Below are 57,671 nucleotides of genomic sequence, written 5' to 3' on the forward strand. Positions count from 1 at the left end.
TTTTGGTCGACTCAATCATAACGGATGTACCATGGCTTTTTCTATACCCAAAATGGGGATAGATCGTTGTTGCATTTCATTTTACAATTAAGCAACATCCTCCTTGAATAATATAATGAAAGTTTGTTCTTGCTTCTGCTGCTGTCCGCTTTTAACGGACGGCGCAGCGGTTTGGACCGATTTCCATTTCGCGTTTTCTTTCACTGTCCGGTGCAACCTGTCCCATATTCGTTTCGCGGATTTCCTGATAGGCATTCGGTTGCGGTGGCAGATTTTCCGTGACAGTCTTTCTGAACTCGGCTTCATCTTCAATGTTCAACCCGTGGTTCTCTTTGTAAAGAACCGAGAGTTTTTCCTGAACAGAACCATCGTCGTTCAATTCATCTGTAGCCGTGTAGTGGGCCGGAAGAACGATGAGGTTGTCAGAGAGTTCCCTGTATCTTTCGTAAAGGGTGGTACGGAGATCCTGTACCCAGTCTTCCGCTTTCCCGGCAAGATCCGGACGTCCGATAGAGGCAATGAACAGGATATCCCCTGTCAGTAAATACTGCCCGTCGATGACGAAAGAAGTGGAGCCTATGGTGTGCCCCGGGGAATATAGCGCCTGGATATCAATGTCTGTTTCTCCTACCCTGATGGTATTCCCGTCTTCCAGAGGTTTATAATCGAACGTTACACCTTCTGCGTCTTTCGGAGGCAGCCAGTACGTACCGCCTGACTCTTCGGCAAGAGCACGACCTCCGGAAATGTGATCAGCGTGCAGGTGGGTGTCCATCGTATGGTTGATGGTAACTCCTTTTTCTTTGGCGAAATCCGTATAAATATCAGTCATGCGGTTGGCATCGATCACCGCAGCTTCTTCTCCTGAAAGAACCATATAGGAAAGGCATCCTTTACCGAGACGAACGAACTGATACAGTTCACCGCCATTCGCCAGGTCGCTTATTTTCACGGGTGCCAGGTGTTCACTCCATGCTTTCATACCGCCTTCAAGATAGGACACTTCCAGACCTTCATCAGCAAGCATTTCTCCTACCATAACCGAAGACCCCTCTTTGGCACACACGACAAGGATGTTCTTATCTTTTGGGAGATCGTCCATGATTTCCTCAACCCCGTCGATCAGGTCGAAGTAGGGAACGTTCATATATTCGAAGTTTACCCCTTCTACTTTCCAGTCTTCGAACGCATCTTCGTTCCGTACGTCCAGAATAAACAATTCTTCTTTATTTACTGCTTTCCTTGCCAGTTCAGATGGTTTCATTGGTTGTAGTGACAATTACATAACCCCCTGTGGTTTATTTCTGTATTATATCTTCAGGATTTTTCCGTCTCTTTTGACCATTCACTCATACCCGGAACTACGTTGTATACTTTGTCATAGCCGTTTTCCGTGAGCTTCTGCGCCGCCATATCACTGCGGTTACCTGTACGGCACACGACATATATTTCTTTAGAGGAATCGATCTCGTTCATACGCTCGTCAAGCTCCCCGAGAGGAATGGAGACAGCTCCCGGGATGTGGCCGAAAGCATATTCTGCTGATTCTCTCACATCCACAACCACTGCATCGTCGTTACGATTTTCAAGTTCTTCGTTTCCTACTGTATTCGGATGGGTTTTTTCCGGTTTCTCCTCATCCGCTTTGCGGACGTAGTGGTAAAGTACACCGTCCGTTTCGTTGGTGCCGAGGTACTGGTGTCCCGACTTATTTGCCCAGGCTTTAAGGTCGGTTGTAGATCCCTGATCTGTAGCCTGTACTTCAAGCACCTGACCTGCCTCGAGATCTTTCATCGTTTTTTTCGTTTTGACGATCGGCATAGGGCACGCAAGCCCTTTAGCGTCTAATTGCATATCAGTTGTAATACTCATAATGATGACCTCCTGTTTTTATTCAGTCTTACCGTCGTAATTCATCATGCCGCCTTCCATATTGGTGACGTCGTACCCCTGGTTTTCAAGGAAACGCGCGGCCTGGGAACTTCTCCCTCCGGAACGGCATACGGTAACGTAAGCTTCTTTTTTATTCAGTTCATTCATCCGGTATTCCAATACCCCGAGAGGGATGTGAATAGCTCCGGGTATTTTTCCTTCGGCTACTTCGTCCGCTTCCCGGACATCTATAACATTTAAATCGCTATACTGCGTTTCTACTTCATGTGCCTGGATTGTTTTCATAACAATACCTCCTAATTGTTTAGATAAACAGGTTGATAGCTCCGTCTTCACCTTCACCGATATAAGCAGCAACGCCGCCGTACTCGATATCATCGAGAAGTTCTTCTTTTCTGAGACCTAAAAGATCCATCGTCATGGTGCAGGCAATCAAATTGATATCCTGTTCCTGAGCCATTTCTATCAAGTCTTCGACGGGCATGGCATTGTGCTTCTTCATAACGTCCTTGATCATTTTCTGACCGAAACCGCCGAAGTTCATTTTGGAGATGCCCATTCGTTTGGCGCCGCGCGGCATCATACGACCGAACATTTTTTCAAGTCTTGATTTGTTCTCAATGAGCATCTTGTCGTCCTTACGGAGGGCGTTCAGTCCCCAGAACGTGTGGAAAATGGTTACATCGTGATCGTAGGCTGCAGCACCGTTTGCGATGATGTAGGCAGCCATTGCCTTATCGTAATCTCCACTGAATAGAATAATGTTGGTTTTTTTGTTTTCGGATGACATGATTATTTCCTCCTTATACCTACAGGGGTATTATTTTATTGAAAAAAATTATCTGCTTTTCACCAGAAGCTGCACTGCTTCGTTGATTGCAACTTCCTGATCTTCCTCGTTTTCTTCCTCTCTGACGCACGCTACAAGATTGGAACTTACGAGTACGCCGATGGAACGGTCGATAGCACTGCGGGAGGCTGAGAGCTGGGTGATAACGTCCTTGCAATCTTTTCCTTCTTCCATCATCTTCAGTACACCCCGAAGCTGACCTTCCAGACGTTTTATTCTGTTTATTTCTTTGTTGCTGTATTCCATCTGTCTTCCCTCCCTTAGCGAGACTGATGCTTATTCTATACCTACTGGGGTATATTGTCAACGAAAAAAATTTGCTGTTTAATGTAAGGTGATTTCTTTTAATCAACTAAGTGCATCTTATACCCCTATAGGTATTTTGTCAACAAGATATGCTTATTTTATTTGAGATCTCCGGAGAAAAAGAAAAACCCCCTTCAGAAGGGAGGTTTTAAGCTGCGTTATCGATGCAGACTTTCAGACGTTCTTCAATATCGGCCGCTACATCTTTAATTTCTTTATCATCGATCATTTCCATAAGGGACGTAGGTTTCGGCATACCGATTTTAATCTGCCCCTGATCGTTGTATACGACCATTTTACATGGGAGAAAGTAGCCTGCGAGGAGATCTTTTTCGAGGATGTGTTTGGCTTCTTTCGGGTTACATACTTCAAGTATCCGGTAATCCGTATCGAAGTCGAGACCTTTTCCCTGAAGCGTCTCTTTCACATCGAAGTTCCATAGTACGCCGAACTGCGCTTCCTGAAGGCTTGCCTGAAGACTTTCTACTGCTTCTTCGAGGTTTTTATCCGTTTCTACTGTATAGTGGAACATGTCATATCACTCCTTTTTGTAGTATTTCTCAAATAAGTGTACCCTCGCAGGTATATAAATAAACACGTGAAGTTCATTCATTATTCACAAAAGGAAAAGAGTATTATGGTATAAAGGAGAGGGAGGGAGATTATGTTTGTGCCTCCATATTTAATTATAAGATTGACTGCTTTACTGGTAAGCGCAGGTGTGTTCCGGTTTGCACGGACAGGTATGGAGGGGAAAAAAGAGGTCTTTTCAAAGGGAACGACCCTGCTGACTACGTTTTTCCTCGTGTTTTTCAGCAGTAAACTGGTTACCACCTTTCCTATGGTACTTGATTACCCGGTGACGGTATTGAGTTATCCGAGCGGTACGCTTGAGTTCTACATAGCGTCGGTCGCCGCGGCTATTCATGCTTTCCGGCTGAAGTTGAGCAAGGACGAACTGTACGGAATGACTGTTCTTCTTTCGGGTTCGTTTTTCTTCTACTATATTGGAAGTATAATAATTATGGAAGATAACGTATTACATGAACTCGTTATATGGTTTATTATCTATGCGGGAAGTCTTTTATGGAAGAATTACTGGTCAGCCCTGTTTGGAAGTGTGATGCTTGCTGCGGGTGCTGTCAGTCTGATCGTCCCGGTACTTGACGTTATGGGAGTGCCGGTGGACGCCGGGTATTATTTTGTAATCGCTGCCGGCGTGTTCATTATGGGCAGGGGGGTATTTAAATGGAAGCGGACGTAACGTTTTGGCTGGCTTTCGGGGCAGGCGTTTTATCTTTTCTTTCGCCGTGCACGCTGCCGATTTTTCCGGCCTATTTATCATATATTACAGGTATGAGTGTGAAAGATATACAGGATCAGAACAATCCTCAAATAAGAAAAAAAGTCCTTCTGCATTCGGTTTTCTTCCTGATCGGGGTGGCAACGGTTTTCCTGAGCCTCGGGTTCGGGGCATCACTTGCCGGACAATGGATGCAGGGAGTGCTGACCGGGGATTCCGGAGTTTTCCTGCAGCGGATCGCCGGCGTTTTCATTATCGTGATGGGGCTGTTTGTAGCAGGATGGATCAATTTCTCCTGGCTGATGCGGGAAAAACGGTTCTCTGTAAAGCCTAAGAGAAGCCTGGGGTATACCGGTTCTGTTTTTACAGGTCTCGGATTTGCAGCCGGATGGACGCCGTGTATCGGCCCGATTTTCGGTTCGATTCTCGTACTTGCAGCCAGTAACCCCACGCAGGGGATGGTTTACAGCGTATTTTACGTACTCGGTTTCGCTTTGCCGTTTCTGATTTTCTCATTCTTCGTTGGTTCTGCAAGAGCGGTAGTGCGCTACAGCCAGATATTCATGAAAGTGGGAGGCAGCCTCATGGTTGTGATGGGGATAATGCTATATACGGGTCAGCTCACGAGAATATCCAATATGCTTCTCCGTATGGTGCAGGACACCTGGCTTTCTAACCTGGGTACAATTATATTCAGGGGGATATTGTAGTGAAGAAATGGATTGTAATTGCAGTCGTTGTAGTATTGTTCGGATGGGCTCTTTACGACCTTCTATATGAACCGGAAGAGACGGCGACACAGGAAAGTGGAGATACAGTGATGACAGCCGAAGGACCGGGTGGCCAGAACGATTCTTCAAGTTTTGAAAAGGGGGAACCGGCTCCTGACTTTACGCTTCCGACATTAAGTGGAAAAGAGGTGAGTCTCTCCGACTATCGGGGAACCCCGGTAATTGTGAACTTCTGGGGCACGTGGTGCCCGCCGTGTCGTGCAGAAATGCCGGATATGGAAGAAGTGTACAGCTCCAGGGATGATTTTGAAATACTTGCGGTGAACCTTACGGAAACAGAAGCGACAAGAAATGATGTAAGCCAGTTTGCGGGAGAGTTCGACCTTTCATTTCCTGTATTACTTGATCGCAATTCGGACGTGATGGCTAAATACGAAGTAGGGCCTGTACCGACTTCCGTGTTTATAGATAAGGAAGGGAAAGTCCAGTCTGTGATTCTCGGAGGTATGAACAAAGATTTGATGGAACAGAGGCTCGAAGAAATGAAATAGGTTTAATGATTTTCCGGAACGGATATACCTCTAATATACCCCGTACGGTAGTTAAAAATAACAATAGGAGGTCAATTTCTATGTTACTGAAACATTTTTATGATGATAATCTGGCGCAGGCGTCTTATCTCGTCGGTTGTCAGGCAACCGGTGAGGCAGTAGTCATCGACCCTGCACGCGAGATTGAACCTTATATCAAAGAAGCGAACGAAAACGGTTTGACCATCAACGGTGCCCTTGAAACTCACATCCACGCGGATTTCGTTTCCGGAGGCCGTGAAATGGCAGAGCGTCTCGGAGCTGTACTGTACGTCTCCGATGAAGGAGATGACGACTGGAAGTACGAAAATATCGACCACCTTCCCCATCAGCTTCTGAAAGACGGAGACGAAGTGAAAGTGGGAAACGTCACGATAGGCGTTCTTCATACTCCGGGTCACACACCGGAGAGTCTGTCGTTCACTCTGAAAGACGGAGGAACGGATAACGCCATGGGCGTCTTCACCGGTGATTTCCTCTTTGTCGGCGACGTCGGCCGTCCGGATCTTCTGGATAAAGCTGCAGGGGCTGAAGGTACTGCAGAAAAAGGCGGACAGCAGATGTTTGAATCTCTTCAGAAGTTCAGTGAACTTCCGGGTTACCTTCAAATCTGGCCCGGTCACGGAGCAGGCAGTGCCTGCGGTAAGTCTCTCGGTGCCGTGCCACAGTCCACCCTCGGTTATGAAAAGAAAGAAAACTGGGTGTTCAGTCATACGGACGCCGATGAATTCGTTAAAGAACTGACGGATGGACAGCCGGCGCCTCCGGTATATTTCGCCGAAATGAAGAAGGTGAACAAATCCGGAGCGGAAATCGTACGCGACCTTAATGATCCAAAACGTATCGATAACCCTAAAGAACTTGAAGAAGCGATCGATAACGGTGTCCAGGTTCTTGATACCCGTGACTCCGCCCGTTTTGCGAAGAATCACTTGAAAGGGACATTTAATATCCCGATTAATAAATCCTTCGCCAACTGGGCCGGATGGCTCGTGGATTACGACCGGGATCTTTATATCCTTACCGATGAGAAGGATCACCACGAAGTTCTGACAGCCCTCCGCTCGATTGGAATCGACAATGCCACCCATTATATGGATGCCACTCAGGCAGCCACTATGAGTGACCGTACGGAGCACTACCACAACGTAACTCCGGAAGAGTCGGTATCGATGATCGAGAACGGAGAAGCGAAAGTGCTCGACGTCCGTTCCGAGGAAGAATATGAAGAAGCGCACATTGAAGGTGCCGCTCACATTTATCTCGGAGAATTACCGGATAAGATCGATGAAGTGCCGGCAGACCGGCCGCTCGTTGTTCAGTGCGGCTCCGGCGTGCGCTCGGCTATCGCTGCAAGTGTTCTCCAGGCGAACGGCATCACCGATATCCGTAATATGGATGGGGGTTTCGGTCTATGGAAGAAACAGGTCAATAAACTGATTGAAGCATAATACTGCAAAAAGTCCCCGGACCGGGGACTTTTTTTTGGGTCGCCGGGGAGAAGCTCCGTTCCGGTGGACGAAGGGGTGTGTATGTATTAGAATATAGTCGTAGAGAGGACGTGAATAATAATGGAAGATAATATAAGATTGATTGCTCTGGATATGGATGGAACGCTTTTGAAAAATGAGTTCGAAATATCCGAGGAAAATAAAAGAGCTATAGAGCGGGCGAAAGACGCAGGAATCCACGTTATCGTGAGTACCGGGCGTCCGATAGGTCACTGTCGCAGCCTGGTCCGGTCGCTCGGGGATTCCGAGTACATCGTTACTGTCAACGGCGGGGAAATATACGCCGGAGATTTTAATCTGGTGACACGTGAAGTACTAGGCATGGAAGAAGTGAAGCGGCTGTGGGAAATACAGAAAGAACACGGCGTACGTCTCTGGACTTCCACGGTGGAAGGAGCTTTTGACTCCGATTATAAATTTGAGAAACCGATCGAAGAGTATGAATGGCTGAAAATCGGTCTGGAAGTGCCGGATGAAGACGTCCGGAACGTCATTCTTAAAGAAGTGACGGCCAACCCTGCGCTTGAAGTGACGAATTCGAGTCCTGTAAATATAGAAATCAACCCGGCCGGAGTGAGTAAGGCGGCTGCTCTTCATAAAATCAGCGGATTACTCGGTTTCTCCCTGAACGAAGTGATGGCAGTGGGAGACAGTCTGAATGACCTTGCCATGATTAAAGAAGCGGGGATCGGTGTAGCGATGGGGAACGCTCAGGAAGAAGTGAAACAGGAAGCGGATCTGGTTACGGAAACGAACGTGGAGAACGGAGTGGCCAGCGTTATAAACCGTGTGGTAGATGCAAAAGCGGGAGTTTAATACTCCTGCTTTTTTTTGAAGGAAAATGTACCTTACCTGTCGAATAGATACTATATGAAAGAAATCTGAATTTTTAGATAAGGGGTGGGGAGATGGGACCGACACTAAAGTCGATGTTCGATCAGACAGCAGCTAAATTTCCCGAAAGAGAAGGACTGGTGGATGAACGTATCAATGTAAGGTGGACGTATGGAGAATGGAAGGAAGAAGTGAACAGATTTGCCCATACACTGCAGGATAACGGTATATCAAAAGGGGATGTAGTATCCACTGTTCTTTTTAACACGTCGGAGTTTATGACTGTGTTATTTGCCTGTGCCAGGCTGGGCGCGGTGTTTAATCCGATTAACTTCAGACTGACAGAAAAGGAGATCGCATTTATTCTGGCGGATGCAGAACCGAAAGTGGTTCTGTATGAACGGGCGACGAGTCCTCAGGTTGATCCCGTTCAGGCAGATATGACAGATGTTCAATTCTGGTCCATTGATGAGAAAGACGGGAAAGGGGAGTATCTCTACAGCAAACTCTCTTCCGACGTGACGAATGTGGAAACGGAGCTCGACGAAGACGACACGTATGCAATCATGTACACATCGGGCACGACAGGGAAACCGAAAGGCGTACTTCATACGCACAGGGATATGGTGGATCAGGCGATGGCTATGGCTTTGACCATGCGTCTCACTGCAGCCGATAAAGGCCTGTCCATCGGTCCTATGTTTCACTGTGCCGAACTTCACTGTGCGATTTTCCCGAGAATTCTTGTAGGTGCCGGGAATGCGATTCTGCATCACTACGACCCGAAAGAAACGATAAGGCTGGTGAGGGAAGAAGGAATCACCACGATGTTCGGGGCTCCGACTATGTGGCACATGATGATTCAGGAGGAATTTACGAAAGAGGATATAACTACGCTGCGTCAGGGCCTCTACGGCGGCGCACCCATGCCCCCGTCCCTTACGAGGGAGTTGTATGACGTGCTCGGTATCGGTCTCGTACAGGCTTACGGGATGACGGAAATGGGTCCTGCCATTACGGTACAGATGGAGGATGAACAGATAAAGAAAGCCGGTTCGGCCGGTAAACCCCTGGTGAATCAGGAAGTCCGTATCATCAGATCGGAAGATGAGGAGAGCGGGACCCCCGAAGATATATGCGCCCCGGGCGAGCTTGGTGAAATCATCGTGCGTGGGCCGAGTATGATGAAAGGATATTATAAACGACCGGAAGCGACAGAGCAGTCGATACGGGACGGATGGTATTACTCCGGAGATGTAGGGATGATGGACGAGGAAGGATACCTCTGGGTCCGGGACCGGGTGAAAGATATGATCATTTCCGGGGGAGAGAATATCTACTCCCGGGAAGTGGAAGATGCTCTGAGCGAACACCCGGCTGTCGAAGATGCTGCCGTAGTAGGGGAGCCGGATGCGAAATGGGGAGAACAGGTCGTAGCTTTTATCGTGAAAAAAGAGAAGGTTTCCGCTCAGGAAATCGATGAATTTCTTTTGTCGGGGAATAGGCTTTCCCGGTACAAGCGGCCGAAACGGTACGAGTTTGTTGAAGAGCTGCCGAGAAATGCCAGTGGAAAACTTCAGAAATTCAAATTACGGGAATATGAAGAAGTTTCGGGTAAAGAAACAGGGCATCAGGAAGCCGTTCAGATAACGTACGATCCGGAACAGATCAGTTATGAAGATCTCCTGCAGATTTTCTGGCGTCAAATAAACCCGACAGATGATGGTGGGCAGTTCGTGGATAGGGGAGAGCCTTATTTATCGGCGATTTTTTATCACGATGAAGCACAGCGCCAGGCTGCTGAGTCTTCCCTGATGGAAATGGAAGACTCCGGAAGGTTCGACGGTGAGATCGTGACTTCCGTCGAAGAATATGACACGTTTTATAAAGCGGAGGAGTACCATCAGGATTACTACAAGAAGAATCCGGGCCGTTATGAGCATTACAGAGATAACTCAGGGCGTGATGACTACCTGAAGCAAACGTGGGGAGAAGACCGTAAATACGAAATAAGTAAAACCTCGCCGTTTGCGGTGGAAGATAAAGCATCAGCTGTTTCCGAACTTAGCAGTGTACAATATGAAGTGACTCAGGAAGACGGGACGGAGCCTGCGTATGACAACAAATATCATGACAATGAGAGAGACGGTATATACGTGGACATCGTTTCGGGAGAGCCGCTGTTCAGTTCCAGGGACCAGTACGATTCCGGAACAGGATGGCCGAGTTTCACGAAGCCTCTGGAACTCGCGAATATCACCTATGAAGAAGACACAGGGGTTTTCGGTACAAATGTGGAAGTCCGCAGTAAACAGGCGGATTCCCATCTGGGCCACGTCTTCCAGGACGGTCCTGAGCCACACGGCCTCAGATACTGCATGAATTCGGCGGCTATGAAATTCATACCGGCCGATGAGCTGCCTGGAACAGAGTATGAAGAATATGCAGACGACTTCAAGTAAGAGAGAGACCGTTTCATTACAGACCAAAGACAGGTCATGAAAATCACTTTATACATTCCACCTGAAGAGCGGGGAGAGCACCTCCTGCTCTTCTTTTTGTTATAATGAGGGGAAATCAATGAAGGAGGTTTTTGTTATGCGACTGGGAATCATCGGAACGAATTTTATAACTGATCAACTGCTGGAGGCAGCGACACATCTGGAGGAAGTGCAGACGGCGGCCGTATATTCACGTACGCAGGAGAAAGCGGATGAATTTGCCGGGAAACACGGAATCTCCCTTACATATACTGATCTGGAAGCTTTTGCTGCCAGTGACGAAATTGATGCTGTATACATAGCGAGCCCCAATGCCCTGCATTACAGCCAGGCGGTCCTTTGTATGAGGAACGGGAAACACGTGTTGTGCGAGAAGCCTCTGGCTTCCAATTACCGGGAAGCTGCAGAAATGTTCCGTATAGCCGAGGAAGAAGGTGTTGTTCTTCTGGAGGCGATAAAATCGCTGTTCATGCCAGGATTTGAAGAAATCAGGGAAAATCTTCATAAAATCGGGAAAGTACGACGTTATGTCGGGAATTACTGCAAATTCTCCTCCCGTTATGAAGCCTACAGAAACGGGGAGGTATTGAATGCTTTCAAGAGAGAATTATCAAACGGAGCGCTGATGGACCTTGGCGTATATGGAATTTATCCAATGGTTACGCTATTCGGAACACCTTCTTCCACCAGGGCGACAGGCGTGCTTCTCGAGACAGGCGTAGACGGTGAAGGCACGGCACTTTTTCAATACGATGATATGGAAGGGGTCGTCTCTTTCTCTAAAATCCACAATTCCTACGCCCCGTCGGAGATTCAGGGGGAGGAAGGTTCTATAGTGATACCCGACATTTCCACACCCGAGGGGATGACGATCAGGTACAGAGACGGATCCGTTGAAGAACTGCCGGGTACTTTGTCGAAACCTTCGATGTATGGAGAACTGAAAGCTTTTACGAATATGGTCCAGGAAGGGAACTTGTCTGAATCTTCCGCAGCTGCGCCGGAGCACTCCCTGGAAACGGCCCGCCTGATGGAAGAGGTGAGAAAACAGATAGGAGTCGTATTCCCGGCTGATGCGTGACAGAAATGAGTGGGATATATGAGATTATTACTGCAGTATGTATCTATCTATAAACGGGCGGCTCTGATTGCGATTGCTCTTATGTTCGTAGAGCTGACAGTCGAGCTGTTTCAGCCGTTGATCATGGGTAAGATTATAGACGAAGGGATTTTGCAGGAAGATTATCGGACCGTATTTGTTTGGGGGACGGTGCTGATCGTTCTTTCTCTCCTGGCTTTCTCAGCAGGGATCATCAACTCCTTTTTTGCCGGAAAAGCGAGTCAGGGGACAGGGTATGATCTTCGCAGAGATATATTCAACAAAGTCCAGAAATTCACCGGAGAGAACTTCGATCGGTATTCGACTCCCGATCTTGTGACGAGAATCACGACGGACGTCGTACAGATACAAAACTTTCTTTTTCTGTTTACGAGAATCGGGTTAAGAGCCCCATTATTCATCATTTTTTCATTAGTGATGGCTTTCACGGTACATAGAGGGATGGCTCTCATTCTTCTGCTTGCTGCTCCGGTGCTCGTTGTATTTATGGTGGTCGTCAGTCTGAAAGGGGTGAAGCTGTTTCGCTTCGTGCAGAACAAGCTGGACGGGGTGAACAGAATTATCAGGGAGAACCTGACGGCGATTCGGCTGATCAAAGGGTTCAATCGCACCTCCTATGAAGAAAGCCGTTTCCACGATATCAACACGTCACTCCGCCACACGAATAAACAGGCGCTGTGGCTGATGGAGTTCGCGATGCCGGCCCTTATGCTTATGATGAATACAGTCATACTTATCGTATTGTGGTTCGGGGGCGAGGCCATCTTAGCCGGTACTGCGGAACCGGGAGAACTGGTCGCTATCGTCAATTATGCTACCAGAATGCTCGTAAACTTCTCTATGTTCACGTTTCTGATCATGGTTTTCTCGAGAAGTCAGGCATCTTCCGGCCGTATAGCCCGGGTGCTGACAGAGGGTACTCCCGCCTATCTGGAGGAAACGGATAATTTCAAAACGGAACTCGAAGGAAATATAGAATTCCGTAACGTTTCCGTCCGGCGCGCCGGAGATCCGGTGCTCCATAATATATCCTTTCATATCGATGCCGGGGAGATGATAGGAATCCTCGGGGAAACGGGGTCGGGGAAATCGACGCTTTTGCAACTGATACCCCGACTGCTTGAAAAAGAGGAAGGAACCATTCTTTTTGAAAATGAAGAAGTGGAAAACATCGATATCCACCATCTCAGACACCGGGTCAGTATGGTACCGCAGGAGGTCCACCTCTTCTCCGGAACAATCGGGGAAAACATCCGCTTCGGGAAACCGGAGGCTGCCGAAGAGGAAATTGAGAAGGCGGCACGGCAAGCCCGAATCGATGAATTCATTAAAACGCTTCCTGATGAGTATGATACGAAAATCGGTCAGAAAGGCGTGAATTTTTCCGGAGGACAGAAACAGCGGCTCTCTATCGCCCGGGCACTCGTCCGTAATCCTGCGATTCTTATTCTGGACGACAGTACAAGTGCGCTGGACGCGAACACGGAAGAAGAACTCCTCGACACGCTGCAGTCGGAAAAGCGTACGGTACTTATGACCGCCCAGAAGATCAGTTCGCTTAAACGGGCGGATCGTATTTTCGTTATGCAGGAAGGGCGACTGATCGGGGAAGGGAGTCACGAACGACTGCTGAAAGATAACGATTATTACAGGAGCGTCTATGAGTCACAGAGAGAGGAGGGGAGCTGATGGCTGAAAGGAAACATCCGCACAGTGCTTCTTTTTCGGCACGACCGAAAGTGGATGATATGAAAACGACGATCGGGCGGGTCTGGTCGTATATGATGAAAGAAAAAAGAAGGTTCTACTTCGTCCTCTTTGCGATTCTCATCAGTTCCGCCCTGTCTCTTGCCGGGCCTTATCTGCTCGGAGTGGTCATCGATACTATAATCGGGGCTTCCGACAAAGGAAGAGTATTTACGCTTCTGCTGCTGCTCGGCACTGTTTATATTTTTCAGTCCGTATTCATGTGGATACAGAGCTACTCGATGATCCAGCTTTCCCAGAATACGGTTTATCGCATGCGGGAACACTTATTCAACCATCTCCAGCATCTTCCCGTTTCCTTTTTTCAAAAATATCAGCAGGGAGAGCTGATGAGCCGTCTTACCAATGATATGGAAAACGTGAGTCGTACACTGAACTCGGCTGTCATCCAGCTTGTGACGAGTGCTCTCACCATTTCGGGGACGCTGATCATCATGTTCGTGCTCAGTCCACTGCTCACGCTGCTGACACTGACAGTCGTCCCTCTTATGTACTACGGGATGAAGTGGATTACGAAGCGGACAGGGCCGTATTTCAAAGCCCAGCAGAAGGACCTCGGCGAAGTCAATGGCTACGCCGAGGAGATGTTTTCCGGCCAGCCGGTCATCGCCCTGTTTTCCAAAGAGGCGGACGTGGAGGAGGACTTTGCCGGAAGGAACCGTGCCCTTTATGAATCGGGTTACTGGGCTCAGGTGTACACCGGATTCATTCCGAAACTGATGAATATGCTTAATAACCTGAGCTTCGCCATCATTGTCGGCGGGGGAGCGGTGCTCGCTCTGAACGGGTTCGTGACGGTCGGTCTGATTGTTACGTTTACGACGTACTCAAGACAGTTCACTCGGCCTCTGAATGATCTCGCCAACCAATTCAATATGATCCTTTCTGCCGTTGCAGGGGCTGAAAGAGTGTTCAGCATCATCGATGAGGATGAGGAAAGGATCGATGAAAAGGGGGCGAAGACGGTGGATTCCATAAACGGAGAAGTGGAATTTGAACGCGTCCATTTTTATTACGATGAAGATGAAAAAGCACTGGATGATGTATCGTTTCACGTGAAACCGGGCGATACCGTAGCATTAGTGGGACCGACAGGAGCCGGCAAAACGACGGTAGTCTCATTATTGTCAAGGTTTTATGATGCGACGGAAGGCCGCGTACTCGTGGACGGCGAGGACATGCGCTCCCTGAAGAGGGAGACGCTCAGAGAACATATGGGTCTCGTGCTGCAGGATGCGATTCTTTTTCACACGACCATCCGTGAAAACATCCGGTACGGGCGACTGGAAGCGACGGACGAGGAAGTGGAAGAAGCTGCAAAAGCAGCCAGAGCCGACGGTTTCATCCGCAATTTCCCGGACGGATACGAGACGATGCTCGATTCCGAAGGGAAAGGGGTGAGCCAGGGGCAGCGCCAGTTGTTATCGATTGCCCGCGCTATACTGAAAAATCCTTCCCTGTTTATTCTTGATGAAGCCACGAGCAGTGTCGATACGGTGACGGAAACGAAAATAAACGAAGCATTGCAGACGCTCATGGAAGGGCGCACCAGTTTCGTAATCGCTCACAGACTCAATACGATCCGTAATGCCGATCTTATTCTCGTTATGGAAGAAGGACGTATTGCTGAACGAGGCAGTCACGATGAACTGGTATCTTTCGGCGGGAAGTATGCGGATCTTGTAACTAAACAGGCCACTTCCTGAATAGTTTTCGGAATTTTCGTCCTGTTCTCCTTTTGATGTGATACCATTAACAAAGGAAAACTTCAGAAATACTTGTCTTTTCTGAAAAAAGGGGTCGAAGTTAATTGAAACAAAATAGGGAAGTTTATGACGTCATAGGGGTCGGCATCGGTCCTTTCAACTTAAGTCTAGCCGCTCTCCTTGATACACAGGAGACGAAGGCGCTGTTTTTTGAGCAAAAACCTGAGTTTGCCTGGCATCCGGGTATGCTGATCGAAGGGACGAAACTTCAGGTTCCTTTTCTTGCGGACCTTGTAACGATGGCGGATCCGACGAACCCGCACAGTTTTTTGAATTATATCAGCCAGCAGGGACGGATGTATCAGTTCTATATTTTACAGCGTCTTGATATTCCGCGGAGAGAATATAACGACTATTGTAAATGGGCCTCCGAACGGATCGGGAGTTGCCGGTTCGGGAAACAGGTTACGGCTGTCCATCGTCTGCAGGACGGGCGCCACCAGGTGGATGTGCAGGATGCAAGCACCGGGGAAGTTGAAACTTTTTATACGAAACACGTAGTGCTCGGAACCGGAAGTACGCCCGCTCTCCCGGAGGCGTTCCAGAACATGCCACGGCAGGATGTATTCCATACAGCCGACTTCGAAATGCAGCGGCAGACGTGCCGGGAAGCGGAAAGTGTGACGGTCGTCGGATCGGGACAAAGCGCCGCGGAGGCTTTCCGGGAGCTGCTGAAAGAACAGAGGACGTGCGGTTTCCGCCTGGACTGGATCACCCGTTCTCCGGGTTTTGCCTCTATGGAAGAATCGAAGCTGAATCTTGAGCACTTTTCGCCCGACTATATTGACTATTTCTATCCCCTTCCGCAGGAGAAGAAAGATGAGATTTTTGCCTCGCAGGGACTGTACTACAAAGGGATCAGCGAACATACTATTACGGATATATATAACCTTATGTATGAATATACAGTAGGCAGGGAAAAGATCGATGTTTCCCTGCTGCCTTTGACGAAGGTGACAGGTATAGAGCGGAAGGAAGGCCGGTATGAACTGAGCTGCCATCATTATCAGAAAGAAGAAGGTTATTCACACCGGACCGATAAAGTGATCGTCGCGACAGGATACCAGCCGAACGTCCCTTCTTTTATAAAAGAGCTTTCGGACGTAATTGAGTTTGATGATTACGGCCGTTACAAAGTAACGAAGGACTACAGACTGGTGAACAAAGGAGAAAATGCTTATAACATTTTTGCCAACAGCTGTATTGCCCATACTCACGGCGTCGGGTCCACCAACCTCGGTCTCGCCGTCTTCCGCAGTAAAGTGATCGTCAACCAGCTGCTTGGTAAAGAGGTGTACCCGGTGCAGGACTCCTATGTGTTCCAGTCCTTCGAGTAAAGCTGTGAAAAACTGAATAGCAACCACTGAACCGGACGTCGATGTCCGGTTTTTTGTTGTATAAAGAAGTGGCGGTAGAGTTGTAATGGTTTTGATACGTGTATATTTTTTCTCTTCCCTTCGGACAGGAAGAACCGGGTGGAAAGAAAGGTGAAATTTACACAAAAGGGAGCTCATTCTCCTTTTTTTAAGCCGTTCTCCAGTATTTTTCGTTCTGACTTTCATGGGCCCCCTTGACAAATTTTATATTTCACCGGATAATAGCATAAATATTCATAAACTATAATAATTATGCAATAGAAGGGATGGTCATATGAAAGGTGTCATTCAGCTCGAAGACGGCCGGTCCTTCGAAGGAACGGCTTCCGGGGAGTGGAACGTGCCGCTCGAAGGAGAGGTCGTATTTTATACCGGGATGACCGGGTACCAGGAAGTTTTGACAGATCCTTCTTACAGGGGACAGATCGTCGTATTTACTTACCCTCTCATCGGTAATTACGGAGTATCGGAAACGGCGAATGAAAGCGCCACACCCCAGGTGAAGGGGGCAGTGATGTGGCAGTGCTCCGACGAGGACAGTCATTATCAGGCGGAACAGTCGTTATCCTCCTATATGAACGATATGAATATTCCATACTTAACGGGAGTTGATACGAGGGCACTGACGAAGGCGATTCGGGCGAAAGGGACGTGTCGGGCGAGTTTAAGTAAGGAAGGATCTACTCCTTCTTCCGTGGAAGCAGTTGGGGAAGTGTACGAAGTAAGTGGTGAGAAAAGTGAAGTATATGGAGAGGGAGACATTCATCTTGCACTTATCGATTTCGGCTGGAAAAGCTCCATTCTTCAGAAACTGCTGGACAGAGGAGCAAAAGTTACTGTTGTACCATTTTCGCAGGCAGCTGACATCCATTCCATTGAACCGGATGGAATTGTATTGTCCAACGGGCCGGGTGATCCGAAAGATGTAAGTGGAAAACTTGCAGAATTCAAGGACCTTTTCGATATATTCCCCGTGTTCGGTATCTGCTATGGCCACCAGGTGATTTCCTTAGCTTACGGAGCGGATACGGAAAAGCTTCCGTTCGGTCACCGGGGCGCCAACCACCCGGTGAAAGACCTGGAGAACGGCCGGGTATTCATTACTTCTCAGAATCACAACTACGTAGTCACCGCGGAAAGCCTTGAATTCACACCTCTAAAAGTGCGGATGGTAAACGTAAATGACGGTTCGGTTGAAGGGGTAGTCCATGATTCCATGCCGATTTTCAGTGCCCAGTTTCATCCGGAGGCGAATCCCGGACCTGAGGATGCCGAGTGGATGTTCGAGGAGTTTTTTGCAATTCTGCGTAAGAAAGAGGTGAAAGCATATGTCTGAAAAAGTGTTGGTTCTCGGTTCCGGGCCCATCATTATCGGTCAGGCGGCGGAATTCGATTATTCCGGTACGCAGGGATGTATCGCCCTGAAGGAAGAAGGTTACGAGGTAGTACTCGTTAATAACAATCCGGCCACGATTATGACGGATCCCGCTATTGCAGACAGCGTCTATTGCGAGCCGCTCACAGTCGAAAGTGTGGAAGCTATTATTAAAAAAGAAAGGCCCGATGCCCTGCTTGCAGGACTGGGAGGGCAGACGGCACTGAACCTTGCGGTGGAACTTCAACAGAAAGGAGTCATGGATGCGCATGAGCTGAAAGTGCTCGGAACCTCCATCGACTCTATTCAAAAAGGGGAAGACCGGGAACAGTTCAGACAGGTGATGCGTGATACGGAGCAGCCGGTCGTGGAAAGCCAGGTGATTACCACCTTCGATGCCGCCCGGGCTTTTACGGAAAAAACAGGCTTTCCGGTTATCAGCCGTCCGGCCTACACGCTTGGCGGGCGCGGGGGAGGCATCGCGCATAACGAGGAAGAGCTTCGCTCCCTCATGAAAGACGGGCTGAAAGCGAGTCCTATTTCCCAGGTAATACTCGAGAAAAGCATCGCGGGGTTCAAGGAACTGGAATACGAAGTGATGCGCGATACAAATGGTACGTGTATATCTGTATGCAATATGGAAAACGTGGATCCGGTAGGGGTGCATACAGGAGATTCGATTGTTACGGCCCCTTCCCAGACACTTACGGATAAAGAATATCAGATGCTGCGTACGTCAGCTCTGAAAATCGTGGACATTCTCGAGGTGATCGGAGGCTGTAACGTGCAGTTCGCTCTCGACCCTGCCAGCCGGCAATATTACGTCATCGAAGTCAATCCGCGGGTAAGCCGCTCTTCCGCTCTCGCCTCGAAAGCTACCGGGTACCCGATTGCAAAACTGGCGGCAAAGCTGGCTCTCGGGTATCGGCTTGATGAACTGCTCAATCCTCTTACCGGTTATACGTACGCAAGCTTCGAACCGGCTCTGGACTATGTCGTTGTGAAGTTTCCCCGCTGGCCTTTCGATAAATTCGCAGGAGCAGATCGTACCCTCGGCACTAAAATGAAGGCGACAGGTGAAGTGATGGCAATCGACCGGACACTGGAAGCGGCTTTTCAGAAAGCGATCGATTCGCTGGATCAGTCAGCGCCGGTGTTCAATGAAGAAAGGGACGCATGGGAACACGTAAAGAAACCGACTGATGCGAGATTTTTCGCCCTCCTTCATCTGATGCGGAAGGGCACGACCACAGAAGAACTGTTTGCAGCTACGCAGATTGATCCTTTCTTCCTGCATACTTTTGAACGTATGCTTTCGTGGGAGCAGCGCCTGGCGGAGGACACCTCCGTACGTACGATAAAGGAAGCGAAACTCTACGGAGTGTCAGATGCGAAAATTGCTGAAGTCACCGGCACTAATGAAAGGGAATGGATAAAATTCAGAGAAGAGAATAGCATAAAACCGTCCTACAAAATCGTTGATACGTGCGCAGGTGAATTCGAAGCCGAAACAAACTACGCCTACAGCACGTATGCAGGCGTGACGGAAATCAGTCCACTCCGGGCGGGCAAGAAAGCCCTGATCGTCGGAGCGGGACCGATACGTATCGGCCAGGGCGTAGAGTTCGATTATAGTTCGGTCAAAGCGATTGAAAGCCTGCAGAAATCAGGGTATACAACGATTATGATCAATAATAATCCGGAAACGGTCAGCACCGATTTCGAAACGGCAGACAGGCTGTACTTTGAACCTTTGAAACTGGAGAATATTCTCGATGTAGCCGCTTTTGAGAAAGTGGATGTCGTTTTCACAGCGTTCGGCGGCCAGACGGCTCTTAACGTAACGGAAGCTGTGGAAAAAGCCGGATATAAGGTGGCCGGAGCATCTTCCGAAACCATCGCTAAACTCGAAGATCGGGAGGCTTTCTATGAATTACTGCAGATGATAGATGTTCCCCACGTCCCCGGCGAGATGTGTCACTCACCGGAAGAAGCACGTGCAGCCGCACATACGTATCAGTATCCGCTTCTCTGTCGTCCCTCCTACGTTATAGGTGGACAGGGGATGGTCGTGATCCATTCGAAGAATGAACTTGAGTCGGCTCTTCAGGAGATGGAGCAGAGACATTACCCGCTGGTGATGGACCAGTTCATCTCCGGAGAGGAAGTAGAAGTGGAACTTGTCAGTAATGGTTCGGAAGTATTCATTCCCGGTCTCATGGCACACATTGAAAAAGCCGGCGTCCATTCAGGAGACAGCATGGCCGTGTTCCCTGCAGAGGTAGAGGGGACGATCCGGCATCAGGTAGAAACATTTGCGAAGAAGATTGCAACTTCCATAAATTATAAAGGAATCATGAATATACAGTTCCTTGTGAGCGGGACGAATGTCTTCGTTTTGGAAGTGAACCCGCGTTCGAGCCGTACGGTCCCGATTGTGAGTAAAACCGCAGCACTTCCGCTCATCGACTGGGCGGTCCGGGCGATGGTCGGGGAATCGATATGTTTCCCGGAAAAAACGCTCCACATACCCTGTGTGGCAGTGAAATTTCCGGTATTCTCCTCTCATGCTCTGGCGGAACTCGATCACAAACTCGGAGCTAACATGATGTCCACCGGAGAGGGGATGTATATCGGTGAAACGAAAGAAGAGGCGCTTGCAAAAGTGTTCGAACACTTACCTCCAGCCGGAAGTCCGGCATGTTTCGATGAAGATCACGACGATGATTTCGATACGTGGCTGAACACGCCGGAAGCTGCGGTCTACCATAACGAAGGTGAAACGGAAGAAGCGAGAGAGAAGAGGGTGAAAGCATTAAAAGCAGGCATCACTATTTTCAGTGACCCGGATGCATACAGAGCTTATAAGGAGAACCGGAAGGATGGCAGCAGGACAAGGATCGCTCTTAGAAAATCCGTAGAGGAAGAGGTGATAGTGTGAGGACGGAAACCACGGATCCAAAGGAAGAAATTTCTTTGAAAGGGAAGCACCTGCTTACCTGGAAAGACTACAGCAGAAAAGAAATCATTCATTTACTTGAAAGAGCGCTGGTATTGAAACAGTCTCCCTACTCTGGTGCGTTATCTCAAAAAACTCTGGCTATGATTTTCGAAAAATCGTCGACCCGGACCCGCGTCTCCTTCGAAGTGGGGATGACGCAGCTCGGAGGGACAGCCATCAATCTGAACAGCCGGGACATGCAGCTTGGACGCGGAGAAACAATCGGGGATACGGCGAAGGTTCTGTCGCGGTACGTGGATGGTATTATGATCCGCACCGATGCGCATCAGAAACTCGAGGAGCTGGCCGGGAACGGGAGTGTCCCCGTTATCAGCGGACTTTGTGATTTGTACCATCCGTGCCAGGCACTGGCCGATATGCTCACTGTTTATGAGCAGAAAGGTCAATTAGCCGGGGTGAAACTCGTTTATACCGGAGATGGAAATAATGTAGCCCACTCTCTTATGACGATAGGAGCAATTCTCGGTCTCGAGGTCGTGGTAGCCTCTCCCTCCGGCTATTGGCCGCTTGATTTTATAACAGGGAATGCAAAGAAGCTGGCGGCAAAACATGGGGGCAGTGTTACAGTAACAGAAAACGTGGAAGAAGCTGCCGCGGGTGCCGATATCCTTTATACCGATGTCTGGACCAGTATGGGACAGGACGGAGAAGAAAAAGAAAGAAAAGAGGCGCTTTTCCCCTATCAGATTAATGAAAGGCTTGTGACAGCAGCAAAGCCGGACGTAAGTGTTCTTCACTGTCTGCCGGCACACCGGGAAGAGGAGATCACTAAAGAGGTGATGGAAGGGGAACATTCTTTTGTCTTTGAACAGGCCGAAAATCGCCTTCATGTACAAAAAGCAATTTTGGAAGCATTACTTTAAAACAGTACTGTCCCGTTTTTTTCAAGTGGGGCAGTTTTTTATGTTTAATATATGTAAAGAAAAGGAACCAGTTCTGCAGGCAATCAGTAATTATAAATTGTAAAACTTAGTGATTAAGTAGGAGTTTTGACCCTTGTCTAAAGTTCCCTTATATGGGATTCTTAAAGAAGAATACTTTTATTGTGAACAGTATAAGATCTGGGGAAAATGAACTGTTTTTAACATTACACAGGAGGTCGTTCAGGATGCACAAATACTGGATAAGCGGGTTAATAATGGTGCTGCTTGGAGTAGTCAACCCTATTAAGGGAGAAACGGAAACGTTACCGGGGAAAGAAGTGCCGATAGACAAAGCCTGGACGATCGAGTTTACGGAAAATGTGGATGAAGATATTCTTTCAAGCAATAACTACGTGGGTATCAAGAGAGAAGACGGTACATTCGTCCCTCTGGAAAGAACAATCGGGGAAGCTTCAATCAGGCTGGAACCCGAAGAATTCTATAAGGACGGAGAAACCTATGAATTATACCTTTCTCCCGAACTCCGCTCCGAGACTAAAACGGAGACAGCCCGTAATTTCAAAGCTGTGTATGAAGTATCCGCTTTTGAACGGGAAGTGGTGGAACTTACCAACGAAAAAAGAGCAGCGTACGGTCTTCCTCCTCTGGAACTGAACGAAGAGCTCAGTCGTGTAGCGAAACAGAAATCATTCGATATGCATGAGAATTCCTATTTCGCCCACCAGTCACCGACGTATGGGTCTCCGTTCAATATGATGAATATGTTCGGACTCAATTATCAGTATGCCGGGGAAAACATTGCTGCCGGACAGATTTCTCCGGAAGAAGTAGTGGAAGCGTGGATGAACAGTGAAGGTCACCGCGCCAACATTTTAAATGAAAATTATGATGAAATCGGTGTCGGTTACGTCGATAGCGACGGTTATTATGTCACGTACTGGACGCAATTTTTCTATACATCCGGAGAATAATCCAGGTGATGTAAAGGCAATACCCGTCTCCTGCTTTCCCGGTGAGGAAAACAGGAGACGGGTTCTTTTTTTATTTAAGAGAGGAGAATGGACAGATGTACATAAAAGAGCTGAGTGAAATAGATGGAATAGCCCAGGCCCGTATGGTGAAAGAGGGAGCGGTATCGCAAGAAGAGGTGCTGCTTCATTATCGCATGATTCAGGAGGAGAGAAATCCGGAGCTGAATGCGATCGTTCATGAAGTGAAGAATGCCGATTACCGGAAGGATGGTTTCTTCGCAGGCCTGCCGTTCCTCATCAAAGATTTGAACGCGGTCAAAGGAGCACCGTTGACTTACGGTTCCAAAGTGATGGAGGGATTCACGGCACCCGGGGATGATGAGATCGTCAGGCGCTACAAAAAAGCGGGCCTCAACATTACCGGGAAAACGAACACTCCCGAGTTCGGATTCACTCCTGCTACGGAATCACAGTTTCTCGGGGAAACGATCAATCCGTGGGATCGGACGAGATCTCCGGGCGGATCAAGCGGAGGTGCTGCGGTAGCTGTAGCTGCAGGAATGGTACCTTTCGCTCACGGGAGTGACGGAGGCGGATCCCTTCGTATACCTGCATCAAATACCGGCACGTTCGGTTTTAAACCGACACGGGGCCGCTCTCCGCTTACGATGTATCTTAACAGCCTTTCTGTCCAGCATGCGCTGACGACTTCCGTCCGGGACAGTGCCGCCCTGCTCGATGTCATCGAAGGACCGGTTCCGGGGACGGGTTACGGTTTCCCGGAGAAAGATCTTCCTTTTTTTGACACCATCGGTGAGTCTCCGGGGAAACTGAAAATAGCTTATGCCCCGAACGTACACGGCAATATCGAGATCGACGAAGAAGTACAGGAAGTGGTGCGGGATGCGGCAGAAAAGTGCGCTTCTCTCGGTCATGAAGTGGAAGAAGTATATCCGGATTTTGACCACGACGGTATGATGGAAGCTTATATTTACCTGTGGGTCGTCGGAGGAGCGCTCAGTGTAGATAAAGCAGCCAGTGCGAACAATAAGGCCCCGGCTGACCCTTTTATCGAAAAAATGTTATCTACGCTGAAGGAAAAAGCTGCCGGCTACAGTGCTCTTGAATATGAGAAAGCCAGGGAGAAAGTTTTTCTCGAGACGCAGAAGCTCGATCGTTTCTTTGAAGAATATGACGTGCTGATTAATCCGGTGAATCATAAAAAAGCCCTGCCCCTCGGTCGTTATAACGGAGAAGAGAAAACAATTGATGAAATATTATCCGTTTCGGAAATATACGCCTACTTGACTCCCATAGCAAATATGACGGGACAGCCGGCCATGAGTGTACCGACGTACTGGACGAAAGAAAACCTGCCGATCGGTTCTCATTTCCAGGCCCGATACGGACGCGACAAAGTTCTGTTCCAGCTTGCGCGTCAACTTGAAGAAGCTTTTCCCTGGAAAGAAAAATATAAAGAAATCAGAGGGTAGAACAAAAAAGTGTTCCCGCCAGTCGATTTCTCGGGAAACAAATAATAGCCGGGGGGTGTCCTCCGGCTATTTTGTATACCATTTATACAGTTTCTTCGGCCTTCCTATCTTCTGGTGGCTGATCACCTGTTTTACCTGCCCTTCCTCAAGCAGGTGCATCAGGTATCGATAGACGGTAGGGTAGGCAAGACCGATTTCTTTGGAAACGACATCGACGGACGCAGGTTCTTCTTCTTTTTTCAGGTGCTCCGCAATAATACTTAAAGTATTTTTGCTGATCCCTTTGGCGGAGTAGATTTCCTCACTTTCTTCGTGCACGGAACGCATATTTGCAAGCTTTACGTGCAGCTGGATACGGGAAATCAAATCCGGGGCTTTGACCGGTTTTAAGGCGAAATCCGTCGCGCCTTCTTCGAGAAAGCGATCCGCAATTTCCTGGCGCTCATCCACCGTAAGGACAAGGATGGGTACCTGCTGATTCTGTTTTCTTATTTCTTTGACCGTCTGCAGCCCGTCCATCTCCGGCATATGATAGTCGACCAGAATAATGTCGAATTTCTCCCGCTGAAATAAATCGACTCCCTCGCGACCGTTCACGGCCGTATTTGATTGCCATCCCGCATGGTTACAGAATTCCGTCAGCATATAACGCAAGGATTCGTCATTATCGATGATCAGTATGTTCATAGCGTGTCCTCTCCTTCGGAAAATGTATCCAGAATGTTGTGCCGACCCCCGGTTCGCTTTCGATATCGAGGGAGGCCCCGTGTTCTTCAATTACGTTTTTGACGAATGATAAACCGAGCCCCGGGTGCTCTTTCGTACTGAATCCGGCATTCCAGATTTTTTGGATGTCCCGATTTTTGATGCCGGGCCCGTTGTCTTCGATACCGATCCATATGCCCGCATGGACTTCCGAACGGATGACGACCTGGGCGTTTTTCTGACCTTCGACAGCGTCTCCGGCGTTATCAATCAGGTTGACGATTGCCCTTGTCATCCGGATTTTGTTAATGTAGATCTCTATATCACTCGGAGCCTGGAGTTCGAACTGGTAAATGGTAGAGGATTCGGACAATTTGTTTTGCCTCACGTATTCGATCAGCGTGTGCAGGGAGCACCAGTTCTTCTTTTCATCATATAGTATTTCAGAGACCATGTCGCTCGTAGCCTCTATAGAATCGGATATTTTTCCGGTATATGTCTGGATATCCGGATCGTCCGTTTTCATCTGGATAAGAGAATTCAGCCCCTCCATCAGAGAGAGTGGTGTTTTCAGGTCGTGGACGAGATGAAGGGCTTCCCGGCCGCTTCTTGCTTCCACCATTTCGAGCCGCGCCGACTCCAGATCTTTGCGCATTTTCCACTTCTGTTCGACCACTGTTAAATAGACGGCAAACACGAGGGCATGGACGATGAAGACAGCTGAAAATAAAAGGCTGTAGATAGATAGAGTGTTTTCAAAACCGATAGCGGACGATGTACTTTTAACCAGTACGGAAACTTCTCCGCCGCCGAACCCGAAAGAAGTGAGAGCAGGGACGATATCCAGCCACTGGTAACCGAACAGAAGCTGGGAGAAAACGAAAGACATAAACAGCGGACGCATATTTTGTCTGCCGAACAGCTGAAGAAATAAAATGGATAGTAACAGAAGAATGGCAGGTCCCCCGAAATGATAGTTCATGGAATAATAAGAGTTGATAAGCAGATATACTGCAGGAATAATCACGACCGGAACGGCGATTTTCAGTATGGGACGGTTATATTTTCTTCCAAGAGCATCCCCGAGGAGCAGAGCCCCGAGATAGTGGGGAAGAGCTCTCAATGTATTCAGAAAAACGAGAATAAGTGCGGTAAGCATTAAAGTACTGCCGTCGGGGTTGTTTTTGAGTTTTTCAATCATATGATGCAGCCCGACATGTTCAATGTCGAATAGAAGTGGAAAGAAGACTCCGAAAATGATCAGCAGTATCGGTATCCAGAAGCGTTTTCTCACAGATCCCTTCCCCCCTTATGATGTATATAGCCGGTTTCCTGCATGAATCTTTTCTCTTTATTATAACCGTGATGATCGGGAGGTGCCATATGAAGAATGAAGTGCCGGTTCAAAAACCATAAAAAGCAGCCGGGAGCGCTGCTCCGGCTGCTTTTGAAAAACAGGCAGTTATACTTTCCGTTTGTTCAGTTCATCATTCTCTTCCTTCGTGAAAGCACGCGAGCGAGTCAGGAACCGTTTCCCTTCTACACCTTCAAGAGAAAACATACCTCCGCGTCCATCCACGACATCAATGATCAGCTGGGTGTGCTTCCAGTACTCAAATTGTTTCTTGTGAATATAAAAGGGGACTCCGGCGATTTCACCGAGTTTTATATCCTGAGCCCCGACCATAAGATCACCTTCCGGGTAACACATCGGTGAACTGCCGTCGCAGCAGCCGCCGGACTGGTGGAACATCAGGGCTCCATGTTTTTCCTTCAGGGTGTCGATAAGTGCAAGAGCGTCTTCTGTTGCCGTAACTCGTTCAGCCATAAGGCTCATCCTTTCTGGTGTAGGTAATTCTTGTCCAGATGGCGGGGTTTCCTGCTTACGACAGTGCTTCTAACCGGAAGTTTCCGCTTTTGTTCTTAAAAGAATCCAAGTTTTTGCGGGCTGTAGCTGACGAGCATGTTTTTCGTCTGCTGATAGTGGCCGAGCATCATTTTGTGGTTTTCGCGGCCGATACCGGACATCTTGTAACCGCCAAAGGCAGCGTGAGCAGGGTAGGCATGGTAGCAGTTCGTCCATACGCGTCCCGCCTGGATGCCGCGTCCGAAGCGGTAGGCCGTATTCACGTTGCGGGTCCAGATACCGGCGCCGAGACCGTACAGGGTATCATTGGCAATTTCCATGGCTTCATCTTCATCCTTGAACGTAGTGACGGACAGGACAGGGCCGAAAATCTCCTCCTGGAATATACGCATATCGTTTGTCCCTTTGAATATCGTCGGTTTCACGTAGTAGCCGTCGGAAAATTCCCCGTCCATTTTATTCTGTTCTCCTCCGACCAGCAGTTCGGCACCTTCATCTTTACCTATTTCAAGATACGAAAGTATTTTTTCCAGTTGTTCGGAAGAAGCTTGCGCTCCCATAGCTGTGTTCGGATCGAGCGGATTCCCTGTCTTGATTTCTTTCACCCGTTTAATGGCTCTCTCCATAAATTCATCGTAAATGGATTCATGCACAAGGGCACGTGACGGACATGTACATACTTCACCCTGGTTCAGCGCGAACATGACGAGACCCTCCACCGCTTTGTCGAGAAAATCATCGTCTTCCTGCATGATATCCGGGAAGAACACGTTCGGGGACTTTCCACCAAGTTCCAGTGTTACCGGAATGATATTCTGGGAAGCGTACTGCATAATCATCCGGCCGGTCGTCGTTTCGCCGGTGAAAGCAATCTTCTGAATATCAGGATGCTGGGCAAGAGGTTTCCCGGTCTCGAGACCGAACCCGTTAACGATATTCAATACTCCGGCAGGAAGCAGATCTTCAATCATTTCCATCAGAAAAAGGATGGAGGCAGGAGTCTGTTCCGCCGGCTTCAGTACTACGCAGTTGCCGGTGGCGAGGGCAGGAGCCAGTTTCCAGGTCGCCATGAGGATAGGGAAGTTCCATGGAATGATCTGACCGACGACACCCAGAGGCTCATTGAAATGATAGGCTACCGTGTCTTCATCAATCTGGCCGATGGAGCCTTCCTGAGCACGAATTGCGCCTGCAAAATAGCGGAAGTGGTCGATGGCAAGTGGTATATCTGCGTTGAGGGTTTCGCGGACCGCTTTTCCGTTGTCCCAGGTTTCTGCGACAGCGAGAAGTTCAAGGTTCTCCTCCATGCGATCGGCAATTTTATTTAATATATTGGCTCTTTCCGCAACGGAAGTGGAGCCCCAGGCTTTTTGAGCTTTATGTCCTGCTTCAATGGCTTTATTTATATCTTCTTCTGTAGAGCGGGGGATTCTGGTGAAGTTTTTGCCGGTTACCGGAGTTACGTTGTCGAAGTATTGCCCTTTTTCGGGCGGCGTCCATTCCCCTCCGATGTAGTTCTCATACTGTTCTTTGAATTGAACCGGGGACCCTTCTGTGTTTGGGTTTTGATATACCATTTAATCAATCCTCCTGTGCTTTATTGAAAACGCTTACAGATAAAATTTAGCACGAAGGTGGAATATTGTCAATTATCTGACGGATATATAGCGGACCCTGTTTCTGGTATAATGACCGGAGATAGGAAAGGAGTGGGAAGATGTCTAAAAGAGTGATGCTCGTGGACGGGATGGCGCTGCTGTTCCGGGCCTTCTATGCTACAGCTGTGAGCAATTATTATATGATCAATTCGAAAGGTGTACCGACAAACGCCGTGTACGGAATGGTGAAGCATCTGTTTTCGGCGGTGAGGGAATATGAACCGACTCACGTCGTCGCCTGCTGGGATATGGGCAGCAAAACATTCAGAAACGATATGCTCGAGAGCTACAAAGCAAACAGGAGCGCACCTCCGGAAGAGATGGTCCCACAGTTCGATCTGGCAAAAGAAGTGATGGAAGCTCTACATATACCGAACGTCGGCTTGGCAGGGTATGAAGCGGACGACTGTATAGGGACATTAAGTCATCATTACCGGGAAGAAGCCGAAGTGCTGATTCTGACTGGTGATCAGGATATGCTGCAGCTGCTTGAACCGAATGTTTCTGTAGTATTACTGAAAAAAGGGTACGGTAACTATGCCGAGTATACGGAAGAAAGGCTGAAAGAGGAAAAAGGGGTCACCCCGAAACAGCTCATTGATCTGAAGGCTTTCATGGGAGACAGCAGCGACAACTACGCCGGAGTGAAAGGGATAGGGGAGAAGACCGCTCTGAAGCTGTTGCATCAGTACGGTACGATTGAAGGGATACTTGAAAACATAAGCGCTCTTACAAAAGCACAGCGAAGTAAAATCGAGACGGACCTCGATATGCTGCATCTTTCGAGGGATTTAGCCGCAATCCGTTGCAACGTCGAAATTGATTTTCCACTGGAGGAAGCTCTCCTTCAGGTGGATGAAGAGAAAATGGCATGGAAATTCAATGAACTCGAATTTAAAAACTGGAGAAAAAACCTGATATGACGGTAATATACGGAAGAAAATAAGTGTTATACATTAAAAAGTCTCCCCCCCCTGCAGATATCTGCAGGCGGGAGACTTTTCTCGTAATAGATACTTTTACATTCTCGATTTTATCTCAATGTTTTACGAGCTTCTTCGATTTGAGTATCGCCGCTGATCACTTCGAAAGCCTTGTGGAAAGCGTTCGGTTCCTGAAGCGCCGCGATGATAGTTTTAGCTACGTCCGCACGAGGGATTTCACCAAAATCAACTGTGTCGCCCACTGTAATCTTGGAAGTGGAATCGCCGTCGGTCAGACCGCCTGGACGTACGATTGTGTAATCCAGTTCCGTACTTTGCAGATACTCATCCGCTTTACCTTTCGCTTCCATGTAATGGCGCATATCTTCACCTACACGGCTCGGGTCTCCTGCGGCAATAGAGCTCAGCATAACGAATTTGGTCATGCCGAATTCTTCCGTATGCTTAATCAGATTGATGGCGCCTTCCTGGTCGACTCTTACCGTCTCTTCAGGTCCTGTGCTTGAGCCGGAGCCTGCTGCAAATATGACAGCGTCCATGCCTTTTACACCGTGACCGACATCTTTCGTTACGTCAGCAAGAACCGGGATACCGCCGAGTGATTCGATTGTACCTTTCTGTTCTTCTTTACGAACCATGCCGTACGGTTCGTGTCCATCTTCTTTTAGATATTGTATGAGCAAACGTCCTGTTTTTCCGTTTGCACCAGCTACTAGTACTTTCATAAATTGATCAAAGCTCCCTTCGATTTGTTTGTCTACTTTATAATACATATCCTGTTCGCTGCCGTTTTAAACATAACCCTCCGGAAAACATAGTTCCTGAAAGTTGCAGGAGGCGCAAATACTCCTGTTTTGCTGCATAGGGAAAGAGGTGATGGGTTTCGGTATGTTTTTTCCCCTGTCTTCCATATATTCTTCCATTTCCCGGAGGCTGAGATTGAACATATCCTGCACGCGGACGATTTCTTCTTCGGTAAGCTTATGTTCTTCGGTGCTCCCGTCAAGAAGATATTCGTTCCGGATCGTAATCTCATCAAGGGACTCTACAGGAAAAGTATGCTTCACATACATGGCATAAAGGGCCAGCTGGTTACGGTCCTCTTCTGTCTGTTTCCCCGTCTTCCAGTCGACGATAACCCACTTGCCTGACTGATGATGGTAGTAAAGAAGGTCCATAACGACCCAGACTTTCACCCCGTCGATCAGTAAGTAGCGAAACTTCTCGGATTCCACAAAGTCCGTGTTTTCCGTATCGAGCATATCGCGAAAAGTGGGGCTGGAAAGAAAATTTTTAAGAACGGTGTCGAGGCGGTACTTGATTTTATCTATTTTTTCTTCCGGAATCGTGTTTCCGTAATATACCTCATGGAGCATGATGTAGCCTTTCGGCCGCCGCCACCAGCTATACTCCCGGTGATAGGAATCCCGGTAGGCGAGGTTGAGTTTCTGACGGATGTAGTTTTTCATCTTATCCTCCCCCGGCAGTTCACCGGTGGTGCGGTAATGGGCAACGGCTTTTTCAACTGTTTCGTGAACGATACTTCCGAAATACATTTCCAGGTTCGTTATTTTTTTGAGCCTGTATGCCTGATGCTGTAAACTGTCTATATTACTGATCCATCCATTATGGGAAGTGTAGTAATGATAAACGTATTTACGTGCGCAGGTCATAAGTGTATTGTGTCTGGCAATGGACCAGGATAACTCGGGATATTTAGCCATAGGCAACCTCCTGATTTACATTATAGTAGAAAACAGAAGAAAGGTGGAACGATAATGATACCAAGGGTGTTAAGCATTGCCGGCTCGGCCAGTCAGGGGAGTGCAGGTATTCAGGCGGACCTGAAAACGTTTGAAGAACACAACGTATATGGAATGAGTGCGGTCACGGCTCTCGTTGCCAACAATTCGGTGACGGATACAGGGGTGTTCACCCAGCCGGTCGAATCTGTGCAGGCTCAGGTTCACGCGTCGATGGAGCATGTGGGAGCCGACGCCCTGAAGACGGGTATGCTGTTTACAAAAGAGATTATTGAAGCGACGGCAGAACTCCTGAAAAGGTATAAACAGGTTCCGTACGTTCTGGATCCGGTCATGATCGGTAAGATGGGAACCCAGCTCCTGAAGGAGGAGGCGGTGGAAAGTTTGAAAGAAGAACTGATTCCGCTTGCTGCAGTGATCACTCCGAATTTACAGGAAGCAGGAAAGCTTCTCGGCAGAAGGGCTCCCGAAACGATTGAAGAGATGGAGAGGGACGTGAAGCAGCTGCACAGTTTCGGGGCGGACTACGTCCTTTTGAAAGGCGGAGGGTTGTCCGATTATCCGGCCGTCGACCTCCTGTTCGATGGAATGGAAGTGAAGGAATACCGTTCCGAGCGGATTGATACGATTCATACAAGCGGGGCCGGATGCACGTATTCGGCTTCCATTGCAGCTGGCCTTGCCAAAGGACTGCCGATGGATAGAGCCGTGGAGGAAGCGAAATATTTCGTTACGGAAGCTATTCGTCATGCGTTATCTTTCGGTGAAGGAATCGGCTCCACCTATCACGCAGCCGAGCGTATTTTTGGAAGGAAAAGATGAAAATACCTAAATAAAAACCCCTGCAGAAAGCCGGTCAGGCACATCTGCAGGGGTTTTGCTGATTATTGGAAGACTGAGAAGCTTTAAGCTTTCTGTCTCATTTTCTCCTGTTGCATACGCGTATATTTATCAATCTGCGTTCCGAGCTCGGGGCTCCAGCGGTTTTCCGGATGTTCTTTGCATTCAATCGTGCAGGCGGCATGGTATGTCTGTTCACAATCTTCGCAGCAGACGTACTGACGGTTGCAGCCCGGGTTAGAACAGTTGATCATACGGTCTTCTTTCTTGCCGCAGTGCTCGCATTCAGCTACGATCACTTCTTCTTTCTGGTTCACCGGAACGGTAACCCGTTCATCAAATACGTACATTTTGCCATCGAACAGCTCACCCTGGACTTCCGGGTCTTTTCCGTACGTAGTAATTCCGCCTTCGAGCTGATAAACATCTTCTACTCCGTTTTTCTTCAGTATGCCGGTGAGTTTTTCACAACGGATACCGCCGGTACAATAAGTCAGCACCTTTTTGTCCTTCCATTCTTCGGCTTTCTCCGCTATCCACTCCGGAAACTCCCGGGAGAAGTTCACGTCGGGACGTATCGCGTTACGGAAATGGCCGATACGATATTCGTATTCATTACGTCCGTCAATGACGATGGTATCTTCGTCTTCAAGCATTTCACGGAACTCTTTCGGTTTCAGATGCTGCCCTCCGAACGTTTTCGGGTCGATGTCGTCTTCCTCGATATTCCAGTTGACGAGTTCCGGCTTCACACGGCAGTGCATTTTCTTGAAAGCGTGACCTTCATGTTCATCGATTTTAAAATGGATGTCAGCGAACCGTTCATCTGAACGCACATATTCCATGTATTCCTCTACCTGTTCGACCGTCCCCGATACTGTTCCGTTAATACCTTCCGGAGCTACAATAATACGACCCCGGAGACCAAGATCTTTACAGAAATGTAAGTGATTGGCACAGTATTCTTCGTAGTCTGGTAAATCAACGTATTTGTAATAGAGAAGAACCCGGTAATCTGAGCTCATGGTGATTCCTCCTGTTTTCTATTCTCTGACTGATAAAAATCATTAAGTCGTTATTATCCATCATTTATAATATGCGATTTCCACCTTAAATTCAAACAGAAAAACTTGTAAACGCTTCTCAGTAGACGGTAGCACCGAGACAGGAGGCGAAGTGCCCGAGCGCCCACTCATGTCCCTGCAGATTAAATGAAGCCACTGCGTTTCGATTGATGACCGTCGGGTAACTTAAATTGTAAGCATCCACAGCAGTATGAAGGATACAGATATCCGTACAGACACCGGTTATGTGAAGTTCCCGTATTCCTCTTTCTTTCAGAAGAAGATCGAGCGGGGTACCGGCGAAAGCGCTGTACCTCGTTTTATCCAGGTAGTGCACGAACGGTTCGTTCTTGTATTGTCCCGACGCTTTCTCCACTTCTCCGTATAAGTCGCGTCCCGAGGTACCGATGATATTGTGGGGCGGGAAAAGATCGGTCTCCGGGTGACGGGTGTCTTTTTCGTGATGAGCATCCGTCAGGAAGAATATATCTTCCCGGTTGTGCGCAAATTCGTGAATATGGCCGGCTATGTTTCCGTCTATCTCCTGTCCCGGTTCCCCGCAGGTGAGTGCCCCGTTTTCGTGAACGAAATCGTTGGTATAATCGATGACCAGTAAAGCTTTTTTCAACATTTCAACCATCCACCTTTACATGTGTATACACACATAGTAGCAGAAATTTCTTGTTTTTGAAATGTAAGGGTTGTCATTCCTGTATATACAAATTATAATAATTAACACAAGTTGTATATACAAGATGCCAGAAAATGAAAGCGGTTGTAGTATATCAGTCAAGATATTTTAAGGAGGGAATGACGTGGACTATCGTAAAGAAGCAGAACAGATCCTCGAAGCTCTGGGCGGTAAAGAAAACGTGGAGGCGGCTACTCACTGCGTAACACGCTTACGGCTTGCACTGGGAGATGAGGGGATTGTAGATCAGAAAAGGCTGGATGAGCTAGATGTTGTAAAAGGATCGTTCTCTGCCAACAATCAGTTTCAGGTCGTTATCGGTCAGGGTACAGTGGACAAAGTTTACAACGAATTTATAGAACTTGCCGGAATCGGGGAAGCCTCGAAGGAAGAAGTTAAAGAACAGACAGAAGGCAAGATGAACCCCCTTCAACGCGGTGTGAAGACACTTGCGGATATATTCATTCCGATTCTGCCGGCTATCATCACGGCAGGGCTCCTGCTTGGTCTGAATAACCTGCTCACTGGACCGGGGATTTTCTTCGAGGAGCAGTCGATTATTGATGTTTATCCGCAGTGGTCCGGTTTCGCGAACATGATTATAGTCATCGCGAATACGGCATTCGTCTTCCTGCCGGCGCTCATAGGGTGGTCAGCTGCCAAGAAATTCGGAGGTACACCTCTTCTTGGTATACTGATTGGTCTCGTTCTTGTTAACCCGGAACTGTTGAGTGCTTACGGTTACGGGGAGGCTGTTAAAGAAGGGACGGTTCCCGTCTGGAACCTGTTCGGATTCGAAGTCGATAAGATCGGTTATCAGGGTCAGGTACTTCCGGTACTTGTAGCTGCATGGGTTCTTACGAAAATAGAACTGTTCCTGCGCAAAAGAATTCCGGAAAGTATCCAGCTGCTTATCGTGGCCCCGGTCGCTCTTCTCGTAACAGGATTTCTTACGTTCATCTTTATCGGACCGGTCACTTTCGCTATCGGTAATGGAATCAGCGACGGTTTTATCGCACTCTTTGATATGGCAGCCTGGGCCGGTGGTCTTTTGTACGGCGGGCTTTACGGAGCACTCGTTATTACGGGTATGCACCATACGTTCCTGGCCGTCGATATTCAGCTCGTCGGCAGTACCGGGAGTACGTTCCTTTGGCCGATGCTTGCTCTGTCGAACATCGCTCAGGGGTCGGCGGCTTTCGCGATTTTCCTTGCTACGAAAGACGAGAAACTTAAAGGGTTGAGCGGTTCTTCCGGACTTTCCGCATGGCTCGGTATTACAGAACCGGCACTGTTCGGGGTCAACCTGCGCTTTAAGTATCCGTTCGTCATTTCCCTTATCTCTTCTGGAATAGCCGGACTTTATATAGCTTCAAGAGGCGTGCTGGCCACATCGATCGGTGTCGGCGGGGTGCCCGGTATTTTCTCGATCATGAACGAGTACTGGGGCGACTTTCTGATCGGCATGGCGATTGTCATCGTTCTTCCTCTTACGGCGACATATCTTTACGCCAAACGTAAACGCGACGTTTAATAACTCAGCCAGCCGTGTGGGTCCTGATACCTTCACGGCTTCCGGTTTATCGTAAACAAAAAAAGGAGGTATTTGTATGGAAACGGCACCATGGTGGCAGAAAGCGGTTGTTTATCAGATTTATCCAAAGAGTTTCAATGATACTACCGGCAATGGTACGGGTGATATTCAGGGAATCATTGAAAAACTCGACTATATCAGGGAACTCGGGGCGGATGTGATCTGGCTCACACCTGTCTATAAGTCTCCGCAGAATGACAACGGGTACGATATAAGTGATTATTTTGACATCCACGAAGAATACGGAACGATGGAAGACTTCGAACGTCTGCTGGAAGAAGCGCACCGGCGTGGTATCAAAGTGATCATGGATATAGTTGTTAACCATACGTCAACCGAACACAGGTGGTTCCGGGAGTCTCTGACATCGAAGGATAACCCTTATCGCGATTACTATATATGGAAGGATCCGGTGAACGGAGAGGAACCGACGAACTGGCAGTCGAAATTCGGGGGTAATGCGTGGAAATACGATGAGGATACAGGTCAGTATTATCTCCATCTTTTCGACGTAACGCAGGCGGATCTGAACTGGGAAAATGAAGACGTACGCCGGGACGTGTACGATATGATGAGACACTGGGCGGAGAAAGGCATCGACGGGTTCCGTCTTGATGTAATCAATCTCGTATCAAAAGACCAGCGTTTTCCGGACGACGATACGGGAGACGGGCGGAAGTTCTACACGGACGGGCCCCGGGTGCATGAATTCATGCATGAAATGAACCGAGAAGTATTTGCACCGCACGATCTGATGACCGTAGGGGAGATGTCCTCGACCACCATCGCCCACTGCATCAAGTACACCCGTCCGGAGCGTCAGGAACTGAGCATGACGTTCAATTTCCATCATTTGAAAGTCGACTATCCGAACGGTGAGAAGTGGACGAAGGCGCCTTTCGACCTTCAGGAGTTGAAACGTATATTGAGCGAGTGGCAGACAGGAATGCATGAAGGGGGAGGGTGGAACGCGCTCTTCTGGTGCAACCACGATCAGCCGCGCGTCGTCTCCCGCTTCGGGGAGGACGGGGAGTACCGGGTCACTTCTGCGAAGATGCTGGCTGCTACTATGCATATGATGAAAGGCACCCCTTACATCTATCAGGGAGAAGAGATAGGAATGCCGAATCCGGGCTTCGAATCGATCGAAGAGTATCGGGACGTGGAATCCCTCAACAGTTATGAGATGATGAAGGAACAGGGGAAATCGGAAGAGGAGATCATCGGCATTCTTAAACAGAAATCACGGGATAACAGTCGTACACCGATGCAGTGGGACAGCGGGAAGAACGCCGGTTTTACGACAGGCACGCCCTGGATCGGTGTCCCGGATAATTATAAATACATCAACGCTGAAAAGGAACTTCAGCAGGAAGATTCGGTTTTCCAATATTATCAGAAGCTGATCCGTCTGCGGAAAGAGTACGACATTATCACTCATGGGGACTATGAACTTCTGCTTGAAGAGGACCCTTCTCTTTTCGCTTATAAACGCGAAACGGAGAACGAACGTCTCGTTACCGTCAGTAACTTTTACGGCACAGAAACGAAGGCCGCGTTGCCGGAACGGGTGCAGGGAGAAGGGGTCGTGCTGATCTCGAACTATGACACACCTCCTTCCATGAGTACAAGTATCGATCTGAGACCTTATGAGTCCGTCGTTTATCTTATTAAAAAATACTGATATACTGATGAATGGTGAAAAAAATGCAGAATAAATTTCTTACTATCTATAATGAACTTGTTCGTCAGATTCAGCGCGGGGAATATCACGCCGGGGAAATTCTTCCTTCGGAGCATGAGCTGAAGGAAGCGTATGCGACATCGAGAGAAACGATAAGAAAAGCGTTGAACCTGCTTGTGCAGAATGGTTATATCCACAAAGTCCGGGGGAAAGGTTCGGTCGTGCTTGATCACAGCAAGTTCGAATTCCCGGTCTCCGGCCTCACTAGCTTCAAGGAGCTCTCCGAACAGTTCGGCGGCGACATCGTCACGAACGTAGAGCAGCTCTTCCTTTCAGAGCCGGAAGAAGAACTGCAGCAGGCCCTCGGCTGTGACAGGGACGTGCGCGTCTGGAATATTATCCGCAGCAGGGAGATCAACGGCGAGCGCATTATTCTCGACAAGGATTACGTAAGGCAGGACTATGTGAAGGGTCTTACGAAACAGATTGCCGAAGAGTCGATCTATGAATTTATTGAAGAGGAGCTGGGTCTTGAAATCAGTTTCGCAAAAAAACAGATTGTAGTGGAGGATGCGACCGCTGAAGATGAAAGGTACCTGGACCTGTTGGAGCACGCCCAGGTAGTGGTAATCAGAAGTTACGTCTATCTCTCCGATGCCACTTTATTTCAGTATACGGAATCAAGACACAGGCCGGATAAGTTCCAGTTCGTCGATTTTGCGAGGCGGGTCAAATGAATTCTGCGGTTTTTCCGGACTGCAGGATTCATTTTTGCATGCTACACTGGAAGGGAAGAGGTGAGACACATGTTTACTATCGGCGTCACGGAAAAGATGGCGGAATCACTGCCTATGGAAAGAGAAGAATTTGATAAAAGAGATCTGCCCGAGATTTATCGCTGGCAGATGAACCGGTTCTCTGTGAGGGATAAAGAAGGCCTTCTCCTCATGAATGACCGCACGGCACTTACACTTGTACTGTTCGGGCTTGAGGCCGAACAGTATGAAAACATCGATAATGTGCTGCGCGGCTCATTAAAACAGCTTCTTCAGATGCTCGACATCAACGAAGAATACAAAAGAGATCTGCTTGATAACTCCAAAAAGATTATACTTACGAAAACAGACAATCGACGCACGCTCGGCAGAATGAAAGAGTCGCTGAAGTTGCTCGAAGGCTTTACGGAAGAAAGAGAATTCGAGGAAATAGACGCCGTCGAAGTAAATCGCTGGATGAATGAAAACATGGTGTTTTCGACTCTTGCAAACATCACCCCGATCAAGGAATTGAACGATTACTATGAAAACAATCATGGCCAGTAAATGATTGTTTTTCTGTTTTCTCACTGCCCTGACAACAAAGGCATTAGTCGCTTTTTCATAACTGAATGAATAAATTTGCCATAATTCGGGTAAAGGTATAGGAGGAACGGTAAACATAGAAGACTTAATTGCGATAAGGAGGGTTTTTGCGTGAGTTATAACGTCACACAAAAATTAATCAAAGATCATTTAGTTGAAGGGGAAATGACACCGGGGGCCGAGGTCGCCCTCAAAATCGACCAGACACTTACACAGGATGCCACAGGAACGATGGTTATGCTGGAGCTCGAAGCGATGGATATCGACCGGGCTAAAACGGAAGCTTCCGCCCAGTACGTGGACCACAACCTGATCCAGGAAGACAGTAAGAACCCGGATGACCACTTATTTCTGGAAAGTGCCGCAAAGAAATATGGACTTTATTACAGCCGTCCGGGTAACGGAGTAAGTCACCCGGTACACATGCAGCGTCTGGCCCGTCCCGGCAGAACGCTTCTCGGATCCGACAGCCACACATGTGCAAACGGATGTATGGGTATGCTCGCCATCGGCGCCGGCGGTATTGACGTAGCCATGGCCATCGCCGGTGAACCGTTCCACGTTAAGATGCCGAAAGTGTGGGGCGTCAAAGTGACGGGAGAGCTTCCTGACTGGGTAAGCGCGAAAGACGCGGTTCTCGAAATGCTTCGTCGCCATGGGGTAAAAGGCGGAGTGAACCACGTATTCGAATATTACGGTCCCGGTCTTAAAAACTTGTCAGCTATGGACAGACACGTAATCGCCAACATGGGTGCAGAACTTGGTGCCACCGGTACTGTCTTCCCGTCCGATGAAGAAACGAAGCGCTATATGACAGAAGAAGGCCGCGAAGACGAATGGATTGAACTGAAAGCGGACGAAGGTGCGGAATACGACCGCCACGAAGAGCTCAATCTTTCTGAACTTGAGCCGATGATTGCGAAACCTACAAGCCCCGGTAACGTAGTTCCGGTCAGTGAAGTTGAAGGCGAACCGATCTATCAGTCTTACATTGGTTCTTCCGCAAACCCGGGCTATCGTGATTTCGCCATTGCTTCGAAAATCGTGGAGGGGCGTCACATTGCCGAAGGACTGTCACTCGACCTGAACCCGACGTCCCGTCAGATGCTTATTGACTTGTCGCAGCACGGTCATATCGCGAACTTCCTTCAGGCCGGTGCACGTCTTCACCAGGCCGGGTGTAACGGTTGTATCGGTATGGGTCAGGCCCCTGCGACAGGACGCAACAGTCTCCGTACCACTCCAAGAAACTTCCCGGGACGCTCCGGAACGAAAGAAGACAGTGTTTTCCTCTCCAGTCCGGAAACGGCAGCGGTTTCTGCACTGTTCGGTAAAATAACCGATCCGAGAAATGCAGGGTTCGATTATCCGAAAGTCGACATGCCGGAAGAGCCGACCGTCGATACCCGTCTGCTGGAACGCCCGGTGTCGGAAGAAGAATCGAAAGAGTACGAACTGGTGAAAGGACCGAACATCGCTTCCATTCCGAAGATGGATGAGCTTCCGAATGATATGGAGCTTCCTGTCCTTCTTAAGATGGGTGATGACATTTCTACGGATGAGATACTTGCAGGGGGAGCGCGCGTGCTTCCATACCGCAGTAACCTTCCGGAAATCAGTAAATTCACATTTGAAATAGTGGACGAGACATACTATGACAGAGCTATGGAATCCCGTGAGGACGGTGGTCACGCTGTAGTCGGGGGTACCAACTACGGACAGGGGTCCAGCCGTGAGCACGCAGCCCTTGCTCCGCGCTTCCTCGGTATGAAAGTGGCGATCGTTAAGGACTTTGCACGTATTCATTGGCAGAACCTTGCAAACTTCGGTATTCTCCCACTTACTTTTGTGAATGAAAGCGATTGGGACGAAATAAGTCAGGGCGATACTCTCGTATTCACGGGTCTTCGTGACAAAGTACGTGAAGGTAACGAACTGGAAGTTGAAATAAAAGGCAAGGATAAGAAGATAAAAGTAGAGCACGCTCTATCCGAGCGTCAAATCGAAATTATGGAAACTGGTGGACTGATCAACTGGGTGAAAGACCGTCTGAACCAGTAAATTTCAAATAAAGTCATAAAGAAAACCGCCGGGGGCTCCGGCGGTTTTTTATGATTCAATAAGGCTGAACCCTATATACTCAAGGGCTTCTTCTATATTGGAAACTGTTTTAATCCCCAGATTCCGTAAAGCTATCGTGCCTGCCTCCTGCATGGCGATGGCCGGGGTGACACCCGTCAGAATCGGTTCCACTCCCATCACCTTGAGAGCCTGGAGAATTTCCACTACGACATAAGGAAATTCATTATCAATGATGACAAGTCCCGACAGCTCTATTACAAAAAAGTCGATATCGTTCTGAGAAGCGTAGCGGAGGACTTCTGCGGTCAGTTTGTCTGCCCGTTGTTCATCCACGATACCCTGCAGCGTCAGAACCGATACTCCTTTTGTTATAGGAAGGATGGGAACGTTGAGCAGGGACATATTGAACTGGGTATGATCAAGTTCAATCAAGTAGGACAGAACGTTTGCGATAGACTGCAAAAACTGAACGTCTTCTTCCGAGAAATTTTTCTCCTCCTGGTCGAGAACGCAGAGAGTGCCGAATACCTCGCCTTTCTGATCGCGGAGCGTTACCCCGAGGAAGCCTTTCATTTTCAGGTCTTTTGCTATTTCAAGTTCTCTCGTGAGTTCATCCTTTTCCAGATTCGAAGAATTCAGCGTATTACCTTCACCGGAAATAACCACACGGCAAACGGCACCGCTGTAGGTGACCTCCAGACCTTCAGGTACGAGTTCCTCTTTATTGTTTATGGAGCTCAGCACTGTTATAGCAGTATCGCCACGTTTAGCTACATAAGCAGTCTGGACGTTAAGGTGAGCTGTAACGAGTTCAAAGATTTTTTCGGACGCTTTTTTCAGTGACTGAAACGTTTCCGGAGCTTTCAGATTATCCATAATGAGTATAGATTCCTTCCTTCTTTAAATTGTCAGTATCTCTATTTTAGTCTTTTTCCACAGTATTAATCAAATGTCTGACAGGGAGAATGGAAATGAAAGTTAAAGTATTGACACCGGCCTTTGAAAAATAGAGGGGGTAAAACAGAGTTTCATAACAGTACGGAATAAGCAGAAAGAAATAAAAAAACCGGGAGTCCGTCAGCTTAACGAAAGCAAACGGTCTGACCCGGTATAAAAAGCAAAACGAGGATGATTGATTAATTTTTGTGTTGGCGGATAGGTTTAAGGTTTTCCTCTATTTCTTCGCGACGGTTCTCGAGAAAAGGCGGAAGGGAGAGGGCTTCTCCAAGAGAGTCCATAGGTTCGTCCACGTCGAAGCCGGGACCGTCTGTAGCCAGTTCAATGAGAATATGGTTCGGTTCCCGAAAATAGAGGGATTGAAAGTAATGACGGTCTACAAGTCCGGAATTGATAAGTCCGGCATCCTGAACCCGCTCTACCCACTGTTCGAGTTCCTCCCTGTCTTTCACACGGAAAGCGGCATGGTGAACACTTCCCTGGCCGGGACGTTCTTTTGGAAGGGAAGCATCGGCGATGACGTGTATTTCCCCTCCTGTACCTCCTTTTCCTGCCTGGAAACGGTAGATGTTCGATTCATTGTCCAGCTGCTTGAAGCCGAGCGTCTCTGTCAGTACCTGAGCGGTAGGTTCAAGGTGAGGTACGGTAAAATAGACGGGGCCGAGGCCCTGGATAGCTTTTGATACGGGAATGTCGGACGTTTCCCATCTTACACCCGGGGCTACACCTTCGTTATTCTCGTCCGAAACCAGACCGAGACGCTGTCCTTCCGGGTCGCGGAAGAATAACATACGACGACTGAACCGTTCGGTTACCGGGTCGACTTCCACTCCTTCGGAAATAAGGCGTTCCTGCCAGAAGTCGATAGCTCCATCGTCCGGAACGCGGAGAGTAGTGGTGGAGATACTGTTTGTCCCCTCATACGTATTCCCGAGCATCGGTATTTCAAAGAAAGTGAAATCTGTTCCGGCGCTTCCTTCGGCGTCGGCATAAAACAGATGATACATCGAAGGGTCATCCTGGTTTACGGTTTTTTTGACGAGACGCATGCCGAGAACATTTGTGTAAAAATCATGATTTTCCTGGGCATATTTAGTTATAGCTGATACGTGGTGGATCCCTTTGATTTCCATGAGATCTCCTCCTTATCTCGAATTCAAGATAATTGTATAAGAAAAATGGAAAAATGTCAAAGGACCTCCTTTTCACATAAAAAGTGTGATATATTTCCAAACAGACACGAGAATTGGGGGCGCGATTATGGCCTGGGATATAATGAATATGATAGCGGTCATGGCTTTCGCTTTCAGCGGAGCCATCGTAGCCATGAGTGAACGATACGACTTTTTTGGTACGTATATGCTCGGTATCGCAACAGCGTTTGCCGGAGGGATTATACGAAATATTGCACTCGATGTCCCTGTAGTTCACGTATGGGAACAGGGGATATTCTTTTATGTGGCGGTAACGATTATCACCATCGCTTACTTCTTTCCGAAGAGCTGGGTCATGTTTATGGACAGGTGGAACGTATACACGGATGCGGTAGGTCTGTCCGCATTTGCTGTAGGGGGAGCTATGTTCGCATTGGAACAGGGCTTCCCTCTCGGAGGGGTCATGTTTGCTTCTTTATTGACCGGAGTAGGAGGAGGAATAACAAGAGACGTACTTGCTCAGCGCCGTCCCATGGTATTACATCAGGAAATATATGCGGTGTGGGCGATGGGAGCAGGCTTCGTTGCAGGTATGGGCTGGGTGGATCTGGATAGTGTCATACAGATGTACGGTTTATTTATAGTAATCCTCTGTCTGCGCCTGCTTTCCTTTCACATGGGCTGGCATCTGCGTTTTCGTGATTTTTACAGGATGTGAAAAAACCCCTGAACCGGGTGTGTATACGGCTCAGGGGTTTGTGCTGTCCAGGTATTAAAATCGGAATAAGTCCCCGGAGAGATACCGTTCTCCCGTGTCCGGGGAGATGACGACAATTACATCTTCGGGGCTCATTCTTTTGGCTACTTCCATCGCAGCCCAGCAGCTGGCGCCGCCGGAGGTGCCGAGAAGAATGCCTTCTTCCCGGGCCAGTCTTCGCGTCACTTCATAGGCGTCCTCATCCGTGACCTGAAGAATTTCATCGTAAATACCCCTGTTCAGAATATCGGGGATGAACCCGGGGCTGGTACCGACCAGTTTATGCTTGCCCGGTTTTCCTCCGGAGAGTACGGGTGATCCTGCAGGTTCTGCTACGTGGATGCTCAGTTCCGGAAAGAATTTTTTCAGCTCTTCTCCGGTTCCGGTAATCGTACCGCCGGTTCCTGCAGTCGATACAAAAGCGGACAGTGGTTTTCCCAGTGCTTCCATCGCTTCTTTGATTTCGACTGCTGTCGTGTGCCGGTGGGCATCCGGGTTGGCGAAGTTTTCAAACTGCATCGGCATAAAACTGTTTTCCATTTCTGCAGTCAGTTCTTTCGCTTTGGCGATAGCTCCGGGCATCTTTTCTTCCCCCGGAGTAAGGACGATTTCAGCGCCATAAGCTTTGAGAAGGTTGATACGTTCCTGAGTCATAGTATCAGGCATGACGAGAATCGCTCTGTATCCGCGGGCTGCTGCGTTCATCGCCAGGCCGATACCGGTGTTTCCGCTTGTCGGTTCGATAATGGTGGCCCCCGGCTGGAGATGACCGTCTTCTTCCGCCTGTCTTATCATTTCAAAGGCGGCCCGGTCTTTCACACTTCCGCTCGGGTTGAAACTTTCGAGTTTCAAATAGATGGTGGCGCCGTTTTCCGGAGCCACACGATTCAGTTTGACAAGAGGCGTATCTCCAATCAGATCGGCGATGTTATTTACTACGTCCATATGCTCACATCCTTCATTCGGGATTAATTCTGAAATTCCAGATCGTTGTTGGTTACGACTTTCTGTGCAAGTTCGAAACTGTCTTTAGGTACCGCTATTTTAAAGGCGAGCTGGTCAGAATTCAAATTAAAACGTTCTGCTGCCAGCCGGAAATTGCTCTCCGTCTCCATTTGGGTAAGGGCTACGTAGATGTTCTCCTCCTCAGGGTTCACCTGCACCCAGTCCGGAAGATCATAGTTGTCAGCGACGAACTCCAGCACCTTATTGCTTGGAAGCGGAAGTTTTCCGAGAGAAATACCCTGCTGTTCCAAAATGAGGTCCCCGTTTTCCTGCACTACCGGCTCAAGCTCCACCGTTATGGGGATAACCTGGTCGAAAGCCCGGATATTTCCCCGGAGTTTCACGAATTTATCCAAGGAAATCGAATAATCGAAAATAGTGCTTGATGACATTTCATTTAAGTATTCATTCGTTAACTGTTCCAGATTTTCTTTGGTTGAGACGATCGTAAATTCGGCATCCGTGTTCGTCCGTTCTCTGTCGACATTGACAAGGGCGTAGTCCGTCGGGATGAAGATGAGAGCAAGCACCCAGAGGACAATGCCGAGATTAAGGAGAATGACTCCGAAAAAAGCACTGCGCCATTTATTTTCGAAAATAATGTGTTTCAATCTCTTCACTGCACACTCCACCTATACTGCTATTCTTCAATCTCTTCTCTAATATATTCTAACACGCGTTCGGCCATCCGTTTATACCCGGCTTCGTTCGGATGGAAATTGTCCTCCCACAATATATCTTCGTCAGCACCTTCGAATATGTCGCGGATAGGGATGAACCCTGTATTGTCGAATTCGGTAAGTACCCGTCTGCTTATTCTGTTCCAGTCGCTTATAATCTGATTCAGTTCGGGGATATCTTTGAAATATTTATCAAAGGGGTTATATACTCCGAGCAGGTAAATACTTGCCTCGGGGTTGAGTTCTCTTATTTTTTCGAGAATGCTGCGCAGGTTCTGCTCGTAATTTGCCTGCGCTTCGACGAACTGCTCGTAATCAAGAGAAGAAGTGACGTTATCTTTCACTACTTTTATCACATCGTTGGCGCCGATGGTTATAAGAATAAGGTCCGCTTCCCGGATGGATCCCTGCAAGTCCTCATTGTCCAGTCTTTCCAGAAGGTGATCGGTACGGTTTCCTCTTTTTCCGAAATTATCGACCTGGACGGTTTCTGCGGCTGTGTCACTGTTCTGGTTAATGGACTCCTCGAGAATACCTACATAACCTCCATTATCCGTCGTATCACCGACTCCCTGCGTCAGTGAATCTCCCAGTGCAGTAATGTGAAGGTCCTGTTGCACAAACAGGCTTCTTGCACTATCGAGGGCGTCAGAAAAAGACTCTCTTATATTTTCACTTATATCATCTTTTCCCTCTGCATTACGGTCTCCCGGATCGGAACCTGATGCATCATCTTGAGAAGGTTCACCGGTCCGGGGAGGGGAGGGAGCGTCCTGTTTATCTGAATCTGTCAGTGAGAACCACAGAAATCCGGCGAGGACCACTGTGAGTACCAGAATTCCGATTATCCACCATTTTTTTGTCATTACTATCCACCCGACATTTCATTTATTACATTTATTGATTTTATCGTTTCTGAACGGAAACTTCCGCTTTCTTTTGTTATTATATCACTTTTCCGAGGGTGTATAATATACATATGAAATACGACAGGAAAATGGGGTGATTTGTGATGAAATCGATGAAGATTTCCGTTCGGGAGCTGGCGGAATATGCTTATAAACGGGGCAGTATCGATGAAAAATTCCGTTCTTCCAAAGCACTGAGTGAAGGGACGGCCATCCACCAGGCGGTACAGAAGGAATACAAAGAGACAGAGGAAAAAGAAGTATATCTCGACTTTCTGTATGAAATGGAAGAGATGACCCTTCACATTCACGGTCGTTGTGACGGGGTGTTGAGGAGTGAGGAGGGGCTTGTCATTGATGAAATCAAGTCCACTTCGCTGGAAGCGGAAGAACTCGAGGAAGATTTTTTCCCCGAACACTGGGGGCAGGCTTACGGCTATGCGTACATGTATTGTGAACGGGAACAGCTCGAGGGTATCAATGTTCAGCTTACTTACGTACAGAAAGCATCGAAAAAGAAAATCAGGTACTTGCGGTATCTTACTGTGGAACAGCTGGCGGAAGAAGTCCGTTTCATGGTGGAAGCATACACACCTTATGCGCTTACTCTTGTCCGTATGCGGGCACAGAAACATGAAACGCTTCCGAAACTCGGCTTCCCTTATCCTTCGTACCGCGAAGGTCAGCGGACGTTTGCCGGGAGCGTCTACCGCACCGCCAGGGAAGGAAGAACCCTGTTTGCCCAGGCACCGACAGGTATTGGGAAGACCATTTCTTCTCTGTTCCCCGGTGTGAAAGCGATGGAAGAAGGAGATTTTGAACAGCTTTATTATGCGACGGCCAAAACGACGACCCGCGAGACGGCCGAAGAAGCGATCCGCCTGATGCAGGAGGAGGGAGCATCCCTTACTGCGGTAACACTGACGGCCAAGGACAAAATCTGCTTTCAGGAAGAAACGATATGTCAGCCCGAATACTGTTCTTTTGCCGATGGTTATTACGACCGCATCAATGACGCTCTGGTGGACATCCTCACGAATGAGTCGCTGCTGGACCGGAGCACGATTGAGACCTATGCCAGAAAGCACCACATCTGTCCGTTTGAATACTCTCTGGACCTTACGAACGCTGCCGATATCGTAATCGGCGACTATAACTACGTATACGACCCGAGGGTTGCTCTGAAGAGACTCTCCCGTGACAGGACGAAGAAAATGGGTCTGCTGGTGGATGAAGCCCACAATCTCGTGGAACGGGCGCGGGACATGTACTCCGCTTCCCTTTCCGCCTCTGACTTTGAAACGCTGCCCTCCCTGGTGGAATCTGAACGGGCAGGAAGTTTGGCTGCTTCCATAGCCTCCGACATCACTTCTCTCTTTCCGGAAAATCAGAAGGAAGTGTCCATCGACGAAATACCGGGAGTTATGGAGGAACGTATCGAAGCATTTGTGGAAGAAACGGAGTCATTCCTGCGTGATCTGCTGCCGGAGGAACAGAATGAGACGGTGATGAACGTCTACTTCGGAAGCCAGCATTTCCTGAATATGCTTGAACAGAAAGATGATAACTTCGTTTACATCGGTAAAGAAAAGGAAGAGTTGAAGCTTTACTGCCTCAACCCGCGTACAGTAGTTAAGAGAATTACCGATGCCTACCGGTTCTCTGTCTATTTTTCGGCCACACTATCTCCCTTTGCTTACTATAAAGAAATGCTCGGAGGGACGCCTGAAGACTATATTTTGAAGTTGCCTTCCCCCTTCAGCAGAGAACAGATCGACACGATATTCACCCCTTTGTCCACCCGGTTCAGGGACCGGGAGAGAACTGCCCGGGACGTGAGTGACAGTTTAAAAAAACAGACAGAAACCTGGCCGGGCAATCATCTGTTCTTTTTTCCTTCCTATTCATATCTGGAACTGATTCACTCCTATGCTAAAGAATGGGGGAAGGAAATAGTTGTTCAGGAACGGAATATGGACGAGGAAAGAAAGTCAGAGTTTCTGGCCCAGTTCACCGAAGAAAGTGAAATCATCGGCTTTGCCGTCCTTGGGGGTGTTTTCTCGGAGGGCGTCGATCTGAAAGGGGACAGGCTGCGCGGGGTTGCCGTGGTAGGGGTGGCCCTCCCGCCGAGAGATATAGAAAAAGAGCTGATTCATCGTTACTTCGAAAACCAGGACAGGAACGGCTACAACTATGCCTATGTCTATCCGGGTATGAACAAAGTTCTGCAGGCCGGAGGCAGACTGATCCGGTCCGAAGAAGATCACGGAGTGCTGCAGTTTATCGATGACCGTTTTATGACGCCGGTGTACAGGGGGCTCCTCCCGGAAGAATGGAAAAGTAAATGAGTTAACCTTCGAAAAACAAGGTTGACACAAAAAACTTTTTTTATTAAAGTTAACGTAACGAACGGGAGGGTTAACACATGCGTACATATGATATTACAATCGGTTCGATGTTCGTGGCTCTTATGGCCATCGGAGCAAACATCACTGCTATAGCACCATTTCTTTCGGTAATGGGAGTGCCGCTTACGCTTCAGACTTTTGTTGCTATATTAAGCGGACTGATTCTCGGGAAAAAACGCGGGGCATTCGCTATGTTCGTCTATACCGCGGTAGGTTTAATCGGCGTACCCGTATTTGCAGGTTTTAGCGGGGGGCTCGGGAGTTTCGTTTCGCCCACTTTCGGATTTGTATTATCTTTTATGGGGATCGCTTATGCAGCGGGAGCGGTCATTGAGAAGAGACAGGCCTTCAATCGGTATGTAAAGGCCTCTCTGGCCGGTCTTGCCGTAAATTATCTGATTGGGGTTACCTGGCTTTACGCAGCTTTATCCCTTTGGGCCGGAGAAGGTGCGGGTATCAGTTATACTGCTGCCTGGGCGAGTATGCTTCCGTTTCTTCTGAAAGATGGAGCGTTAGCTTTCGTAGCGGCTCTCACCGCGGTTCGTCTGGAAGGGTCATATCTCAGGAATACAAGATGGCGGCAACATCAAAAACAGGCATCCTCCACGTGAGGGTGCCTGTTTCAATTTTCAGAAGGATGGGTATCAGTATTATTATTCAGCGGTCGGGCGAACAGTCCGTTCCAGTAAAAAGTGACAAGGGTCTCTGCCGTTTCTTCTGTAGTGGGAAAAAGAGGAAGGTTGGCATGATCCCGGTAATTCCCCACCCGGAGCAGAGTCACGTACGTCTGGACGGCGAATTTTAAAGGCACTTCCGGAATCTCCCCTGAAGTTACAGCGTCCATAAAAGCTTTTTCAAGAGTGGTGTGGAGCATTTCTTCCGCATTTTTCGTAGCTTTTCTCTGTTTTTCGGACAGAGAGGACCTCGTCTCCCGCATAAGCCCCTCCATGTCTATGTGGAAGGTAGCCTTCAGGTGAGCATCCGCAATCCGCAGGAGTTTATTGTAGAGCGACGTTTCCTCTCTCAGTATCTTCTCCATCTGGAGACTTATCATCTCCATCGTATGTTCCATCGTTTTAGTGAAGAGGTCTGCTTTTGTGGCATAGTAGTAATAGACAGTCGCTTTCGTCACACCGGAGTGTCCGGCTACGTCATCGATAGACACGCGCTGGTATCCGTACTCCATAAACAGAGTGGAAGCAGACTGGAGGATGGCTTCATAAGTGGGCTGTTTCTGTTCGGAAACCTTTGGTCTGCCCACAGATCTTTTTGGTCCCTCCGGCATAAGCCCTCCTCCTTTCCTGATGCGTAAACGTTTTTTTGATTATACCATAGAAAAAATTACTAGATAATTAACTGACCAGTATATATAATTATAAATAACTAATAAAAAAGGAAGAGCAGGTGAGGGCATGAAAAACTTACTGAAAAATTGGGGGAAGACTATAGCGGGTTCAAAAACGAGGTGGGTGACTCTCCTCATTTGGATTGCTCTCGTAGCGGTCGTCTCTGTCGTGTGGCCCCAGGTGAACGACGAAACAACCGGGGGGAGTCAGCTTTTGCCGGAAGAGACGATGTCGGTGGAGGCTTCGAATATTGCAGACGAACAGTTTCCGAATGATGCGGGTGTACCTCTTCTGCTCGTATGGCACAGAGATGGCGGACTCGAACAGAAAGATCTGCAAAACATAAATACGTTATATCAGAATCTGGATGAGGATCCGCTTGAATACCAGTCCATGATTCCTCCTTTCGGAGAACTTCCGCCTCAGGCGCTGCTCGATTCCGCTTCCGGGGACGAAGAGGCTCTGACGACACCGGTGTTTTTCAGCGAGGAGGCCACCACGGACGATCTGCAGCCGGTCCTTTCCAGCTTGCAGGAACGGATTACGGAAATCACGGGAGAGAACTATTTCGATACGGACTTATCCGAGGACGGTATGCATATCAGATATACAGGCGCGGTAGGGATACAAATCGATTCCACGGAGCTTTTCAGTACGGCTGATATCACTCTGCTCATTTCTACCGTACTTCTCGTATTGTTCCTGCTTGTCCTTTTATACCGTTCTCCTATTCTGGCGGTCGTCCCGCTGATCGGTGTCGGTTTCGCCTACGGTATAATAAGTCCGCTTCTCGGATTTATGGCAGACCAGGGGTGGATCGTCGTCGACAGCCAGGCGGTCTCGATTATGACTGTACTTCTGTTCGGGGCCGGGACGGACTATTGTCTGTTCCTTATCACCCGTTACCGTGACGAACTTCTCATGGAACCGAATAAATATACCGCTCTTACGAAAGCGATCGCTCATTCCGGGGGAGCGATTATGATCAGTGCGCTGACGACAGCCGCAGGTCTGTTTACGCTCGTGGCGGCACAATATGCTTCCTACGACCGTTTCGCCGTCCCGTTCAGTGTGGCTATCATCGTTATGGCTGTAGCGGTTCTGACGCTTCTTCCCGCACTTCTGGCTCTTCTTGGAAGAACGGCTTTCTTTCCGTTCATTCCGCGGACAGAAGAAATGATTCAGAAACTGGAAAATAAAAAAGGGAAAAAAGTGAGACGACCGAAAACGAAAAGCCGATTCAGTGAATGGGTGGGTCGGATCACGGTGAGAAAACCGTGGACCATTATCACGGTGACGGTAGTAGTGCTCGGTATCCTTGCTTTGTTCGTCCCCCGTATCAACTATACGTACGGAGTGTTCGATTCTTTTCCCGATGATATGCCTTCCCGCGAAGGATTTGCGATTATAGGCGAACACTATCCGGAAGGTACGGTAGCACCGATGCAGGTGCTTATCCGGTCGGACAGGGAAGTTTCTCTCCGGGAAGATATTGCAGCTCTCGACGAGGTGGAGTCCGTCGGGGAAGCGGAGAAAGGAGAAGAGAACGAAGAGTATGAACAATACAGCGTCACGCTCTCCATAGATCCCTATTCAAGGGAAGCCGTGGCTTTCGTTCCCGAGCTTAAGAACAGAGTGGAAGACCGGCTTCAGGAAGAAGGAGAGGAGGACCCGGAAGACCAGGTATGGATCAACGGGGAAACGGCCGGTCTGTATGATACGGAGAAAGTGACGAGTCGTGATCAGAACATCGTCATCCCGGTAATTCTGGTCATCATAGCCCTCATCCTCGTCACTTATCTCAGGTCCATTACGGCGATGGGATATCTGCTGTTGACTGTCGGTCTCTCCTATCTTTCCGCTCTCGGACTCGGATGGCTCATCATCCACTACGTCATGGGAGAGCCTGCAATGCAGGGACTCATTCCTCTGTACTCTTTCGTGTTCCTGGTGGCACTCGGAAATGACTATAATATATTTATGATTTCGAGTATATGGAAGAACAGGGAGCAGATGAAACTCGATGCTGCCATCAGCAACGGGGTAAGCAGTACGAGCGGGGTTATTACTTCCGCCGGCCTGATTCTGGCAGGAACGTTTGCGGTTCTTGCCGTACTGCCTCTGCAGGTCCTCGTCCAGTTCGGTACGGTGACCGCCATAGGCGTTCTGATCGACACGTTCGTCGTGCGCCCGTTCCTCGTACCTTCCATAACGAAAGTTCTTGGTAAGTACGCGTTCTGGCCCGCTATGAAAAAAGATCCGGAGGAATAGGAACGTCTATATAAAAGCGCAATAAAAAAGCTGTCCCCCACTACTTTTACGGAGTAGCGGGCGGGCAGCTTTTTTTAGTCTTCCGAAATAAATTTGCTGTGCTTGAAGGCGATAACGAGAAAGATAGCAAAAGCTATTAGCAGAATAGTTCCGCCTACAATAAAAAAGACGGTGCTGAATGTTTCAAGGCCGGGGAACGGCTTCGCGTAGTAAAGCCACATTCCGACAGTCAGTCCGAAAACCCCGATGAACGACCCCCATACGTGAGCGATAGCGAGTTTGGAATCTTTTGGTATCGGAAACACTTTGTAAAAAATGCCGAAAGCGAAAAGGGACAGCCACCCGACGACAAGAATGTGAGCGTGGATAGCGGAAAGTTCCAGGCCGCCGCCTCCGGCCATATGAGAGCCTATAAATGCCCCGATAAACGCATAAACGGCTGAAGTTTTTATGAGAAAACGCGTACGATCCATAAACTTCACTCCTTTCTACATGCCTATTATACATGTTGGCTCCGGGGTGAGGGTATGAAAAAAGGATTTGTCGAAAATTTGTCATTAAGTTGGCAATCTTCCGCTCGTTCGATAGGATAAAGGGAGGAGGGATGAAAATGACACAAAGAATGGAAACATTTTGTGAAAGTATGAAAAAAGAGAACATGGACGCGGCATTCGTAAGTTCGAAGGAGAACTTCTTTTACCTGACCGGTTTCCTGACCGACCCGCACGAACGACTTCTTGGTCTGCTCGTTTTCCCGGATGAGAAAGTGGTGGCTGTTTTGCCGGCAATGGAGAAAGGGCAGCTGAAAGAAACCGGATTCAAAGGAGATATCATCGCCTATCAGGACCATGAAAATCCGTGGGAGGCGCTTGCGGATTATAACGAATCTGTACATACTCTCGGGATAGAAGAAGAGCATCTTTCTTACGGAAGAGCCGGGCAGCTGATCGAAGCTTTCGCCACTCCCGAAATCAGGGACGTCACGGGACTGCTCGACCGACAGCGGCTCCTCAAGGACGAGAAGGAAATCAGTATTATGAGAAAGGCGGCCTCTCTTGCCGATGAGGGAGTGGAAGCAGGCATAGCGGCTCTCGAAGAAGGAGTTTCGGAGATGGAAGTCCTTGCCCGGATCGAGTTCGAAATGAAGAAACGGGGGGTACGGGAGATGTCCTTCTCCACGATGGTTCTGTTCGGCGAGAAGGCCGGGCACCCGCATGGAAATCCGGGAGACCGGACTTTGAAAAGGGGCGATCTTGTACTGTTCGACCTCGGAGTCGTGTGGGAAGGATACACTTCAGACATAACGAGAACGGTAGCCTTTGGAGAAGTAGATGAAAAACAGCGCGAAATATATGAAACGGTGAAGCGGGCGGAACAGGCATCTCTTGATATAAGTAAGCCTGGCACCAGGATCGGAGACCTTGACCAGGTGGCAAGAAATGTCATTGAAGAAGCAGGATACGGGGATTACTTCCCGCACCGTATCGGTCACGGTCTTGGCATTAATGTCCATGAGTTCCCTTCCATGAGTCATCTGAATGAAGATGTGCTGAAGCCGGGGATGACGTATACGATCGAGCCCGGTATCTACGATCCTGAAACCGGAGGTGTACGGATCGAGGATGATGTGCTTGTTACGGAGGGAGGATATGAAATTTTAACGAAAACTCCTAAAGACCTGCGGATTATTTGAACAGGTAAGAAACCTGGCCCGGAACAGAATGAATATCAGAAATAGCAGACACTGCAGTGACCGCATACTATCGTGAGGTCGTTGCGGTGTCTGTTTATTTCTGCGCTGCTTTTCCACTCAGGAACGCGCAGATCGACGGGGTTGCGGGACAGAAAGGAAATAAATACGCCTCCGGACCTAGGGGAAGATATGTCTCCGGCTCATTACGGGAAGTACCGGAGTGCCGTAATATTAGTGTTGAAGGAGGAGATGGTATGAAACAGTTCTTATTGTTCATCGGAGCTCTGGCGGCTCTGGCGATTATTCTGGCAAGTCTCGGACCATTGATTATGCTTGCTGTCGGGATCTGGCTGCTATATCTCGTTTATAGACAGTTTACCAGGACGGATTCTGCCGGCGGGAAAATAGGATGGCTGATCGTCGGACTGCTGGTTCTTGCTTTTATTACGCCTCACCTTCCGGCATTGATCGGGGTTGCCGCTGCTTACGGGCTGTACCTTGTCTATAGAAGCTGGAAGAAAGAAGAACCGGAACCTGAGGACGATCCGTTCACTAATTTCGAGAAACAGTGGAAACAATTACAATAAGGAGGGATACCCATGACGAACCTATTCACGAGAATGAAAGACACTTTTATGGCGGATATTCACGACGCTCTGGATAAAAAAGAAGAAAAAAATCCTATGGCCCTGCTGAACCAGTACTTGAGAGAAAGCGAACAGGAAACGGAAAATGTGCAGAAGCTGATTGAACGTCAGTACAAACTGAAACAGGAGTTCGAAAATGAGTACGAGCAGGCGAAGAACATGGCTGAAAAACGGGAACGGCAGGCTGTCGTAGCGGGAAATGCCGGAGAAGAAGAAATGAAAGAATTCGCTCTTGCGGAACAGGAAGCCTATACCAATCGGGCGGAACGTTTGCTACAATCGAAGCAGGAAACGGATCAGCAGTTGCAGGAACTTGAACACAAATATGAAGAAATGAAACATAAACTGAAGGATATGCACGTAAAGCGTATGGAGCTGATGGGACGCGAGAATATAGCGAGAGCCCATCACCGTATGGACCGTGTTTCAAAAGAAGCGTCCGAACAGCCGTACAGCCGTTTTACAGAACTGGATCGCCACATGGAAAGGCTGGAGGAGCAGATTCAGCGTTCTTACCGGAAATCGACATTCGACAGTAAGATCCGGCAGCTGGAAAAAAATCAGTGAACCAATATCTCTCCTGTATCGTCCGATACGGGAGAGTATTGTGTAGGGGGGAGGATTATTATGTTTGAGAAAGTGGGAACGAAAACGATTAATAAACTTCTGCTCATTGCTGCGGTACTTCTTATAGCCGAAATCATTCTTTTTGATGGAGGAATTCTCTTTTCCCTGCTGTTCAGCGGTATCCTCGTGTATGTCGGGCACCGTTCCTATGACAGAGCATTCGGGAAGGTAGTGTTCTGGATCGGGCTCGTATCTCTCGTTATGACTATTTTAAGTATGGCCGTCGTCCGCTTCCTCCTTTTTATACTCCTCGTCCTTTTCCTCTATAATTACTTCCAGGCAGGTCGACATCCTGCCCGGCCCGTTTTCTCTCGAGAACCCCCTTCCCCGAAGAAGGAACCGGTAATCAGCCAGAAAATGTGGGGAGATCAGACGACTCCCGAAGCTTACGCCTGGAACGATATCAACGTGCACGGCGGCATCGGTGACAGAACGATAGACCTGAGCCACACCGTACTTCCGGAAAAAGCGGTCATTTCCGTCAGGCATTTGGCGGGTACACTTACAATTTACGTACCGTATGAAACGGAAGTGCTCGTTCATCACAGCGCTCTCATAGGGCGCGCGACTATTTTCGATTACCGGAGTACGCATCTGTGGAACGGAACGGTTCATTATCAGACAGAAGACTACGGATGGAAAGAGCCTGGCGTGCGGATTGTCACTTCTGTTCTGTCGGGAGACCTTGAGGTGAAGCGCATATGAAAAAACACCTTATATTCTACGTGCTGCTGTTTATTTCTTTTTCCGTTCTGCTGACAGGCATTACCTTCCTCACTTTTCCTCCGGAGAACTGGTCGCTGCTGTACAGGAAAGAGGTACTGGATATGCCTTTCCTTCTCGTCCCTGTACTGGCTGGCCTCACCTTTGGTATCGGCACCGGGCTGGCTCAGGGTGTTCAGGAAAAACAGAAGAAGAAACATCTCTACCGGCAGCTCGACTGCCTGGTGCAGGGCATTCCGGTGGATGCTAAGGAGACAGGGGAAGGAGTGCGCGCCCGTCTGGAAGCGATCGAAAGAAAAATGAGCCGGCAGACGGAACTTTCCCGAAAACAGGCATCCGAACGGGCGGACGAAAGGGAAAGAAGTATTCAGGAAGTGGTCACTCAGGAAAGGAGCCGGCTGGCCCGGGAACTGCACGATTCGGTCAGCCAGCAGCTGTTCGCGGCTTCGATGATGATGTCTGCAATCAGTGAGCAGGAAGAAAACAGCAAGCTCCGTATGGTGGAACAAATGATCCACCAGTCCCAACTTGAGATGAGGGCTCTTCTCCTTCATCTGCGGCCTGTCCCGTTAAAAGGAAAAACGCTGAAGGAAGGAACAAAAGACCTTCTTGAGGAACTGACACAGAAAGTCCCTCTTCAGGTGGATAAACAGCTGGAGGAAGTGTCTCTTGAAAAAGGGGAGGAAGATCAGCTGTTCCGTATTCTTCAGGAAGCTGTTTCGAATACGTTGCGTCATGCCGAGGCTGACCATCTTACAGTGCAGCTGCTGCAGAGAGATGACTTCGTTCTGCTCAGGGTTCTGGATGACGGGAAAGGCTTTGATACGGAAAGTGCAGGCACGAATTCCTATGGCCTGGTCAACATGAACGAGCGGGCTCTTGAAGTAGGGGGAGTGTTGAAAATAGTAAGCGTAAAAGATGACGGTACGAGGGTGGAAGTGAAATTACCACGGAAGGGAAGGGAGGAAAAAGTATGATCCGGGTCCTGTTCGTAGATGATCATGAAATGGTCAGAATCGGGGTGTCCGCCTATCTGTCCGCTCAGCCGGATATAGAAGTCGTTGCTGAAGCGGCAAATGGAAAAGAGGGAGTGGAGAAAGCGTTCGAGTACAGACCGGATATTATTCTTATGGATCTCGTCATGGAAGGGATGGACGGCATCGAAGCTACCGGTAAAATCATTTCGGAGTGGCCGGAGGCGAAGATCATTATCGTTACAAGTTTTATCGATGATGAGAAAGTGTACCCTGCGCTTGAGGCGGGAGCAGTGAGTTATCTGTTGAAAACGTCAACGGCCGATGAGATTGCCGGAGCGATAAGAGCTACATACGGAGGGCAGTCGATACTCGAACCGGAAGTCACCGGAAAACTGATGGGCAAAAGAAGTGGAGAACCGCTGCATGAACAGCTGACGAAACGGGAAAAAGAAGTGTTGCTGCTCATGGCGGAAGGCAAAACGAATCAGGAAATTGCAGACCTCCTTTTTATTGCACCCAAAACGGTCAAAGTACACGTCAGCAACGTTCTCGGGAAACTGGAGGTCCAGGATCGTACCCAGGCTGTCGTTTACGCTTTCAGGCATCATTTAATTAAGTGAGCGGATTTTGATATACTTGGAAAGGCATACAATTCTAATGGGAGTGATGGTCATGCAATGGACAAATCAGTTAGCCGGTCAGTTGAACTGGTCCAGAGATATTTCGAACAGAGAAGAGAAACAGCGGGTAGCGGATCAGGTAGCGGGAAAAGTGAAAGATAAGGATGTCATAGGCATCGGTTCCGGCTCCACTGCCTTCCTGGCGCTGCAGGCTATTGCGGAACGCGTGAACGAAGAAGGGCTTGATGTGAAAGGCATACCCACTTCCAAAGAAGCGGAAATAAACTGTGCGGTCTTAGGACTTGCAACTACGACGCTTATAGATTCCCGTCCCGACTGGGGATTTGACGGG

At 48.5% G+C, this 57,671-nt stretch carries 54 protein-coding genes (1 of these 54 running past the window's edge); 33 read left to right on the forward strand and 21 right to left on the reverse strand.

From position 1 onward, the window contains the following. Positions 1 to 151 precede the first annotated feature (151 nt). The 6 genes from BW931_RS08180 to BW931_RS08205 all read right to left on the reverse strand — a co-directional run bounded on the left by BW931_RS08180 (position 152) and on the right by BW931_RS08205 (position 3,581). A complete protein-coding gene (locus BW931_RS08180) occupies positions 152 to 1,264 on the reverse strand; it encodes an MBL fold metallo-hydrolase (protein WP_407690202.1) in 1,113 nt (370 codons plus the stop codon). A 53-nt stretch (positions 1,265 to 1,317) separates the two neighbouring features. Continuing rightward, the gene (locus BW931_RS08185) at positions 1,318 to 1,872 is read right to left on the reverse strand and encodes a sulfurtransferase TusA family protein (protein WP_008589209.1); all 555 of its coding nucleotides are present in this window, start codon (positions 1,870 to 1,872) and stop codon (positions 1,318 to 1,320) included. Positions 1,873 to 1,890: 18 nt separating this feature from the next. Further along, a complete protein-coding gene (locus BW931_RS08190; protein WP_076571463.1) occupies positions 1,891 to 2,178 on the reverse strand; it encodes a rhodanese-like domain-containing protein in 288 nt (95 codons plus the stop codon). Positions 2,179 to 2,197: 19 nt separating this feature from the next. After that, the gene (locus BW931_RS08195; protein WP_008589213.1) at positions 2,198 to 2,683 is read right to left on the reverse strand and encodes a DsrE/DsrF/DrsH-like family protein; all 486 of its coding nucleotides are present in this window, start codon (positions 2,681 to 2,683) and stop codon (positions 2,198 to 2,200) included. Positions 2,684 to 2,731: 48 nt separating this feature from the next. After that, positions 2,732 to 2,989: a metal-sensitive transcriptional regulator gene (locus BW931_RS08200; protein ID WP_008589216.1), complete on the reverse strand. Its 258-nt coding sequence runs from the start codon at positions 2,987 to 2,989 to the stop codon at positions 2,732 to 2,734. A 208-nt stretch (positions 2,990 to 3,197) separates the two neighbouring features. After that, entirely contained in the window at positions 3,198 to 3,581 is a 384-nt protein-coding gene (locus tag BW931_RS08205) for a DUF302 domain-containing protein (RefSeq protein WP_076571465.1), read from the reverse strand. Between the two features lie 132 nt (positions 3,582 to 3,713). Between BW931_RS08205 and BW931_RS08210 the strand changes: the two genes are divergently transcribed. From BW931_RS08210 to BW931_RS08280, 15 genes are all read left to right on the forward strand, one after another. Further along, on the forward strand, positions 3,714 to 4,313 hold the full coding sequence (locus BW931_RS08210; protein ID WP_076571467.1) for a hypothetical protein: 600 nt from the start codon (positions 3,714 to 3,716) through the stop codon (positions 4,311 to 4,313). Beyond that, positions 4,298 to 5,062: a cytochrome c biogenesis CcdA family protein gene (locus BW931_RS08215; RefSeq protein WP_076571469.1), complete on the forward strand. Its 765-nt coding sequence runs from the start codon at positions 4,298 to 4,300 to the stop codon at positions 5,060 to 5,062. Before BW931_RS08210 ends, BW931_RS08215 begins: the two co-directional genes overlap by 16 nt. Beyond that, positions 5,062 to 5,634, forward strand: a complete 573-nt coding sequence (locus tag BW931_RS08220) for a redoxin domain-containing protein (RefSeq protein ID WP_076571471.1) — start codon at positions 5,062 to 5,064, stop codon at positions 5,632 to 5,634. The genes BW931_RS08215 and BW931_RS08220 overlap by 1 nt, the downstream gene beginning before the upstream one ends. A gap of 80 nt (positions 5,635 to 5,714) precedes the next feature. After that, positions 5,715 to 7,124 (forward strand): MBL fold metallo-hydrolase, encoded by a 1,410-nt coding sequence (locus BW931_RS08225; protein WP_076571473.1) that lies wholly within the window; start codon positions 5,715 to 5,717, stop codon positions 7,122 to 7,124. 120 nt (positions 7,125 to 7,244) lie between these two features. Next, positions 7,245 to 8,000, forward strand: a complete 756-nt coding sequence (locus BW931_RS08230) for a Cof-type HAD-IIB family hydrolase (RefSeq protein ID WP_076571476.1) — start codon at positions 7,245 to 7,247, stop codon at positions 7,998 to 8,000. A gap of 92 nt (positions 8,001 to 8,092) precedes the next feature. Beyond that, a complete protein-coding gene (gene msrB / locus BW931_RS13625) occupies positions 8,093 to 10,480 on the forward strand; it encodes a peptide-methionine (R)-S-oxide reductase MsrB (RefSeq protein WP_076571478.1) in 2,388 nt (795 codons plus the stop codon). A 136-nt stretch (positions 10,481 to 10,616) separates the two neighbouring features. Further along, the gene (locus BW931_RS08240) at positions 10,617 to 11,600 is read left to right on the forward strand and encodes a Gfo/Idh/MocA family protein (protein WP_084193887.1); all 984 of its coding nucleotides are present in this window, start codon (positions 10,617 to 10,619) and stop codon (positions 11,598 to 11,600) included. An 18-nt stretch (positions 11,601 to 11,618) separates the two neighbouring features. Further along, positions 11,619 to 13,328: an ABC transporter ATP-binding protein gene (locus tag BW931_RS08245; protein ID WP_076571796.1), complete on the forward strand. Its 1,710-nt coding sequence runs from the start codon at positions 11,619 to 11,621 to the stop codon at positions 13,326 to 13,328. Next, positions 13,328 to 15,112: an ABC transporter ATP-binding protein gene (locus BW931_RS08250; protein ID WP_076571482.1), complete on the forward strand. Its 1,785-nt coding sequence runs from the start codon at positions 13,328 to 13,330 to the stop codon at positions 15,110 to 15,112. The genes BW931_RS08245 and BW931_RS08250 overlap by 1 nt, the downstream gene beginning before the upstream one ends. A gap of 104 nt (positions 15,113 to 15,216) precedes the next feature. Further along, positions 15,217 to 16,509 carry a lysine N(6)-hydroxylase/L-ornithine N(5)-oxygenase family protein gene (locus tag BW931_RS08255; protein ID WP_008589240.1) on the forward strand — a complete coding sequence of 431 codons (1,293 nt, stop codon included), beginning with the start codon at positions 15,217 to 15,219 and terminating at the stop codon, positions 16,507 to 16,509. A gap of 313 nt (positions 16,510 to 16,822) precedes the next feature. Continuing rightward, positions 16,823 to 17,884: a carbamoyl phosphate synthase small subunit gene (locus BW931_RS08260; RefSeq protein WP_008589242.1), complete on the forward strand. Its 1,062-nt coding sequence runs from the start codon at positions 16,823 to 16,825 to the stop codon at positions 17,882 to 17,884. After that, the gene (locus BW931_RS08265; RefSeq protein ID WP_008589244.1) at positions 17,877 to 20,864 is read left to right on the forward strand and encodes a carbamoyl phosphate synthase large subunit; all 2,988 of its coding nucleotides are present in this window, start codon (positions 17,877 to 17,879) and stop codon (positions 20,862 to 20,864) included. Before BW931_RS08260 ends, BW931_RS08265 begins: the two co-directional genes overlap by 8 nt. Further along, complete coding sequence (argF, locus tag BW931_RS08270) at positions 20,861 to 21,808, forward strand: ornithine carbamoyltransferase (RefSeq protein ID WP_008589246.1); 948 nt, start codon at positions 20,861 to 20,863, stop codon at positions 21,806 to 21,808. Before BW931_RS08265 ends, argF begins: the two co-directional genes overlap by 4 nt. 245 nt (positions 21,809 to 22,053) lie before the next feature. After that, positions 22,054 to 22,800 (forward strand): CAP domain-containing protein, encoded by a 747-nt coding sequence (locus BW931_RS08275; RefSeq protein ID WP_076571484.1) that lies wholly within the window; start codon positions 22,054 to 22,056, stop codon positions 22,798 to 22,800. Between the two features lie 95 nt (positions 22,801 to 22,895). Further along, on the forward strand, positions 22,896 to 24,293 hold the full coding sequence (locus tag BW931_RS08280) for an amidase (RefSeq protein ID WP_076571486.1): 1,398 nt from the start codon (positions 22,896 to 22,898) through the stop codon (positions 24,291 to 24,293). Positions 24,294 to 24,359: 66 nt separating this feature from the next. On the opposite strand, the gene BW931_RS08285 is transcribed toward BW931_RS08280, so the two are convergent. The 4 genes from BW931_RS08285 to exaC form a co-directional block, all read right to left on the reverse strand. Continuing rightward, entirely contained in the window at positions 24,360 to 24,980 is a 621-nt protein-coding gene (locus BW931_RS08285; RefSeq protein ID WP_008589253.1) for a response regulator, read from the reverse strand. After that, entirely contained in the window at positions 24,958 to 26,292 is a 1,335-nt protein-coding gene (locus tag BW931_RS08290; RefSeq protein WP_008589255.1) for a sensor histidine kinase, read from the reverse strand. Before BW931_RS08290 ends, BW931_RS08285 begins: the two co-directional genes overlap by 23 nt. Before the next feature lie 168 nt (positions 26,293 to 26,460). After that, a complete protein-coding gene (locus tag BW931_RS08295; protein ID WP_008589257.1) occupies positions 26,461 to 26,826 on the reverse strand; it encodes a DUF779 domain-containing protein in 366 nt (121 codons plus the stop codon). Positions 26,827 to 26,921: 95 nt separating this feature from the next. Continuing rightward, complete coding sequence (gene exaC / locus BW931_RS08300) at positions 26,922 to 28,442, reverse strand: acetaldehyde dehydrogenase ExaC (protein WP_008589261.1); 1,521 nt, start codon at positions 28,440 to 28,442, stop codon at positions 26,922 to 26,924. 140 nt (positions 28,443 to 28,582) lie between these two features. Here exaC and BW931_RS08305 point away from each other — a divergent pair, with 140 nt between their 5' ends. After that, a complete protein-coding gene (locus BW931_RS08305; protein WP_076571489.1) occupies positions 28,583 to 29,446 on the forward strand; it encodes a 5'-3' exonuclease in 864 nt (287 codons plus the stop codon). Between the two features lie 110 nt (positions 29,447 to 29,556). Here BW931_RS08305 and BW931_RS08310 read toward each other — a convergent pair whose 3' ends face one another. Together BW931_RS08310 and BW931_RS08315 are read right to left on the reverse strand one after the other, a co-directional pair. Continuing rightward, positions 29,557 to 30,192, reverse strand: coding sequence for an SDR family oxidoreductase (locus BW931_RS08310; protein WP_076571798.1), 636 nt, complete (start codon positions 30,190 to 30,192; stop codon positions 29,557 to 29,559). Positions 30,193 to 30,258: 66 nt separating this feature from the next. Further along, positions 30,259 to 31,191, reverse strand: a complete 933-nt coding sequence (locus BW931_RS08315) for a PD-(D/E)XK nuclease family protein (protein WP_008589300.1) — start codon at positions 31,189 to 31,191, stop codon at positions 30,259 to 30,261. 54 nt (positions 31,192 to 31,245) lie between these two features. On the opposite strand from BW931_RS08315, the gene thiD reads away from it, so the two are divergent. Then, the gene (gene thiD, locus BW931_RS08320) at positions 31,246 to 32,052 is read left to right on the forward strand and encodes a bifunctional hydroxymethylpyrimidine kinase/phosphomethylpyrimidine kinase (RefSeq protein WP_084193888.1); all 807 of its coding nucleotides are present in this window, start codon (positions 31,246 to 31,248) and stop codon (positions 32,050 to 32,052) included. 83 nt (positions 32,053 to 32,135) lie between these two features. Here thiD and trhO read toward each other — a convergent pair whose 3' ends face one another. Both trhO and BW931_RS08330 read right to left on the reverse strand, forming a co-directional pair. Then, positions 32,136 to 33,095: an oxygen-dependent tRNA uridine(34) hydroxylase TrhO gene (gene trhO / locus BW931_RS08325; RefSeq protein ID WP_008589305.1), complete on the reverse strand. Its 960-nt coding sequence runs from the start codon at positions 33,093 to 33,095 to the stop codon at positions 32,136 to 32,138. Positions 33,096 to 33,213: 118 nt separating this feature from the next. Beyond that, positions 33,214 to 33,765 carry a cysteine hydrolase family protein gene (locus tag BW931_RS08330; protein WP_076571493.1) on the reverse strand — a complete coding sequence of 184 codons (552 nt, stop codon included), beginning with the start codon at positions 33,763 to 33,765 and terminating at the stop codon, positions 33,214 to 33,216. A 184-nt stretch (positions 33,766 to 33,949) separates the two neighbouring features. Between BW931_RS08330 and treP the strand changes: the two genes are divergently transcribed. The 5 genes from treP to BW931_RS08355 all read left to right on the forward strand — a co-directional run bounded on the left by treP (position 33,950) and on the right by BW931_RS08355 (position 40,525). Beyond that, positions 33,950 to 35,359: a PTS system trehalose-specific EIIBC component gene (treP, locus tag BW931_RS08335; RefSeq protein WP_008589310.1), complete on the forward strand. Its 1,410-nt coding sequence runs from the start codon at positions 33,950 to 33,952 to the stop codon at positions 35,357 to 35,359. Positions 35,360 to 35,435: 76 nt separating this feature from the next. Then, positions 35,436 to 37,103, forward strand: a complete 1,668-nt coding sequence (gene treC / locus BW931_RS08340) for an alpha,alpha-phosphotrehalase (protein WP_076571496.1) — start codon at positions 35,436 to 35,438, stop codon at positions 37,101 to 37,103. A 23-nt stretch (positions 37,104 to 37,126) separates the two neighbouring features. Further along, complete coding sequence (gene treR / locus BW931_RS08345; RefSeq protein WP_008589314.1) at positions 37,127 to 37,840, forward strand: trehalose operon repressor; 714 nt, start codon at positions 37,127 to 37,129, stop codon at positions 37,838 to 37,840. 69 nt (positions 37,841 to 37,909) lie between these two features. Next, positions 37,910 to 38,425, forward strand: coding sequence for a DUF6933 domain-containing protein (locus BW931_RS08350; RefSeq protein ID WP_008589316.1), 516 nt, complete (start codon positions 37,910 to 37,912; stop codon positions 38,423 to 38,425). A 150-nt stretch (positions 38,426 to 38,575) separates the two neighbouring features. After that, complete coding sequence (locus BW931_RS08355; RefSeq protein ID WP_076571499.1) at positions 38,576 to 40,525, forward strand: aconitate hydratase; 1,950 nt, start codon at positions 38,576 to 38,578, stop codon at positions 40,523 to 40,525. A gap of 48 nt (positions 40,526 to 40,573) precedes the next feature. On the opposite strand, the gene BW931_RS08360 is transcribed toward BW931_RS08355, so the two are convergent. Together BW931_RS08360 and BW931_RS08365 are read right to left on the reverse strand one after the other, a co-directional pair. Continuing rightward, positions 40,574 to 41,422, reverse strand: coding sequence for a GAF domain-containing protein (locus BW931_RS08360; protein WP_076571502.1), 849 nt, complete (start codon positions 41,420 to 41,422; stop codon positions 40,574 to 40,576). Between the two features lie 260 nt (positions 41,423 to 41,682). Next, a complete protein-coding gene (locus BW931_RS08365; RefSeq protein WP_076571505.1) occupies positions 41,683 to 42,636 on the reverse strand; it encodes a ring-cleaving dioxygenase in 954 nt (317 codons plus the stop codon). A gap of 127 nt (positions 42,637 to 42,763) precedes the next feature. Here BW931_RS08365 and BW931_RS08370 point away from each other — a divergent pair, with 127 nt between their 5' ends. Continuing rightward, a complete protein-coding gene (locus BW931_RS08370; protein ID WP_076571507.1) occupies positions 42,764 to 43,375 on the forward strand; it encodes a trimeric intracellular cation channel family protein in 612 nt (203 codons plus the stop codon). 54 nt (positions 43,376 to 43,429) lie between these two features. On the opposite strand, the gene cysK is transcribed toward BW931_RS08370, so the two are convergent. From cysK to BW931_RS08385, 3 genes are read right to left on the reverse strand one after another with little or no spacing between them, the layout of a single operon-like run. Further along, the gene (gene cysK, locus BW931_RS08375) at positions 43,430 to 44,359 is read right to left on the reverse strand and encodes a cysteine synthase A (protein ID WP_076571509.1); all 930 of its coding nucleotides are present in this window, start codon (positions 44,357 to 44,359) and stop codon (positions 43,430 to 43,432) included. A 23-nt stretch (positions 44,360 to 44,382) separates the two neighbouring features. After that, positions 44,383 to 45,039 (reverse strand): YpmS family protein, encoded by a 657-nt coding sequence (locus BW931_RS08380; protein WP_076571511.1) that lies wholly within the window; start codon positions 45,037 to 45,039, stop codon positions 44,383 to 44,385. Positions 45,040 to 45,059: 20 nt separating this feature from the next. After that, complete coding sequence (locus BW931_RS08385; protein ID WP_076571514.1) at positions 45,060 to 45,965, reverse strand: SGNH/GDSL hydrolase family protein; 906 nt, start codon at positions 45,963 to 45,965, stop codon at positions 45,060 to 45,062. Between the two features lie 146 nt (positions 45,966 to 46,111). On the opposite strand from BW931_RS08385, the gene BW931_RS08390 reads away from it, so the two are divergent. Together BW931_RS08390 and BW931_RS08395 are read left to right on the forward strand one after the other, a co-directional pair. Beyond that, entirely contained in the window at positions 46,112 to 48,355 is a 2,244-nt protein-coding gene (locus tag BW931_RS08390) for an ATP-dependent DNA helicase (protein ID WP_076571517.1), read from the forward strand. Positions 48,356 to 48,432: 77 nt separating this feature from the next. Continuing rightward, positions 48,433 to 49,026: a biotin transporter BioY gene (locus tag BW931_RS08395; protein ID WP_076571520.1), complete on the forward strand. Its 594-nt coding sequence runs from the start codon at positions 48,433 to 48,435 to the stop codon at positions 49,024 to 49,026. A gap of 11 nt (positions 49,027 to 49,037) precedes the next feature. On the opposite strand, the gene BW931_RS08400 is transcribed toward BW931_RS08395, so the two are convergent. After that, entirely contained in the window at positions 49,038 to 49,700 is a 663-nt protein-coding gene (locus BW931_RS08400; protein WP_008589337.1) for a TetR/AcrR family transcriptional regulator, read from the reverse strand. A 127-nt stretch (positions 49,701 to 49,827) separates the two neighbouring features. Between BW931_RS08400 and BW931_RS08405 the strand changes: the two genes are divergently transcribed. Continuing rightward, positions 49,828 to 52,032 (forward strand): MMPL family transporter, encoded by a 2,205-nt coding sequence (locus BW931_RS08405; protein ID WP_076571523.1) that lies wholly within the window; start codon positions 49,828 to 49,830, stop codon positions 52,030 to 52,032. 74 nt (positions 52,033 to 52,106) lie between these two features. On the opposite strand, the gene BW931_RS08410 is transcribed toward BW931_RS08405, so the two are convergent. Then, positions 52,107 to 52,505: a hypothetical protein gene (locus tag BW931_RS08410; RefSeq protein ID WP_008589341.1), complete on the reverse strand. Its 399-nt coding sequence runs from the start codon at positions 52,503 to 52,505 to the stop codon at positions 52,107 to 52,109. 137 nt (positions 52,506 to 52,642) lie between these two features. Between BW931_RS08410 and BW931_RS08415 the strand changes: the two genes are divergently transcribed. From BW931_RS08415 to rpiA, 7 genes are all read left to right on the forward strand, one after another. Then, positions 52,643 to 53,725 carry a M24 family metallopeptidase gene (locus tag BW931_RS08415; RefSeq protein WP_008589342.1) on the forward strand — a complete coding sequence of 361 codons (1,083 nt, stop codon included), beginning with the start codon at positions 52,643 to 52,645 and terminating at the stop codon, positions 53,723 to 53,725. Between the two features lie 254 nt (positions 53,726 to 53,979). Further along, positions 53,980 to 54,312, forward strand: coding sequence for a lmo0954 family membrane protein (locus BW931_RS08420; RefSeq protein ID WP_008589343.1), 333 nt, complete (start codon positions 53,980 to 53,982; stop codon positions 54,310 to 54,312). A gap of 12 nt (positions 54,313 to 54,324) precedes the next feature. Next, entirely contained in the window at positions 54,325 to 54,939 is a 615-nt protein-coding gene (locus BW931_RS08425; RefSeq protein WP_008589344.1) for a PspA/IM30 family protein, read from the forward strand. Positions 54,940 to 54,999: 60 nt separating this feature from the next. Next, positions 55,000 to 55,704: a cell wall-active antibiotics response protein LiaF gene (gene liaF, locus BW931_RS08430; protein ID WP_076571524.1), complete on the forward strand. Its 705-nt coding sequence runs from the start codon at positions 55,000 to 55,002 to the stop codon at positions 55,702 to 55,704. Then, entirely contained in the window at positions 55,701 to 56,699 is a 999-nt protein-coding gene (locus tag BW931_RS08435) for a sensor histidine kinase (RefSeq protein ID WP_008589346.1), read from the forward strand. Before liaF ends, BW931_RS08435 begins: the two co-directional genes overlap by 4 nt. Next, positions 56,696 to 57,319: a response regulator transcription factor gene (locus tag BW931_RS08440; protein ID WP_076571525.1), complete on the forward strand. Its 624-nt coding sequence runs from the start codon at positions 56,696 to 56,698 to the stop codon at positions 57,317 to 57,319. Before BW931_RS08435 ends, BW931_RS08440 begins: the two co-directional genes overlap by 4 nt. A gap of 52 nt (positions 57,320 to 57,371) precedes the next feature. Then, positions 57,372 to 57,671 carry the 5' portion of a ribose 5-phosphate isomerase A gene (rpiA, locus tag BW931_RS08445; RefSeq protein ID WP_076571527.1) on the forward strand. Its footprint extends 402 nt past the window's final position, so the window shows 300 of its 702 coding nt (coding positions 1-300); the start codon lies at positions 57,372 to 57,374; its stop codon lies beyond the right edge, outside the window.

This window comes from Salimicrobium salexigens (assembly GCF_900156705.1).
In the GTDB taxonomy this organism is placed as follows: Bacteria; Bacillota; Bacilli; order Bacillales; family Halobacillaceae; genus Salimicrobium; species Salimicrobium album.

What these genes read in the sequence shown, in the direction of transcription:
- BW931_RS08260 (WP_008589242.1), top strand. Translation starts at nt 16,823, where the DNA reads ATGAAAGGTGTCATTCAGCTCGAAGACGGCCGGTCCTTCGAAGGAACG.
- BW931_RS08420 (WP_008589343.1), top strand. Translation starts at nt 53,980, where the DNA reads ATGAAACAGTTCTTATTGTTCATCGGAGCTCTGGCGGCTCTGGCGATT.
- BW931_RS08435 (WP_008589346.1), top strand. Translation starts at nt 55,701, where the DNA reads ATGAAAAAACACCTTATATTCTACGTGCTGCTGTTTATTTCTTTTTCC.
- BW931_RS08395 (WP_076571520.1), top strand. Translation starts at nt 48,433, where the DNA reads ATGCGTACATATGATATTACAATCGGTTCGATGTTCGTGGCTCTTATG.
- BW931_RS08280 (WP_076571486.1), top strand. Translation starts at nt 22,896, where the DNA reads ATGTACATAAAAGAGCTGAGTGAAATAGATGGAATAGCCCAGGCCCGT.
- BW931_RS08330 (WP_076571493.1), bottom strand. Translation starts at nt 33,765, where the DNA reads ATGTTGAAAAAAGCTTTACTGGTCATCGATTATACCAACGATTTCGTT.
- BW931_RS08275 (WP_076571484.1), top strand. Translation starts at nt 22,054, where the DNA reads ATGCACAAATACTGGATAAGCGGGTTAATAATGGTGCTGCTTGGAGTA.
- BW931_RS08250 (WP_076571482.1), top strand. Translation starts at nt 13,328, where the DNA reads ATGGCTGAAAGGAAACATCCGCACAGTGCTTCTTTTTCGGCACGACCG.
- msrB (WP_076571478.1), top strand. Translation starts at nt 8,093, where the DNA reads ATGGGACCGACACTAAAGTCGATGTTCGATCAGACAGCAGCTAAATTT.
- BW931_RS08415 (WP_008589342.1), top strand. Translation starts at nt 52,643, where the DNA reads ATGACACAAAGAATGGAAACATTTTGTGAAAGTATGAAAAAAGAGAAC.
- BW931_RS08405 (WP_076571523.1), top strand. Translation starts at nt 49,828, where the DNA reads ATGAAAAACTTACTGAAAAATTGGGGGAAGACTATAGCGGGTTCAAAA.
- BW931_RS08200 (WP_008589216.1), bottom strand. Translation starts at nt 2,989, where the DNA reads ATGGAATACAGCAACAAAGAAATAAACAGAATAAAACGTCTGGAAGGT.
- BW931_RS08315 (WP_008589300.1), bottom strand. Translation starts at nt 31,191, where the DNA reads ATGGCTAAATATCCCGAGTTATCCTGGTCCATTGCCAGACACAATACA.
- BW931_RS08350 (WP_008589316.1), top strand. Translation starts at nt 37,910, where the DNA reads ATGTTTACTATCGGCGTCACGGAAAAGATGGCGGAATCACTGCCTATG.
- treC (WP_076571496.1), top strand. Translation starts at nt 35,436, where the DNA reads ATGGAAACGGCACCATGGTGGCAGAAAGCGGTTGTTTATCAGATTTAT.
- BW931_RS08245 (WP_076571796.1), top strand. Translation starts at nt 11,619, where the DNA reads ATGAGATTATTACTGCAGTATGTATCTATCTATAAACGGGCGGCTCTG.
- BW931_RS08230 (WP_076571476.1), top strand. Translation starts at nt 7,245, where the DNA reads ATGGAAGATAATATAAGATTGATTGCTCTGGATATGGATGGAACGCTT.
- liaF (WP_076571524.1), top strand. Translation starts at nt 55,000, where the DNA reads ATGTTTGAGAAAGTGGGAACGAAAACGATTAATAAACTTCTGCTCATT.
- BW931_RS08390 (WP_076571517.1), top strand. Translation starts at nt 46,112, where the DNA reads ATGAAATCGATGAAGATTTCCGTTCGGGAGCTGGCGGAATATGCTTAT.
- BW931_RS08215 (WP_076571469.1), top strand. Translation starts at nt 4,298, where the DNA reads ATGGAAGCGGACGTAACGTTTTGGCTGGCTTTCGGGGCAGGCGTTTTA.
- thiD (WP_084193888.1), top strand. Translation starts at nt 31,246, where the DNA reads ATGATACCAAGGGTGTTAAGCATTGCCGGCTCGGCCAGTCAGGGGAGT.
- BW931_RS08225 (WP_076571473.1), top strand. Translation starts at nt 5,715, where the DNA reads ATGTTACTGAAACATTTTTATGATGATAATCTGGCGCAGGCGTCTTAT.
- BW931_RS08385 (WP_076571514.1), bottom strand. Translation starts at nt 45,965, where the DNA reads ATGACAAAAAAATGGTGGATAATCGGAATTCTGGTACTCACAGTGGTC.
- BW931_RS08205 (WP_076571465.1), bottom strand. Translation starts at nt 3,581, where the DNA reads ATGTTCCACTATACAGTAGAAACGGATAAAAACCTCGAAGAAGCAGTA.
- BW931_RS08310 (WP_076571798.1), bottom strand. Translation starts at nt 30,192, where the DNA reads ATGAAAGTACTAGTAGCTGGTGCAAACGGAAAAACAGGACGTTTGCTC.
- BW931_RS08285 (WP_008589253.1), bottom strand. Translation starts at nt 24,980, where the DNA reads ATGAACATACTGATCATCGATAATGACGAATCCTTGCGTTATATGCTG.
- BW931_RS08360 (WP_076571502.1), bottom strand. Translation starts at nt 41,422, where the DNA reads ATGGATAATCTGAAAGCTCCGGAAACGTTTCAGTCACTGAAAAAAGCG.
- BW931_RS08365 (WP_076571505.1), bottom strand. Translation starts at nt 42,636, where the DNA reads ATGGAAATCAAAGGGATCCACCACGTATCAGCTATAACTAAATATGCC.
- BW931_RS08210 (WP_076571467.1), top strand. Translation starts at nt 3,714, where the DNA reads ATGTTTGTGCCTCCATATTTAATTATAAGATTGACTGCTTTACTGGTA.
- BW931_RS08400 (WP_008589337.1), bottom strand. Translation starts at nt 49,700, where the DNA reads ATGCCGGAGGGACCAAAAAGATCTGTGGGCAGACCAAAGGTTTCCGAA.
- BW931_RS08180 (WP_407690202.1), bottom strand. Translation starts at nt 1,264, where the DNA reads ATGAAACCATCTGAACTGGCAAGGAAAGCAGTAAATAAAGAAGAATTG.
- BW931_RS08295 (WP_008589257.1), bottom strand. Translation starts at nt 26,826, where the DNA reads ATGGCTGAACGAGTTACGGCAACAGAAGACGCTCTTGCACTTATCGAC.
- BW931_RS08265 (WP_008589244.1), top strand. Translation starts at nt 17,877, where the DNA reads ATGTCTGAAAAAGTGTTGGTTCTCGGTTCCGGGCCCATCATTATCGGT.
- treR (WP_008589314.1), top strand. Translation starts at nt 37,127, where the DNA reads ATGCAGAATAAATTTCTTACTATCTATAATGAACTTGTTCGTCAGATT.
- exaC (WP_008589261.1), bottom strand. Translation starts at nt 28,442, where the DNA reads ATGGTATATCAAAACCCAAACACAGAAGGGTCCCCGGTTCAATTCAAA.
- BW931_RS08185 (WP_008589209.1), bottom strand. Translation starts at nt 1,872, where the DNA reads ATGAGTATTACAACTGATATGCAATTAGACGCTAAAGGGCTTGCGTGC.
- BW931_RS08410 (WP_008589341.1), bottom strand. Translation starts at nt 52,505, where the DNA reads ATGGATCGTACGCGTTTTCTCATAAAAACTTCAGCCGTTTATGCGTTT.
- BW931_RS08440 (WP_076571525.1), top strand. Translation starts at nt 56,696, where the DNA reads ATGATCCGGGTCCTGTTCGTAGATGATCATGAAATGGTCAGAATCGGG.
- BW931_RS08195 (WP_008589213.1), bottom strand. Translation starts at nt 2,683, where the DNA reads ATGTCATCCGAAAACAAAAAAACCAACATTATTCTATTCAGTGGAGAT.
- BW931_RS08370 (WP_076571507.1), top strand. Translation starts at nt 42,764, where the DNA reads ATGGCCTGGGATATAATGAATATGATAGCGGTCATGGCTTTCGCTTTC.
- BW931_RS08240 (WP_084193887.1), top strand. Translation starts at nt 10,617, where the DNA reads ATGCGACTGGGAATCATCGGAACGAATTTTATAACTGATCAACTGCTG.
- cysK (WP_076571509.1), bottom strand. Translation starts at nt 44,359, where the DNA reads ATGGACGTAGTAAATAACATCGCCGATCTGATTGGAGATACGCCTCTT.
- BW931_RS08425 (WP_008589344.1), top strand. Translation starts at nt 54,325, where the DNA reads ATGACGAACCTATTCACGAGAATGAAAGACACTTTTATGGCGGATATT.
- BW931_RS08305 (WP_076571489.1), top strand. Translation starts at nt 28,583, where the DNA reads ATGTCTAAAAGAGTGATGCTCGTGGACGGGATGGCGCTGCTGTTCCGG.
- BW931_RS08190 (WP_076571463.1), bottom strand. Translation starts at nt 2,178, where the DNA reads ATGAAAACAATCCAGGCACATGAAGTAGAAACGCAGTATAGCGATTTA.
- trhO (WP_008589305.1), bottom strand. Translation starts at nt 33,095, where the DNA reads ATGAGCTCAGATTACCGGGTTCTTCTCTATTACAAATACGTTGATTTA.